General features: G+C 38.8%; 63 protein-coding genes (2 of these 63 cut by a window edge). 54 read left to right on the top strand and 9 right to left on the bottom strand.

The features are described 5' to 3' along the window. The 8 genes from gmhB to Q7J67_03405 all read left to right on the top strand — a co-directional run. Positions 1-120 carry the 3' portion of a D-glycero-beta-D-manno-heptose 1,7-bisphosphate 7-phosphatase gene (gene gmhB, locus Q7J67_03440; GenBank protein MDO9464331.1) on the top strand. It extends 462 nt beyond the left edge of the window, so 120 of the gene's 582 nt are visible here — the last part of the coding sequence; its start codon lies beyond the left edge, outside the window; the stop codon is at positions 118-120. Beyond that, positions 113-1111: a bifunctional ADP-heptose synthase gene (locus Q7J67_03435; protein ID MDO9464330.1), complete on the top strand. Its 999-nt coding sequence runs from the start codon at positions 113-115 to the stop codon at positions 1109-1111. Before gmhB ends, Q7J67_03435 begins: the two co-directional genes overlap by 8 nt. Continuing rightward, entirely contained in the window at positions 1108-1578 is a 471-nt protein-coding gene (rfaE2, locus tag Q7J67_03430) for a D-glycero-beta-D-manno-heptose 1-phosphate adenylyltransferase (protein ID MDO9464329.1), read from the top strand. Before Q7J67_03435 ends, rfaE2 begins: the two co-directional genes overlap by 4 nt. A gap of 3 nt (positions 1579-1581) precedes the next feature. After that, positions 1582-2379 carry a serine/threonine-protein kinase gene (locus Q7J67_03425; protein ID MDO9464328.1) on the top strand — a complete coding sequence of 266 codons (798 nt, stop codon included), beginning with the start codon at positions 1582-1584 and terminating at the stop codon, positions 2377-2379. Then, positions 2380-2586 (top strand): helix-turn-helix domain-containing protein, encoded by a 207-nt coding sequence (locus tag Q7J67_03420; GenBank protein ID MDO9464327.1) that lies wholly within the window; start codon positions 2380-2382, stop codon positions 2584-2586. It abuts the gene before it with no gap. After that, on the top strand, positions 2583-3521 hold the full coding sequence (gene miaA / locus Q7J67_03415; GenBank protein MDO9464326.1) for a tRNA (adenosine(37)-N6)-dimethylallyltransferase MiaA: 939 nt from the start codon (positions 2583-2585) through the stop codon (positions 3519-3521). Before Q7J67_03420 ends, miaA begins: the two co-directional genes overlap by 4 nt. A 76-nt stretch (positions 3522-3597) precedes the next feature. Continuing rightward, on the top strand, positions 3598-4395 hold the full coding sequence (locus Q7J67_03410) for a 2-amino-3,7-dideoxy-D-threo-hept-6-ulosonate synthase (protein MDO9464325.1): 798 nt from the start codon (positions 3598-3600) through the stop codon (positions 4393-4395). Between the two features lie 15 nt (positions 4396-4410). Then, positions 4411-5400, top strand: a complete 990-nt coding sequence (locus tag Q7J67_03405) for a 3-dehydroquinate synthase II (protein ID MDO9464324.1) — start codon at positions 4411-4413, stop codon at positions 5398-5400. An 8-nt stretch (positions 5401-5408) separates the two neighbouring features. Here the strand turns inward: Q7J67_03405 and Q7J67_03400 are convergent, their stop codons facing one another. The 7 genes from Q7J67_03400 to hcp all read right to left on the bottom strand — a co-directional run bounded on the left by Q7J67_03400 (position 5409) and on the right by hcp (position 12165). After that, complete coding sequence (locus Q7J67_03400) at positions 5409-6569, bottom strand: DUF799 family lipoprotein (GenBank protein ID MDO9464323.1); 1161 nt, start codon at positions 6567-6569, stop codon at positions 5409-5411. Beyond that, positions 6563-7558 (bottom strand): patatin-like phospholipase family protein, encoded by a 996-nt coding sequence (locus tag Q7J67_03395; GenBank protein ID MDO9464322.1) that lies wholly within the window; start codon positions 7556-7558, stop codon positions 6563-6565. Before Q7J67_03395 ends, Q7J67_03400 begins: the two co-directional genes overlap by 7 nt. After that, positions 7545-7826, bottom strand: coding sequence for a helix-turn-helix domain-containing protein (locus Q7J67_03390; GenBank protein MDO9464321.1), 282 nt, complete (start codon positions 7824-7826; stop codon positions 7545-7547). The genes Q7J67_03395 and Q7J67_03390 overlap by 14 nt, the downstream gene beginning before the upstream one ends. A 142-nt stretch (positions 7827-7968) precedes the next feature. Beyond that, entirely contained in the window at positions 7969-8418 is a 450-nt protein-coding gene (locus Q7J67_03385; protein ID MDO9464320.1) for a nucleotidyltransferase, read from the bottom strand. After that, complete coding sequence (locus Q7J67_03380; GenBank protein ID MDO9464319.1) at positions 8378-8560, bottom strand: hypothetical protein; 183 nt, start codon at positions 8558-8560, stop codon at positions 8378-8380. The genes Q7J67_03385 and Q7J67_03380 overlap by 41 nt, the downstream gene beginning before the upstream one ends. Positions 8561-8656: 96 nt before the next feature. Then, positions 8657-10246, bottom strand: coding sequence for an NAD(P)/FAD-dependent oxidoreductase (locus Q7J67_03375; protein ID MDO9464318.1), 1590 nt, complete (start codon positions 10244-10246; stop codon positions 8657-8659). Positions 10247-10521: 275 nt separating this feature from the next. After that, positions 10522-12165, bottom strand: coding sequence for a hydroxylamine reductase (gene hcp / locus Q7J67_03370; GenBank protein ID MDO9464317.1), 1644 nt, complete (start codon positions 12163-12165; stop codon positions 10522-10524). A gap of 251 nt (positions 12166-12416) precedes the next feature. Here hcp and Q7J67_03365 point away from each other — a divergent pair, with 251 nt between their 5' ends. The 35 genes from Q7J67_03365 (at position 12417) to Q7J67_03195 (ending at position 46537) form a co-directional block, all read left to right on the top strand. Further along, positions 12417-13325: a lysophospholipid acyltransferase family protein gene (locus Q7J67_03365; protein ID MDO9464316.1), complete on the top strand. Its 909-nt coding sequence runs from the start codon at positions 12417-12419 to the stop codon at positions 13323-13325. Beyond that, positions 13322-13930 carry an acyloxyacyl hydrolase gene (locus tag Q7J67_03360; protein MDO9464315.1) on the top strand — a complete coding sequence of 203 codons (609 nt, stop codon included), beginning with the start codon at positions 13322-13324 and terminating at the stop codon, positions 13928-13930. Before Q7J67_03365 ends, Q7J67_03360 begins: the two co-directional genes overlap by 4 nt. A gap of 111 nt (positions 13931-14041) precedes the next feature. Continuing rightward, complete coding sequence (locus Q7J67_03355; protein ID MDO9464314.1) at positions 14042-14323, top strand: phosphopantetheine-binding protein; 282 nt, start codon at positions 14042-14044, stop codon at positions 14321-14323. 27 nt (positions 14324-14350) lie between these two features. After that, positions 14351-15475 (top strand): beta-ketoacyl-[acyl-carrier-protein] synthase family protein, encoded by a 1125-nt coding sequence (locus Q7J67_03350; protein MDO9464313.1) that lies wholly within the window; start codon positions 14351-14353, stop codon positions 15473-15475. Beyond that, positions 15472-16512: a beta-ketoacyl synthase N-terminal-like domain-containing protein gene (locus Q7J67_03345; protein MDO9464312.1), complete on the top strand. Its 1041-nt coding sequence runs from the start codon at positions 15472-15474 to the stop codon at positions 16510-16512. Before Q7J67_03350 ends, Q7J67_03345 begins: the two co-directional genes overlap by 4 nt. A gap of 15 nt (positions 16513-16527) precedes the next feature. After that, positions 16528-16773, top strand: coding sequence for an acyl carrier protein (locus Q7J67_03340; protein ID MDO9464311.1), 246 nt, complete (start codon positions 16528-16530; stop codon positions 16771-16773). A gap of 1 nt (position 16774) precedes the next feature. Beyond that, entirely contained in the window at positions 16775-18100 is a 1326-nt protein-coding gene (locus Q7J67_03335) for a hypothetical protein (GenBank protein MDO9464310.1), read from the top strand. Next, the gene (locus Q7J67_03330; protein ID MDO9464309.1) at positions 18097-19398 is read left to right on the top strand and encodes an FAD-dependent oxidoreductase; all 1302 of its coding nucleotides are present in this window, start codon (positions 18097-18099) and stop codon (positions 19396-19398) included. Before Q7J67_03335 ends, Q7J67_03330 begins: the two co-directional genes overlap by 4 nt. Next, a complete protein-coding gene (locus Q7J67_03325) occupies positions 19395-20825 on the top strand; it encodes a class I adenylate-forming enzyme family protein (protein ID MDO9464308.1) in 1431 nt (476 codons plus the stop codon). Before Q7J67_03330 ends, Q7J67_03325 begins: the two co-directional genes overlap by 4 nt. Before the next feature lie 51 nt (positions 20826-20876). Continuing rightward, positions 20877-21668 (top strand): Stp1/IreP family PP2C-type Ser/Thr phosphatase, encoded by a 792-nt coding sequence (locus tag Q7J67_03320; protein MDO9464307.1) that lies wholly within the window; start codon positions 20877-20879, stop codon positions 21666-21668. A 6-nt stretch (positions 21669-21674) separates the two neighbouring features. Further along, complete coding sequence (locus tag Q7J67_03315) at positions 21675-21854, top strand: hypothetical protein (GenBank protein ID MDO9464306.1); 180 nt, start codon at positions 21675-21677, stop codon at positions 21852-21854. A gap of 22 nt (positions 21855-21876) precedes the next feature. Beyond that, positions 21877-22059, top strand: a complete 183-nt coding sequence (locus Q7J67_03310; protein MDO9464305.1) for a Flp family type IVb pilin — start codon at positions 21877-21879, stop codon at positions 22057-22059. An 8-nt stretch (positions 22060-22067) separates the two neighbouring features. Beyond that, a complete protein-coding gene (locus tag Q7J67_03305) occupies positions 22068-22571 on the top strand; it encodes an A24 family peptidase (GenBank protein ID MDO9464304.1) in 504 nt (167 codons plus the stop codon). Continuing rightward, a complete protein-coding gene (locus Q7J67_03300; GenBank protein MDO9464303.1) occupies positions 22568-23071 on the top strand; it encodes a TadE/TadG family type IV pilus assembly protein in 504 nt (167 codons plus the stop codon). Before Q7J67_03305 ends, Q7J67_03300 begins: the two co-directional genes overlap by 4 nt. Before the next feature lies 1 nt (position 23072). Continuing rightward, positions 23073-23561 carry a pilus assembly protein gene (locus tag Q7J67_03295; protein ID MDO9464302.1) on the top strand — a complete coding sequence of 163 codons (489 nt, stop codon included), beginning with the start codon at positions 23073-23075 and terminating at the stop codon, positions 23559-23561. Continuing rightward, positions 23519-24496 (top strand): Tad domain-containing protein, encoded by a 978-nt coding sequence (locus Q7J67_03290; protein ID MDO9464301.1) that lies wholly within the window; start codon positions 23519-23521, stop codon positions 24494-24496. The genes Q7J67_03295 and Q7J67_03290 overlap by 43 nt, the downstream gene beginning before the upstream one ends. Continuing rightward, positions 24497-25255: a hypothetical protein gene (locus Q7J67_03285; GenBank protein MDO9464300.1), complete on the top strand. Its 759-nt coding sequence runs from the start codon at positions 24497-24499 to the stop codon at positions 25253-25255. It abuts the gene before it with no gap. Between the two features lie 18 nt (positions 25256-25273). Next, complete coding sequence (gene cpaB / locus Q7J67_03280) at positions 25274-26104, top strand: Flp pilus assembly protein CpaB (protein MDO9464299.1); 831 nt, start codon at positions 25274-25276, stop codon at positions 26102-26104. A 27-nt stretch (positions 26105-26131) separates the two neighbouring features. Continuing rightward, the gene (locus Q7J67_03275) at positions 26132-27490 is read left to right on the top strand and encodes a pilus assembly protein N-terminal domain-containing protein (protein ID MDO9464298.1); all 1359 of its coding nucleotides are present in this window, start codon (positions 26132-26134) and stop codon (positions 27488-27490) included. Between the two features lie 3 nt (positions 27491-27493). Then, complete coding sequence (locus Q7J67_03270; protein ID MDO9464297.1) at positions 27494-29194, top strand: ATPase, T2SS/T4P/T4SS family; 1701 nt, start codon at positions 27494-27496, stop codon at positions 29192-29194. Further along, positions 29194-30048, top strand: coding sequence for a type II secretion system F family protein (locus tag Q7J67_03265; GenBank protein MDO9464296.1), 855 nt, complete (start codon positions 29194-29196; stop codon positions 30046-30048). The genes Q7J67_03270 and Q7J67_03265 overlap by 1 nt, the downstream gene beginning before the upstream one ends. Before the next feature lie 45 nt (positions 30049-30093). Further along, positions 30094-31011 carry a type II secretion system F family protein gene (locus tag Q7J67_03260; GenBank protein MDO9464295.1) on the top strand — a complete coding sequence of 306 codons (918 nt, stop codon included), beginning with the start codon at positions 30094-30096 and terminating at the stop codon, positions 31009-31011. Then, entirely contained in the window at positions 31001-31363 is a 363-nt protein-coding gene (locus Q7J67_03255) for a DUF192 domain-containing protein (protein ID MDO9464294.1), read from the top strand. Before Q7J67_03260 ends, Q7J67_03255 begins: the two co-directional genes overlap by 11 nt. Next, positions 31350-32408, top strand: a complete 1059-nt coding sequence (locus Q7J67_03250; GenBank protein MDO9464293.1) for an FHA domain-containing protein — start codon at positions 31350-31352, stop codon at positions 32406-32408. The genes Q7J67_03255 and Q7J67_03250 overlap by 14 nt, the downstream gene beginning before the upstream one ends. Continuing rightward, positions 32405-34378 carry an FHA domain-containing protein gene (locus Q7J67_03245; GenBank protein MDO9464292.1) on the top strand — a complete coding sequence of 658 codons (1974 nt, stop codon included), beginning with the start codon at positions 32405-32407 and terminating at the stop codon, positions 34376-34378. The genes Q7J67_03250 and Q7J67_03245 overlap by 4 nt, the downstream gene beginning before the upstream one ends. Positions 34379-34384: 6 nt before the next feature. Next, a complete protein-coding gene (locus Q7J67_03240; GenBank protein MDO9464291.1) occupies positions 34385-36712 on the top strand; it encodes a protein kinase in 2328 nt (775 codons plus the stop codon). A 131-nt stretch (positions 36713-36843) separates the two neighbouring features. Beyond that, positions 36844-37698: a DNA methyltransferase gene (locus Q7J67_03235; protein MDO9464290.1), complete on the top strand. Its 855-nt coding sequence runs from the start codon at positions 36844-36846 to the stop codon at positions 37696-37698. 17 nt (positions 37699-37715) lie between these two features. Next, positions 37716-38324: a MutH/Sau3AI family endonuclease gene (locus Q7J67_03230; GenBank protein ID MDO9464289.1), complete on the top strand. Its 609-nt coding sequence runs from the start codon at positions 37716-37718 to the stop codon at positions 38322-38324. Between the two features lie 69 nt (positions 38325-38393). After that, complete coding sequence (locus tag Q7J67_03225) at positions 38394-39794, top strand: HEPN domain-containing protein (GenBank protein MDO9464288.1); 1401 nt, start codon at positions 38394-38396, stop codon at positions 39792-39794. A gap of 254 nt (positions 39795-40048) precedes the next feature. Continuing rightward, positions 40049-40285, top strand: coding sequence for a MerR family transcriptional regulator (locus tag Q7J67_03220; GenBank protein ID MDO9464287.1), 237 nt, complete (start codon positions 40049-40051; stop codon positions 40283-40285). After that, a complete protein-coding gene (locus tag Q7J67_03215) occupies positions 40282-41094 on the top strand; it encodes an AAA family ATPase (protein ID MDO9464286.1) in 813 nt (270 codons plus the stop codon). The genes Q7J67_03220 and Q7J67_03215 overlap by 4 nt, the downstream gene beginning before the upstream one ends. Further along, a complete protein-coding gene (locus Q7J67_03210; GenBank protein ID MDO9464285.1) occupies positions 41087-41701 on the top strand; it encodes a hypothetical protein in 615 nt (204 codons plus the stop codon). The genes Q7J67_03215 and Q7J67_03210 overlap by 8 nt, the downstream gene beginning before the upstream one ends. A gap of 17 nt (positions 41702-41718) precedes the next feature. Further along, complete coding sequence (locus tag Q7J67_03205; GenBank protein MDO9464284.1) at positions 41719-43608, top strand: secretin N-terminal domain-containing protein; 1890 nt, start codon at positions 41719-41721, stop codon at positions 43606-43608. Between the two features lie 20 nt (positions 43609-43628). Next, positions 43629-45323 carry an ATPase, T2SS/T4P/T4SS family gene (locus tag Q7J67_03200; protein ID MDO9464283.1) on the top strand — a complete coding sequence of 565 codons (1695 nt, stop codon included), beginning with the start codon at positions 43629-43631 and terminating at the stop codon, positions 45321-45323. 2 nt (positions 45324-45325) lie between these two features. Then, a complete protein-coding gene (locus Q7J67_03195) occupies positions 45326-46537 on the top strand; it encodes a type II secretion system F family protein (GenBank protein ID MDO9464282.1) in 1212 nt (403 codons plus the stop codon). A gap of 305 nt (positions 46538-46842) precedes the next feature. Here the strand turns inward: Q7J67_03195 and Q7J67_03190 are convergent, their stop codons facing one another. Continuing rightward, on the bottom strand, positions 46843-47931 hold the full coding sequence (locus Q7J67_03190; protein ID MDO9464281.1) for an IS110 family transposase: 1089 nt from the start codon (positions 47929-47931) through the stop codon (positions 46843-46845). Here Q7J67_03190 and gspG point away from each other — a divergent pair. From gspG to Q7J67_03135, 11 genes are all read left to right on the top strand, one after another. Continuing rightward, positions 47896-48417: a type II secretion system major pseudopilin GspG gene (gspG, locus tag Q7J67_03185; GenBank protein ID MDO9464280.1), complete on the top strand. Its 522-nt coding sequence runs from the start codon at positions 47896-47898 to the stop codon at positions 48415-48417. The two genes, Q7J67_03190 and gspG, sit on opposite strands and share 36 nt — an antisense overlap. A 173-nt stretch (positions 48418-48590) precedes the next feature. After that, a complete protein-coding gene (locus Q7J67_03180) occupies positions 48591-48893 on the top strand; it encodes a hypothetical protein (GenBank protein MDO9464279.1) in 303 nt (100 codons plus the stop codon). Further along, a complete protein-coding gene (locus tag Q7J67_03175; protein MDO9464278.1) occupies positions 48859-49209 on the top strand; it encodes a hypothetical protein in 351 nt (116 codons plus the stop codon). The genes Q7J67_03180 and Q7J67_03175 overlap by 35 nt, the downstream gene beginning before the upstream one ends. Continuing rightward, positions 49206-49766 (top strand): type II secretion system protein GspJ, encoded by a 561-nt coding sequence (locus Q7J67_03170; protein MDO9464277.1) that lies wholly within the window; start codon positions 49206-49208, stop codon positions 49764-49766. The genes Q7J67_03175 and Q7J67_03170 overlap by 4 nt, the downstream gene beginning before the upstream one ends. Beyond that, positions 49759-50769 (top strand): type II secretion system protein GspK, encoded by a 1011-nt coding sequence (locus Q7J67_03165; protein MDO9464276.1) that lies wholly within the window; start codon positions 49759-49761, stop codon positions 50767-50769. The genes Q7J67_03170 and Q7J67_03165 overlap by 8 nt, the downstream gene beginning before the upstream one ends. A 73-nt stretch (positions 50770-50842) precedes the next feature. Next, a complete protein-coding gene (gene pilM / locus Q7J67_03160; GenBank protein MDO9464275.1) occupies positions 50843-52357 on the top strand; it encodes a pilus assembly protein PilM in 1515 nt (504 codons plus the stop codon). A 5-nt stretch (positions 52358-52362) separates the two neighbouring features. Further along, the gene (locus Q7J67_03155) at positions 52363-52920 is read left to right on the top strand and encodes a GspMb/PilO family protein (GenBank protein ID MDO9464274.1); all 558 of its coding nucleotides are present in this window, start codon (positions 52363-52365) and stop codon (positions 52918-52920) included. Positions 52921-52977: 57 nt separating this feature from the next. Beyond that, positions 52978-54204 carry a histidinol dehydrogenase gene (gene hisD / locus Q7J67_03150; protein ID MDO9464273.1) on the top strand — a complete coding sequence of 409 codons (1227 nt, stop codon included), beginning with the start codon at positions 52978-52980 and terminating at the stop codon, positions 54202-54204. Then, positions 54201-55268 carry a histidinol-phosphate transaminase gene (hisC, locus tag Q7J67_03145; GenBank protein ID MDO9464272.1) on the top strand — a complete coding sequence of 356 codons (1068 nt, stop codon included), beginning with the start codon at positions 54201-54203 and terminating at the stop codon, positions 55266-55268. The genes hisD and hisC overlap by 4 nt, the downstream gene beginning before the upstream one ends. Before the next feature lie 125 nt (positions 55269-55393). Next, positions 55394-56230 (top strand): aldo/keto reductase, encoded by an 837-nt coding sequence (locus tag Q7J67_03140; GenBank protein MDO9464271.1) that lies wholly within the window; start codon positions 55394-55396, stop codon positions 56228-56230. A gap of 25 nt (positions 56231-56255) precedes the next feature. Next, the gene (locus Q7J67_03135; GenBank protein MDO9464270.1) at positions 56256-57041 is read left to right on the top strand and encodes an aldolase/citrate lyase family protein; all 786 of its coding nucleotides are present in this window, start codon (positions 56256-56258) and stop codon (positions 57039-57041) included. On the opposite strand, the gene Q7J67_03130 is transcribed toward Q7J67_03135, so the two are convergent. Next, positions 57038-57671 carry the end of a DegT/DnrJ/EryC1/StrS family aminotransferase gene (locus tag Q7J67_03130; GenBank protein MDO9464269.1) on the bottom strand. Its footprint extends 674 nt past the window's final position, so the window shows 634 of its 1308 coding nt (coding positions 675-1308); its start codon lies beyond the right edge, outside the window; it ends in the stop codon at positions 57038-57040. The genes Q7J67_03135 and Q7J67_03130 overlap by 4 nt on opposite strands.

The following is a 57671-nucleotide window of genomic DNA, read 5'->3' as shown; positions in this document are numbered from 1 at the left end:
GGAAAACTAGAGCAAAATAAGCTAAGGAAGGCGGGTATTGTGCCTGCCCATATTGCAGAAAATTTATATGATGCTGTAAAATGGATAATAAGAAATATAAACAGAGAAAAAAATGAGTGATTTAGCAGGTATTACTAAAGAGTTCAGCGGTAAAAGAGTGCTTAGCATTGGGGATATGATATGTGACGAATATGTATATGGGGAGGTCTCTCGCATATCAAGGGAAGCACCTGTATTGATTTTAAAGTTTGATTCAAACATGTTCAAGGTGGGAGGAGCAGCAAATGCGATATCAAACCTAAAAGCGTTAGGTGCAAGAGTATATCCCGTTGGTGTGATAGGGAATGATAATGCTGGGAAAGAGGTTGTTTCCTTTCTCGGGAAAATGAGGGTGGACACAGACGGAATTATTATTGATAAATCCTGTTCAACAATTACAAAAACACGGATTATGGCAGGTAGTTACCATACAGCAAAGCAGCAGGTCATACGAATAGATAAAGAAAAGAATTTTCGCATAAGTTCAATTAGCGAAACAAAAATGCTTACTTATCTTGACGAAGTGCTAGATACTATGGATGCTGTACTTATTTCAGATTATGGATACAAGACTATCTCAAAAGCGGTGTATTCTGCAATATCTAAGTATGCAAAGGAGAAGAAACTTGTTCTGGTTGTTGATTCCAGGTATGGATTACTCAACTATAAGTATGCAACAGCAGTAACACCGAATGAGACAGAGGTTGAAGATGTTTTTCATTGCAGCATTAATGGAGAAAAATCCCTGTGCAGCATAGCAGAGAGGCTTAAATCCGAGATAGAGTGCGAGAATACAATCATAACGCGCGGCAGTAAAGGCATGATGGTATTAGACAAACACAGTAAAAGTACATTTATACCAATACACGGAAGTACAGACGTGGTTGATGTTACTGGTGCAGGGGATACGGTTTCTGCCGTAGTAACTCTGGCTCTTTCAGCAGGAGCAAGCGCAATTGAGGCTGCAAGACTGGCAAACTATGCGGGCAGTATTGTTGTTATGAAAACAGGTGCAGCTACAGCCACACAAAAAGAGTTGATTGATGTTGTAAAATACGCAAAAAAATCATGAAGGTTTATAGTCTAAATAACCTTCCTAATCTGGTAAAAGAACTTAAAAAAGATAACAAAAAAATAGTTTTTGCAAACGGCTGTTTTGATATTCTGCATGTAGGGCATACCAGATATCTTGAGCAAGCAAAGTCTTTGGGCGATATATTAATTGTAGGGATCAATGATGATGAATCTGAATCACAATTGAAAGGGCATGGCAGACCAATTATGCAGGAGGAAGATAGAATAGAGATTGTAGCAGCTTTAGAATGCGTGAATTATGTAGTGCTTTTTTCAGACCTTACTGTAGAAAATTTGTTAAAGATTATAAAACCAGCAATACATGCAAAAGGAACAGATTATACAGCTGAGACTGTTCCAGAACGAGATATTGTTCTTTCCTATGGTGGACAGATTGCAATAACTGGAGATAAGAAAAACCATTCAACAACCGATATAATAAAAAAAATACAACAACAGTTATAAATTATGATTGGCACGTACATATCAGAATACAAAATAAGCAAACGTCTTTCTTCTACTAGTCTTACTGATGTTTATTTGGGGATTAGAGACAAGAGAAAGGTAGCCATCAAGGTGCTGCGAATAAAACCGGATACTGAAAAGAAGCATATCAATAGATTTTTTTATGAAGCCGAGATAATGCAGAAATTAAATCATAAAAATATTCCTGAGGTGTATAATTCTAACAGAGAAGATGATATTTGTTATATTGTATTAGAATATTTTGATGGACACAATCTCAGGGAGCTGATAAGTAGGCATCATACTCTGTTAAAAAACTATATTGATATAATTTTGAATGTATGCGAGACACTTGAATATATTCACAAAAGGGGCATTATCCATCAGGACATAAAAAGCAGAAATATGATTTTGACAAGAGACATGGATGTAAAAATAATAGATTTTGGTTTAGCTTATGAAAAGAATAAATCTAATGTAAGGATTAGAGAACGGGCTGGTACTCCACATTATATGTCGCCTGAACAAATAAAAGGCTATAGAGGAGATGAAAGATCTGATATTTACTCTCTTGGTGTTGTTATGTATGAACTTATAACAGGCAGGAGACCATTTGAAGGAAATTCATTCGATGAAATTGTTACTCAGCAAGTGAATATGCTTGTTAAATCCCCTCGATTTCATAATCAAGAGATGTCTAAGGATCTTGAGAATATTATTCTAAGAACTCTTAATGTTGATCCTGCAAAAAGGTACCAGAGCGTAGAAGAATTGGTTTTAGATATAAAAAAGGGCATGTAGATGATCGAAGATAGGTATCTAACAAGAAAACAAGTTCAGCGAATGTTAAAGTTTAGTAGAGAAGAGATGCTGAAACTTATTACTGAGCAAAAGCTGAAAGCCTATCGCCTAGACAATTGCATTGTGTTTAAATATGAGGATGTAGATAAATTTATGCTTGCAATTGAGCAAGAAGGAAACTCTGAGACAAAGTCAAAGAATAGATGAATTCCTCCGTTATAGTCCTTGTAGGCCCTACAGGTATAGGCAAAAGTAAAATTGCTGTAAGCCTTTCTGCATTCTTCCCTTCAGAAATTGTATCAGCAGATTCCATGCAAGTATATAAATACATGAATATTGGAACAGCAAAACCGTCAAGAGAAGAGAGAAGAGCAGTTCCTCATCACATGATAGATATTATTTATCCTGATCAATATTTCAGTGCAGGGGAATATGCGAAAATGGCAAGAGACAAAATAAATAGAATTATTAACTCAGGCAAAACTCCGATACTTGTCGGGGGTTCAGGTTTATATATAAGAGCGGTAATTGACGGTCTTTTCTCTGAACCTATGGTCAAAGAGACTATTAAAAAAAGAGTAAGAGCTCAGCTGGCTAATAAGGGTTCTCGTTATATGTATGGAAAGCTTAAAAAAGTTGATCCTATAGCTGCAGCAAGGATTCATCCAAATGATTGGAGAAGAATAATCAGAGCTCTGGAAGTTTTTTTATCAACAGGAGAGACTATTTCAAGTCTTCAGAGTAAAACTAAAGCCGAGTCCATAGATTGTCAATATCGCATAATAGGGCTTAAGGCAGAACGCAAAAATCTTTATAGGAGAATTGAGAGCAGAGTGGATTTTATGTTCAAAAAAGGGCTTACGAGAGAGGTTAGACGGCTCATAAAAAAAGGATATGACGAAGACCTTTTGCCTATGCAGAGTTTAGGATATAGGGAAGTTTTGGGATACATAAATGGACATTATGGTCTTGATGAAGCAAAAGCACTCCTCAAGAAAAATACCCGTCATTTTGCAAAAAGACAGATGACTTGGTTCAAGAAGGATTCAAGGACTAAGTGGATAGAAATAAGCAGTACAGATAGAGAAATTGACTTGATTTGTCATAACATTCTCAGATTAGCAGGATTGCGAGAAATTTGACACAGCACATAAAATTTAATATCATACCACCGATTTAATAGTTTAATTAGGGAATCTGTATAAAGGAGACTGCAATATGTCCAGATTAGGAAAGAGTATACGTTTGGAGAGGATAATTAATAGAAATACTGGAAGAACTGTTATTGTGCCAATGGACCATGGTGTAACTGTAGGGCCGATCAAGGGAATTGTGAATATGCGGGATATGGTAAATGACATTGCTGAAGGCGGTGCAAATGCAGTTTTAGGACATGTTGGTCTTCCCAAGCATGGTCACAGAAGACATGGTAAAGACATAGGATTAATTTTGCATCTTTCTGGTAGTACTCTCTGGAGTCCTGACCCAAATGCAAAGGTATTGGTAAACACAGTTGAAAATGCTCTGAAAATGGGCGCTGATGGAGTATCTGTTCATATAAATATTGGTGCTGAGAACGAGGCAGAGATGCTAAGGGATCTTGGCATGGTCAGTGTTGCATGTATGAACTGGGGAATGCCTCTTCTTGCAATGATGTATATACGTGGGAAGAAGTTCAAGAGTGAATCAGAGGTTGAAGGAGTTAAACATGCAGCAAGGATTGCAGCAGAATTAGGCGCAGATATTGTTAAGGTTACATACACAGGATCAAAGGAGACTTTTTCCGAGGTTGTTGAAGGATGTCCAATACCAGTAGTTATTGCCGGAGGAGAAAAGGCGTCTAATGACAGCGAAGTGCTTGAAAATGTTAAAAACTCGCTGGAAGCAGGCGGGGCAGGGGTTTCTATTGGAAGAAATGCATTTCAGCATAAGCATCCTAAAAAGATGGTTGAGGCAATATGCAAGATTGTGCATGAAGATGTCTCTGTAGAGGAAGCGTTAAAAATTTTAAATTAATAAGGATGATAAATAGTGAAACAAGTTTGGGTTAATGCGAGACCGTGGAATAAAGAGATCGTTGTTGCAGCTCTGGAATGTGGAGCAGATTTTGTTGTTGTTGATAAAGGATTTAACGGGAAGGTAAAGGAACTGGGAAAAATACAAACTGTTTCTGAGGATGGAGATCTGCAAATAGACAAGGATGTTGCGCAAATAGAAATTAAGAAAAAAGAGGATGAAATCAAAGCAGCAACGATACATAACAAATGGATAGTTATTAAGACGCATGACTGGAAGATTATCCCTCTGGAAAATCTTATTGCCCAAACAAAAGGGTTAATAGCAGAAGTTAAGAATTTACAAGAAGCAGAAGCAGCCTTGAATACCCTTGAGAAAGGGGTAGATGGTGTTTTATTGGATATAAAAAATCCTGCTGAATTAAGAAAAGTGATTAAACAGCTAAAAATAGAAAGTGTCTTGCTATCTATTAAAAAAATAAAGATCAAGTCTGTAAAGTCATTAGGCGTTGGAGATAGGGTTTGTGTAGATACCTGTACTAATATGACTATTGGAGAAGGAATGCTGGTTGGTAATACAAGCTCGAGCATGTTTCTTTTGCATTCAGAATCAGTAGAAAATCCGTATGTTGATCAAAGACCTTTTCGTGTAAATGCAGGAGGAGTGCATGCATATGTGATGGTTACAGATGGAAAAACACGATATCTTTCGGATCTTAAAGCAGGGGATAAGGCACTGATTGTAAACTGGGAAGGAAAGACACAAGAGGTGATTGTTGGCAGAATAAAGATTGAGAAAAGGCCTATGCTTCTTGTAGAAGGAACCTGCAACAAACAGGAAGTGTCACTTGTATTGCAAAATGCAGAAACAATAAGATTAGTAACTCCGGAAGGAAAACCAGTTTCTGTCGTCAGCTTGAAGCCCGGAGATGAAGTGCTCGGGCACATAGAAAAGTCTGGCAGGCATTTTGGAATGAAGATTGAAGAAACTATAGTTGAAAAATAACTATAATATCAGTGAGGAATTATTAAAATCTGGCCTGGATTTAAGAGCTTAATTTGCGGCACTCTTTCCCTGTTTGCATCATAGATTAGTTTCCATTTTGCTCTGTCTCCATATATATCAGGATTTCCGGCTATGCTGTGTAATGTATCTCCTTTTTTAACCATATAGTATCTGGCAGGGTATTTTTCTGTATTAATATGTTCTTTTGGGTAAAGAGCAGCTTGTTTTTTGCTAAGACGCTGCAATTTTTTTGCTGTTTCAATCTTGATAAAATGAGAAACAACATCCTCTTTATATATCCATCCAAACCTAGGAGGTTGCAACTCCTTATCTTCAGCGATTTTTATAAAATACCAGTCATCCAGTCTGCTGATCATATCAAATTTTGTTTTTCTGGACGCGCTTGCGATAATTTCAGCATTCCTTGATGGTTCGGAGTAAATTGAAGCAGTTTTATTATTTATGATAACTGTGGGAATCACAGGAGTTCCTACATCCGGCAAGGTTATGGATATATCTCTAAAAAGCTGATCAGAAACCCGATATATCCATGTCTTTCTCATATGCAAAGCCGCTTTAAGACTTCCCATCACTAAGTCCTGTGGAGATAGATATAGTCTGCCTTCATGACTTGTAGATATACCGCTTGCCTGCCATAATAAGTTGCCTGTGTGTGAATCAACCATTTTTACAGAAACCCCAATACCTACCTGGGAATAAATTACCCCATAAAATTTTCTGTAATGGGTAACCTTTCCGTAGATCAGGGCATCAGCAGGCAAGGTTTTTTCAGGATTTAACAAGCCTTGTTCTTTAAGTAAAGCATCACTCTTTTTAAGTTTCATATATGTATAGGATTTTGTACTTATGTGTCTGAAGAATGTATCTCTTAGGAGGTCAGCTATATCTTTTGGTAGATTGTTATTTTTTGTTTGAATGTTTCCATCTTTCTTTATTTCTCTTGTAATATTTTCGAATGGAAGTATTGCCACAATCTTAGGAGGGTCTTTATAAAGAAAAGAGGATATTATATAATCTGGTTTATACTTTATTCCAAACTCCTCAAGAATATTATTATTTTTACTTTCTTTTCTGGTAAGTCTTAAGGAAGTGATGCAACCTGTAAGAAATACACACAATAAAACGAATACGAAGATTTTTTTTAACATATATTAGCTTTTTTTTTGATCTTTGGTAACATATCTAATACTGATTTATAACCTTCTGATATAGCTTCTGCTCCTTTGTGAAATTCCAAGGTGGAGATATGATTCACCTCAGGATTAATTATTATGTCAGCTTTCTTTAAGTTTGAAGCAGCTATTTTATGCTCCATAATATAGAATGAGTGTATTAAAACATCAATTATATTGGGAGTGTTTGAATCTACTTGTTGCCCTTTATATATTTTATTTTTTAATATAGAAGTAAATTCACGGATGGTTTCTATCCTATCTTTATTTGCCTTAATAAGCTTATCTATTTTATTATTTAATTTTGCAAGGGATTTGCTTATCGTGTGATTTCGGGAATGTTGGGGCAGAGTAAGAGGTTGTTTATTAATTACCTCAGAAGTAATATGTCCTCTTTTTTGCGGCTCAGGTATTACATTACAGGCAATAATAAATTCTGCTCCCATATTTCTTACTATATTTACAGGAACAGGATTTACTATGCCTCCATCTACTAAAAACTTGTTTTCAAATTTTACAGGCGTAAACAACACAGGAATTGAAATACTTGCTCTTACAGCTTCAGCTACAGAACCGCTGTCAATCACTACTTCTTCCCCTGTAATGACATCAGTGGCTATGACTCTAAATGGAATTTTTAAATCCTTGAATTCTATGTCTCCGATAATGGAACACAGAAGCTCTTTAATCTTTTCTCCGTGAATAAATCCTTTTTTCAATAGAGCTAAATTCGGATCAAGTAAAAGAGCTAATTGTCTCCAATCTATGTTTAATACGATTTCTTCAAGAGTATTTATTTCGCCATCTTTAGCGAAACAGGCGCCCACTAATGCTCCAATGCTTGTTCCAGCTATCATGTCGACAGGAACATTGTTTTCCACTAAAGCTTTCAGAACTCCAATGTGGGCCAGACCTCTTGCAGCCCCGCCTCCCAGGGCAAGTCCTATTTTTTTATGTCTTCTCATTGGAAATTTCCTTCAGAATATTATTCAGTTCGTCAGCTGTCTTTTCCTCACAGGCTTTTTTTATTTTATTTACTAAATCAATGTTATTTAACTTATTTGTAGGTTTGGATCTTCTCAGCCACAAATATATTTCATCTTTTATAAAGCGATACTGCCCGCCGATTTTTGAGACAGGAATCTTCCCTTCTTTTATTAACTGATAAATTTTTCTCTGGCTAAATCCGAGATATCTTGAAATCCCAACTATACTCATAATCTCTTTATTCATAATTCAAGATTCTAGCAGAAAAATTAAGCAAATACAAGCAATATTTTGCAAATACATGCAAAAAAAGATTTGAGCCCTCTTTTATTCTCTTATTGCTGCGCCGATATTAGTAGTTATTGTAGGAATTACAGAATAGAAACTGCTAATTAGGTCTTTCTTGCTTTAATAATCTTTTGAGGACTTTCAAATCTTCTCTATCTTTAACTCTTCCAGCAGCTTTCTTCATTTTTATAATATCTTCTAGAGAAGCAAAATAAACTTTCTGTTTACCAAAGAAGTTCTCAACTTTATTCTCCCAAACCTCTTCAAATGAAATACCTTTGACAAATGGATGAATGTCTGTTTCCACAATATATTGACGGATAAGAGTTTTTTTCTTCAGAAGCGATTCAGGAGTTAAGCATGACACATCATAACCAAATTCTTCCAGGCTTATCAGTGTGTTTTTTGCATTCTCGATTGTTGGTCTTATAAAGATATCAGTATCTAATGTGGATCTTGAGTAACCATAGACAGGGAAGGTGACTGCGCCAATCAGGACAAATTCTACCTTATTGTCTCTGAGTAATGAAAGTAGTTTTTCTATCTTCATTTCTTCTAAGAATTTTTGCCATCTCTTTAGATTTTTGAAGCATCATTTGCATTCGTTCACCAATAGAGAGCTTTTTCAAGTAGTCCAGTTCAAACTCCATTTCTCTTTTTTCACTACTATTATCTACCTGTAGTATAGACATAACATCTCCTTCTCATGCTGTAAAAACATGTTACCATAAACCCTGATGATTCACAAGAAATTACCATCTGCTTTGGCTGAAACGTTTTCTCTGCTTTCAGTGGTGCCTTTCTACGCCGTTTATTACGTCTTTCAGTTCATCGTAAGCCGCTCTTTTCATGTCTTTCATGACGATGAGACTAGCATTCGCACCGGCCTTTACAGCCATTGGAACACCCCCGCCGTATTCTGCACAATGACCTCCCAACAATAAATTCTTCACAGGCGTTTTGTAACGTGCTACACTGATTCTGATATTTCTTCCCGTTGGTTTAATCCCTGAAATGCTTCCCTTGGTGTTGCCCGTATATCGCCAGTATGTTACAGGTGTTGCAATCTCCATCACCTCTATGTGCTTCCTCAGCCCGGGAGCGAAGGTTTTCTCAATCCGGGCCAGCAGGATGTCGGCAAACTTTCTTTTCAATGCTCTGTAGGGCTCGCCCCTCGCCAGCCCCTTGCCGGTTCTCCAATTGTCTTCGTAATCGAGATACGCCGGACAATGTATCATAAGGGTTCCCTTGCCTTCCGGTGCCAGAGAAGAATCACGAACTGAAGGCGCGATGACGACCATGATCGTGCGATGTGGGTCACCACTCATGTGATCTTCACGTGATACATCGCTCCTAGTGAGATTCAATACTTCTTCTCCGAATCCCAAAGAAGAAGCATCGCAATCCAGTCCCAGAAATATGCTGAAGCTGGAATGATAAATATCGGCATTATGCAGTGCTTTTCGCATCCGTACCGGAATACAGCCGTCCGGCAGCATCTTTTCATAGAGCATCTGTACGTCGCAGGCTGCAATCACGTATCGAGCTCTCAGAGAACTTCCGTCTGCCAGTAATACACCGGTCGCTTCTTTTCTAGCGTTTAACAGCACTCTTTCCACGTGCTGGTTCAGCAATACTTTCGACCCGGCAGATCTGATTCTCTCACACAGCCATAAAGCCAGTGTGCGACTTCCTCCTTTGGGACAAGTTTGAAAATTTCCGGCGAATGCCCAAGCGATAGGCACCATAACGGACATAAAGGATTCTTGACTGCAGAATATCTTTTGAGCACCCTCCGTACTGAAATAGCGGCGCAGCCCTTTCTCGACAGGGCTCATCACGTATTTAGCGACAGGAATTGCCCAAAACAGCATTTGTAAGTTGCGAATAACTCTTTCAAAGAATGGCATGGTCTCTTTCGCCATTGTCCTGCTGTTCAGGACATTCAGCCGCTGTCCAAGTCTTTCCCCATCCTTGAAAAAAGCTCTGATACCGCTCTCATCATCAGGAAAGTCCTTGATAAGGCAATCCTGTAAGTCGATAGGATTGGAACTCAGCAAATAGTCGAACGAATCGCTTTTATATCTGTGTATGCGAGTCAACGGTGCGCAGGTTGGAAACTCGCCGCCTAAATGACGCCAGATGTTGTAGACGAATCCGCCGGGACCGCATTGATTGAGCCATTGGATGGAAGTGTTGAACTGAAAGCCCTGTCGCTGAAAACCTGCCAGGTATCCCCCCGGCTGTGGCTGAGTCTCAAGAACTACTGTTTGAAGACCAACCCTTGAGAGAAGCCCTGCTGCGGTGAGTCCACCTGCCCCTGCTCCGATGACTACAACATCACACCTGTCCGGAACTTGATTATTCGCCTGTATCATCTTCTATCTTTATAGTAAAATTAGATATTACTTTAAAGAAAAGCTTCAACAATATCAAGTTGAAATAAGCGAGCTACTTTGTTTATTTCCTATTTGAACCAATTTGGTTCTTTTGAACCAACCTGGTTCTTAGGCAATTGAAAAGAGAAAAATAATCTGTTAAGATTTCTATGTGAAAAAAGTAGAACGACCAAGCTCACCGGCGGCAATGGAGCGCAGCGGAATTGCCGTCCGGTGGAGCGCCTTGTTATATCGTATTTTTCATTCAAACCGTATTATTCTCCTTTCATCATTGCCACAATATCATCCTGCACGGTTCCAATAGGTTTGATGTCGAATTTTTCCACCAGGACCTTGGCCACATTGGGAGACAGGAAGGCCGGCAATGTGGGACCCAGGCGAATTCCTTTGACGCCGAGAAACAGCAGGGCCAGCAACACGGTCACTGCTTTTTGCTCGTACCAGGCGATGTCGTAAGAGACGGGTAGCTCATTGATGTCGTTCAGTCCGAATGCTTCCTTGAGTTTCAAGGCGATCACCGCCAGGGAGTAGGAGTCGTTGCACTGACCGGCGTCCAGCACGCGGGGAATACCGCCGATGTCACCCAGTGCCAGCTTGTTGTAGCGGTATTTGGCGCATCCGGCGGTGAGAATTACCGTGTCTTCGGGCAGCTTCTCGGCCACTTCAGTAAAATAACTTCGGGCTTTTTGGCGGCCGTCGCACCCGGCCATGACAACAAAGCGTTTGATGGCTCCTGACTTAACGGCGTCGATCACTTTGTCAGCCAGGGCCAGGACCTGGTTATGGGCGAACCCACCAACGATCTTGCCAGATTCTATCTCTTCCGGTGACTTGCATGTTTTCGCCAGCGCCACGACCGGGGAGAAATCCTTTGTCCCGCCTTCCGGCCTGTCCGCGATGTGTTTGGCCCCGGGATAGTTGACGACGCCGGTAGTAAAGAGCCGTTTCAGATAGGTGTTTTCCTTTTTGATGGGAATCAGGCAGTTGGTTGTCAGAATGATGGGGCCGTTAAAGGATTCGAATTCCTTGTTCTGATGCCACCACGACCCGCCGTAGTTGCCCACGAAATGGTCATACTTCTTAAAGGCCGGATAGTAGTTGGCCGGCAGCATTTCCCCGTGGGTGTAAACATCACACCCGTCTTTGGTTTGCCTGAGCAGTTCTTCCATGTCTTTCAAGTCGTGGCCGGAGATCAGGATTCCGGGATTGTTTCTGACGCCGATGTTGACCTCCGTGATCTCGGGATTGCCATAGGCAGTTGTATTGGCCTCATCCAGAAGGGCCATAGTATTTACAGCCATCTCCCCTGCCTTCATGACCATGGCGATCATCTCATCCGTTGAAAGATCCTTGGTGGTGGATGCCAGGGCCTCCATGAGGAAGCCGTAGATATCATCCTTCTCATGACCAAGAATCGCGGCATGATCGGCATAAGCTGCGATTCCCTTGCAGCCGATGATGAGCAGCTCTCTGAGGGAGCGCACGTCCTCGTTTTCAGCGGTGGTGATGCGCACTTCATCGGACATGGCCTTGGCCATGATGGCCTCCTTGTCCTCTGAGAACCAGGTGGCGCAATCCGGAAGCGCGCCGGACATGGCGGCTCCGGCCTTTTCCCTGACTGCGTCCCGAACCCTGAAACCCTCCTTGATCCGGCCGATGACGACATCATCGTCCCATGCCACATTGGTGATGGTGGTAAAAAGTGCCTTGCACACGAAGTGGGCTGCGTTCTTGCCCATAGTGCCCATTTCCTTTAACTTTTCACCATAGATCGAGATTCCTTTACACACGTAAATGAGCAGATCCTGCAGGTCCGCGGTCTCCTCGGGTTTTCCGCACACGCCTTTTACGGTGCAGCCTTGGTTTTTAGCCGTTTCCTGACATTGAAAACAAAACATGATCGTTCCTCCTTTCGATTTTGTGTTAAGCCATATATAACGTACATCATTGAACAGTTACCTTTATTGTGTTCAAGATAGCGAATAATTTTATATGTGTCAAAGGATTTTTGTGCGAAAATACGAGTTTTAGGCTTGATTTTGCCACTTTGTGTAGTTATGCTTATTATATCAGTTTGGGGTCAAAAGCCCGCTTGATAATCTTTACATAGAAAAAACAGACTTGAACGCAAAAAAAGTTGATGGTAAAAATGAAAAAAGCTAAAGCATCTCGAAAAATTGAAGCAAAAAAAAGAGGGAATGCCCTTGGATTCTGGTTTTTTAGGATTTCTCTGCGCTTTTTTGGGTTAAGAGGAGCGTATGGATTATTATATATTGTCTGTATCTATTATGTGCTGTTTGACCAAGCAGCTGTTTGTGGAGCTTTGGCGTATATTAACAGAAGGTTTCCATCACATGGTTTTGTAAAAAGGCTGAGACACGTATATAGATTGTTTGTAAGTCAGGGAAAACAGCTTATTGATCGATACGCTATTGTTTCAGGGCAGGAAATATTTGATATCCAATTACATGGATATGAACAATTGATGTCCCTGATTCAGAATTCTCCTCATGGAATAATTTTACTAACTGCTCATGTTGGTAACTGGCAGGTCGCTATGACAGCATTAAAAAAACTGGAAAAAACGGTGTATCTTGTTATGCGTCCGGAAGATAACCCTGCAGTGCAAAGTTCACTGCGTATCAGCAGGGAACAGAACCATATCAAGATTATTTCTCCTGAACAAGATCTTGGTGGAATTGTTGAAATCATGAATAAATTAAAGGAAAAACATATTGTGTCCATTATGGGTGACCGCAGATATGGGTTTAAAGCCGTAGAAGTTTCATTTCTTGGAGAGAAAGCCTGGTTCCCATACGGCGGCTTTACAATTGCAGCAGCGGCAGGATGTCCGGTGGTTGTTCTATTGTCAGAGAAAGTATCTACTTATCAGTACATTGTTGATGTATCTAATGTGCTGTATCCATGCTATATTAGTGAAAAGGATAAACACCATCAACTACAGCAATGGGTTCAAAAATTTGCCGCGTTGCTTGAAGCATATACACACAAACACCCTTATCAATATTTTTTATTTCGTGATGTATGGGAAGAATGAACAGAACAAAGATGCTCTTCAGTGATTTGGTGTGCGCCATGAAATTAATCTGCCTGATACTGCTGTTCACAGTTGTTGCAATTAACGTTGCCTTTGCCGATACGGATCAAACTGATGAATCATGGATGTTGCTGAGCGGCTACAGTACCACGCATCCGGGACTCGGCAAAACTCGTGAACATGTTGAGACAGTGGATGTAATTCTGCGATATAGGCGAAAACTCAAAGATACTGGACGTGACTGGTACCGCGGAAGTCATAACTTCCTGATAGAACTACCTGTGTCTTATCTTATTAAGCCTGATGATGGCCGGATTTTTGGCTTGAACTTTCTTTCATCCTGGACGCTGAAGACATCGCAAAGATACATGCCATATTTCTTCGTGGGCGGCGGTCCTGTCTATACGGAAGCGAACATACCTGGCATGGGCGCCAATATCTGCGGGAATTATCAAGCGGGACTAGGACTTAGTTACAAGACCAGAAAAGGCCGTTCATTTGTGTTAGAATATAGATTTCATCACATATCTAACGCTGGCATGAAGCAACCCAACGTACCACTTAATTCAAGCAAAATCATTATCGGAATCAGTTTCCCATTCTAATGGTTGCCAAAAATCCACTCTTATACCGTGTTGGAATTGTTCCTTGAAAAAAGAGCAATAAGAGGATATGATATCGCTTGTTGAATACCGCTAAATATAGGAGAAGATTAAATGGCAGAGCAGAAACAAAAAGAATTGAAGGAAATACGAAACAAGTTAAAAAAACTGCTTGTAAGCAGCCTATCATTAGAGAATGTAAAACCTGAAGATATTAAAGATGACGAGGTTCTGTTTGGCGAAGGACTTGGACTGGATTCTTTAGATGCAGTAGAAATTGTTGTGCTATTGCAGCGGAATTTTGGGTTAGAAATCAAAGATATGGATCAGGGCAGAAAAATATTTTATTCAATCGACACTCTGGCACAATATATATACGAGAATACAGCAGCATAAATTCGCATTTTCTCTCAACGGAGTTTCATGGAGAAAACAAACATAATAATAACAGGCATGGGTGCGATTTCTGCTGCAGGTACAAATCTCACAGAAACACTGGATACATTTCAGCGCGGACAAGTAAATAAAAAACCAGTCTTTGAACACAGAATGAGCACTTTAAGTCTTGCTTTGTGCGCAGTAGAGGAAGCCCTAAATAAGGCAGAACTAAAAAAACGCATTGAGGATTTTCGTGTAGGAGTATGTCTTGGGACTACTGTGGCAAGCCAGTTAAATGATGTTGACTTCTATCATTCGTACAGGAGTTCGGGAAAAGCCCCGATGGATTCTGTCGACCGATTTTTAAAAGGAAACCTTGCCCAAGCTGTTGCAAATACTATAGGAGCAAAAGGTCCACGTGTTACTGTGGTTAATGCATGTTCTTCAGGCGCTGATGCGATTGGAGTAGCGTTATCCTGGTTAAGGAATGGAGAGTGTGATATCGCTATTGCCGGTGGCGCAGACGAATTGAACCGTATTCCTATATGCGGTTTTGGGGCACTTGGGATTGTCAGTGAATCATTATGCGCTCCATTTGACAGAGATCGTAAAGGATTAAACTTAGGGGAAGGTGCTGGAATTCTTGTGCTTGAGAGAGAAGCATGTGCTTGTAAGAGAGGCAATGCCTCGGGCAATGCCCCTAGATTGTATCTTGCTGGATACGGCGCTTCAGCAGACGCCTATCATCTTACTGCTCCAAGACCTGATGGTACAGGATTGGAAGCAGCGATTCAGAGAGCGCTTTCTGAAGCATGCATTAGTTCTCAAGAGGTCTGTTTTGTTAATGCTCACGGCACTGCAACCCGGGATAATGATAAAGTTGAGGGTATGGTTCTAGCAAGGGTTTTTGGTAAGGATATTAAGGTTCTTTCTACAAAGGGATTTACGGGGCATACACTTGGCGGCGCAGGAGGATTGGAAGCTGTTTTTACAGGTGCTGCGCTTCTGGAAGGATGGATACCTGCAAGCGCTGGTTTTGTAAATCAGGATGATGAAATACCTATAACGCCGGTTAGAGAGAAGACGAGCATACACGGATCTTTTGCCCTTTCTACGTCCCTTGCCTTTGGCGGCAACAATGCTGCGATTGTTATTGGGAGAGGAGCATGAATATTTTTGGAATAGGTGTTGTTTTTAGCGGGGGACGGGGAATTAACCGCTATGATGACGCATTGAGGCATGGATGGATAAAGCCTGAAGATTCTGGTTATCATGTGAAGGAAGAATCAATCACAGACAAAAGAATTTTGGGCGGGATACGTCGTGCGGATAGATTCAGTAAAATGGCAGTATTAGCAGCCAGTGACGCTGTAGTGGATAGTGGCATTAATTTTAATAAAAAGAAATCTTCTCTTGGTATTATTGTCTCAACAGCATTTGGTCCGCATGTAACAACATTCCGCTTTCTGGATGATATGCTTGAATATGGTGATAGGAATGCTTCTCCAACCATATTTTCTCATTCTGTCCATAATGCAGCAGCGTCTTATATTACATCTGTGTTAGATAGCCGTGGCCCAACCATTACACTTACTCAGTTTGCATTTTCGTTTCACCAGGCTCTTATCCTTGCGCGAGCCTGGCTTTATGAGAAACGGTGTGAATATGTTCTTGTTGGAAGCGTTGATGAATGCGGCACAGTTATGGAATACATCTGCAGGCAAAAGTTGCGAATTGCTGGAGATGGCAGAATCAAACCATTTAATTTTTCAAAAACGCCTGTAGCAGTACCAGGAGAGGGAAGTGTATTCTTTCTGATGACACTGGAGAAATCTCATAAGAAATATTGTGAAATAACAGCCATCTCTTTAAATGATAAAGAGGTTGAAAAAAATAGACCGGATATGTTCATTCTTGATGCCGACGGTATTGCAGGAGACGAGAAAGAATATCAAAAGGCTGCAGAATCAGGTGTTTGCATCTCAGGGTATTCGCCAATATTCGGCAGTATGATGACTGGAACAAGTTTTAATTGTGCTGCTGCTGCTCTCATGTTAAAAAAGCAGCTACACTACGCATGCCTAGTTAGCCATAATCCCTACAATATAAATCTATGCACAAAGACTGAACCTGCTCAAATACGGAGAATCAGTTGTATTAGGTATAATTGTGGAGGAGAAAAAGCTGTTATTAAATTGACTGTGTAAAAGGATACAAGCTGCATGTTGACTGTAAAACATATCGAGGAAACACTGATCCAAGAGATTGCTACAATATTAGATGTAGACTCTTCAACAATTTCTTCAAATGCTCCTCTTCACACACTAGGAGTTGATTCATTTAGCTTTGTGGAGCTTCTGGTGTTTATTGAAAAAACATTTAATCTAAAGTTAATGGAATCAGGACTAACACGAGAAAACTCTCAAACCATCCACTTGCTGGCGTCATATATCAGCAGAATGAGTTAGAATGAAACGCTATTTAACTGGTGTTGACTGGATCATTCATACAATTAACCATATTAACAAAAAGGAAACTGGCGTTGGGAACATGTTTCAGGTTGTTCTTCAACTGAAAGGCACGCTTGATGAGACAACACTTCGGGAATGCCTGAACAAATTCATTAAAAAATTTCCGGTTGTAAATGGCAGACCGATGCGGAATTACAACCTTGCTCCATACTGGAAGATTTATTCCAATAATAAAATGCTCTCTCCGAACATCAGGACTTACCGCCTTGATGATAATGCAACATTTAGCAAAGTGCTCTTTACACTGGAGCAAGGAGTAAACATGCCCTTTAACAGTATTAAGGAGCATCTTGCATTTCATCTTGTCCATACGGGAGAAACAAGTTTTCTAGGGGTAGTGTTTGACCATTGTTTGTTTGACGTCAGAGGAGCTGAAGCATTCTTGAATATGGATTATTCCCAGAGGATTTCTCTTACAGAACCAGCTCATCTATGTAAGTGGCAGGAAAAATTTGAAGCAGGTAAGCGTGTAAATAGGAAGCTGGTACAATTGTCAGAGAATAAATCCCGCTTTTTGCCTTTACATTCAGTGGTTAACAATCAGGGATTTAAATTTAAGATAATCTCGCTTGATAAACGCCAGACATCTGCAATTATCGAAACTGCATATAATAAAGCAGGTTATTTAATGCTTATGCCGTATGCATTGGCAATTTCCATGGAGGCTTTGCACAGCATTTTTCTCAAAAGGGGTATACTCACAGGTGATTATATAATTCCTGTGTCTATTGATACGCGTCCAGTAGAAAAGGTACATCAAGAGATTTTCTTTAATCATATGTCCTTTTTCCTGCTTCGAGTGAAAGCAAATGAGGCTGATAGTTTTTCTGTTCTTTTGCAATCAATTAAACAGCAGATCTACGATCAGATAAAGGCAGACTTACCTGCGGATATTGAGAAAGCAAGTCTTTTGATGCGAATTGCACCTTTACCTGTTTTAAGTTATCTAATGCGGATGCCGTTAAAAGGGCAGATTGCTTCTTTTTGTTTTTCCTATATTGGCGAATCTGCATACGATTCTCCGATGTTTATGGGAAAAAAAATCCATAATATTTTCCATATGCCCAGAGTTCCAATTCCTCCGGGGCTTGGAATATTCTTCAACCAGTTTCAGGGCAAGCTAAATGTGGTCTTTTCCTATTTAGATGAGATGTTGGAAAAGGATGAGATAGATTCAATTATACACACTTTGCGTTCTGGACTAGGAGTATTAACTCACACTCTCTTAGAAGGAGAGGCAAAAGAGGAGGAACAGAATCTATGATGCACAATAACGATATTGAAGTTGAACCACAACAGCGCATTCCAGTTGAGAGGACAGTTGACGTGCTTGTTGCTGGAGGCGGTCCTGCCGGTATTGCTGCCGGTATTGCTGCCGCGCGTGAAGGAGCGAAAACGCTCGTCGTTGAACGATATGGATATCTTGGAGGGATGATTACAGGCGCTCACGTTCTCTGGGTGTTTGGTATGGGGGATGGAGTTCGTCCCAAAGCTGGCGGTATTGCTTTGGATATCAGGAAGCGAATGGAGACGTTTGACGCAATTCAAGGTCCAAATCGCTGTGGCGATTACGCGGTTGACCCAGAGGTTTTTAAGTGGCAGGCTGCAGAAATGCTGGAAGAAGCAGGAGCAGAGTTGCTCCTGCACACGTTGGTGTGTGATCCAATCACTGATGGTGCATACGTTCGCGGTTTCTTCACCGAGAGTAAGAGCGGCCGCAGGGCCATTCTTGCCAAGGTTGTAATAGACTGCACTGCTGACGCAGATGTTGCGTTTCGCGCAGGATGCAAGTGTGACAGTGATACTCACGATGTGACGCTGGGCGTAACAGTTGATGGCATAGACTGCGCAAAAGTTGCGGTGTTTAAGAAGAAGTCCCCTGAACACTTCCTGAAAGTTGTGGCAGAAGCTAGCAGGCTGAACGGAGGTGTCATGCTGGACCGTCATCGGTATCTACAAGGGGTTGATGTGACAGATGCTGAGGAAGTTAGTAAGGCAGAGACACAAATGCGCCGCGATTATTTTCGCTCCTTATACTATCTGCGCACTCATATGCCCGGTTGGGAGAATGCGCGCATCAAAGAGACACTGCCGCAGTTTGGGGTACGGCAGAGCCGTCGTATCCGAGGGGAATACACTCTGACCGATGATGACCTCAGATCAAGCCGACATTTTGAAGACTCAATTGCGCGATTGGGCTCGTATCTTCTCGGCTACAAACTCTACGATCCGCCAAGGTTGAACTATGACATTCCTTTTCGATGTCTTGTTCCGAAGAACGTTGACGGATTGCTTGTTGCTGGACGTTGTATTTCGTCTGACTATCTTGCCGACAACTCCTTGCGTCTTATAGTACCATGCTTTGCCACGGGGCAGGCTGCCGGTGTCGCAGCATCACTGGCGGCACGACAAAGCATCCAACCTAGGCATATTGCTGTTGCCGCAGTGAGAAAATCGCTTATTCAACAAGGCGTCTATCTTGACGGCAGCGATCCTGAAACACCTGTTGTCCCAGAGGGAACAGAAGACACCCCATTGCAGATATGGGATGATGACTTATGAATATTGTAGATGTAATAAAGAGCGAAACAAAAAAGCTTCAGAAGAAAATTGCTGTCATTGACGGGAATAAACAGGTTTCTTATGGCGAGTTGTTTGCTTCTGTAGAGAAACTTACAGATGAATTAAAGTCATATGGAGTTCAGCCAGCTCAACGTGTAGCATTACTATGTGAAGATAGTATTGATTATATTATTATTAGTCTGGCTGTACTGTCTTTACCTGCAGTTATTGTTCCAGTATCTACGTCGTTATCCATGTATGAAGTTGATGATATACTGGAAAAAATTGATGTGAATGCTTTGCTCTCTAATAAAGAAAGGTGTATCAAACATGGCAGCCTTCGAATTTTTTCTGATTGTGTGTGTGAAAGAAAGTTTTTTCTATATCAACGCGCAGCGAAGAAACAGGTTCCAGCGGATTATTATACATTAAATCCTGCTTTTATCCGGTTTTCATCAGGCACAACCGGGGTAAGCAAAGGAGTAGTAATTTCCCATGAAGCCATTATTCAAAGAACCAATGCTGCAGATAAAGGGTTAAATATCACTTCAAATGATATAGTGATATGGGTTCTTTCCATGAGTTTTCATTTTGTAGTAACGATTCTGCTTTTCCTGCGGCGTGGGGCAACAATTATTCTCTGCAGCCGCGCATTCCCTGAATTACTGCTTGAGAAATTGAAAACCCACAGAGGAACATTTATATACGCTTCACCTTTCCATTATCATATGCTGACAAAATCGGATATGCTTTCTTCCCATATGTTAAGTCGTATCCGTATGGCTGTGTGTACAGCAGTAAAGCTGCCTGTTGATATAGCAAATGATTTTCATAAAAAGTTTGGTTTTCAACTGACTGAAGCGTATGGAATTATTGAAGTGGGCCTGCCGTTTCTCAATTGTTCTGAGGATAAAACGAAGCAAGAGTCAGTAGGCAGAATTCTACCAGATTACGAAGTGAAAATAGTAAATGCTGATGCTAAGGGGATTGGTGAAGTTTATCTTAAAGGAAAAGGAATGTTTGATGCATACTTTTCTCCATGGCAAAGTAAAAAGCAGGTATTGCATAACGGCTGGTTTAAGACAGGGGATCTAGCTAGACTTGATAAAGAAGGCTTTCTGTTTCTTGTTGGCAGAGAAAAACATATCATTAATTTTGCCGGCATGAAAGTCTTTCCCTATGAAGTGGAATCAGTTCTCAATCAGCATCCTGACATCAAGGAGTCTCTTGTGTATGGCATTACCCATCCTCAGTATGGGCAGCTTCCCTGTGCAATGATCGTTCTGCAAAATAAAGCAAAAACAGATTTTGATATCAATAGTGTGCGCAAATTTTGCTATCAGAGATTAGCTTCATATAAGGTTCCAAAAGAATTTCTATGTGTAGCCCGATTAGACAAAACAGCAAACGGAAAGCTCAAGCGCTAGGTGGTATAAAAAATTGACAAAGGCATAGAAAAAGTATTAGAATTAACCAGTATGGCAGTTACAGGAGTAAAATTAGAGATGAAGTTCAGAGCATACGGCTTATCAGATTTAGGCAGAGTGCGCAAGCTAAATGAAGATAGCTTTCTGGTCAGTGATGATCTGAAGCTTTATCTTGTAGCTGATGGCATGGGTGGGCATGCAGCAGGTGATGTAGCAAGTCGCAAATCTATCGAATTAATAAAGGCCTTTATTGAACGCACAGCCAAAGACAATGATATTACCTGGCCATTTGAGATGAACCCAGAACTAGCGCCTGAGGCTAATAAGCTCCTTACCGCAGTACGAATTGCTAATAAGAAAATATATGAGATGTCATTTTCTAACCCTGAACTTAAAGGAATGGGAACAACTATAGCAGGGTTATCCATTGCTGAGGCGAAAGGGTATGTTGTGCATGTAGGCGACAGCAGGGTGTATTTAATGAGAAATGGAAGGCTGAAGCAGATTACAGAGGATCATTCATGGGTTAATGAGCAACTTAAAGAGAATGTAATAACGAAAGAGGAAGCCAAACAGCATCGCTGGAAGAATGTTATTACACGGGCTCTGGGTAGTGAGAAAGAGGTCAAGGTTGATCTACAGGAAGAGGATATTGTTCCTGTAGATATTTTTCTCATATGTTCCGATGGGCTGAGCGGTATGCTGGAAAGAAAGACAATGGAGGATATTATAAAAAAACATATAGATAACCTTTCAAAAGCAGCAGAAGAAATGATAGACTATGCTAATAAAGCTGGAGGAGTTGATAACATTACAGTTGTTTTGGTAGAAGCTTATAGGTAGCAATTAATGTTTGTACAGAGTTTAAAAAACTTGTTGCTGGACGAAAAAGGGCAAGCGATGACAGAGTATGTTCTTGTAACAGTAATAGCTGTTCTTTGTCTGGCAGGTTGTTTTGAGATGTTTCGTAAGGCGCTAAAAACTTATTACAATAGAATCGCAAGTCTTATTAGTTTACCTATTCCATAAATGAATGAAAGGGGGTGACAAAATGAAGAAGCTTAAAAACTTAATGAAAGGGATTATATTCGGAGAAGAAGGGCAGGGCATGACAGAATATATTCTGATAGTGGTGTTAATAGCCATTGCTGCTATAGTTGCGTTCCAGTATTTTAGAGACAAGTTATCAGCAAAAGTTGAAAAAGCAGCTGATGATTTAGAATCAGCGCAATAATTAACTTTATGGCATTTTCAGACATATTACTAATATTGCTTTTGCTGGTATCAGCGGTTACAGACTTGATTACACACAAGATATACAATTGTGTAACCTTTCCTGCTGTGGCGGTAGGGCTGTTGCTTAACGTTTGGAATCATGGCGTTGGCGGGTTGGTTAACAGTATGCTGGGGCTCGCTATTGGGTTTTGTGTTTTTGCCATAGTATTTGTCTTTGGCGGAGTAGGAGGAGGAGACGTTAAATTAATGGCTGCTGTTGGAGCTGTTGGAGGGTATCCATTTATCTTGAATGCTTGTTTTTATGGAATCCTGACAGGCGGAATACTGGCAATAGCGGTAATGATATGGAAAGGGACATTCTGGAGAGGGCTAAAAAATATTTTTCGTCTTATTTTGAGTTTTATTATGCCCGGGTTAAAAACGGAAGCTTTAAAGCTGTCTAACAGTGAAAGGATTCCTTATGGAGCGGCTCTGAGTGTTGGAACCTTTATTGCATGGATTTTTAGATGAAGAAATGCTTTAGGCGAATAAATAACAGAGGCCAGTCAATGGTTGAATTTGTCATTGTTATGCCTGTTTTAATTCTCTTTGCCATGGCTATTATGCAGCTTGCTTTGATAGCAACTGCCAATATAGTAACTAATTATGCTGCCTTTTCAGCAGCTCGTTCATATTCTGTGCATCAGGATGCGGACAAAGCAAAACTTGCTGCCAGCATTGCGCTGATACCTATTTCCAGTCAATCTTCGGGAGGGGTTCTAGATTCGGCAATTTCTGAAATTCTTGAAAAAATTCCCATTCCTGATTGGGCACAGAACCTAGCAACAATAATTAAGCAGTATTCTTATGCTCAATCTAATACTACAGTTAGCCAATCGGGTAATACCACTACTGTCAAATACAAGTTTAAACTGAATATGCCCATGGTTGGCAGAATAATTGGGATTCAGGATGGCGATAGATATTATCTTCCAGTTACTCAAAGCTGTAATATAAATGTGGAGGACTAGAATGAAGCTAATTAGATCTAACAGTGGTCAGGCAGCAGTAGAAGCAGCAATTGTCCTGCCGATTTTTATACTCATTATGATGATTGTTGTTCACTTTGGAAAGGTTATGGTGGCTCAATCAAAGGTTTACATAGCAGCCAGAGAAGGAGCTCTAAAGGAAACGAGAGATGGCGGAGGAGCCGGTGCTGTATTCTTTGGTCATGGAAATGTCAATACCAGCTTTGATTTGTTAAGAGAAGCAGGGCTCCCGGATATGAGTTTTATCCCGGGAACTAATTACCTTGCAAGTTTTCTCTCGTATGTGATGGCGAAAGGAAGCGCGAAGATGGATGTAACATATACTGTGCCAGCAGGACCTTATTTATCAGCCATATTTGGTGGAGGAACTACAGTGAAGGGGAGCTGCCGTTTTCTAGGGTTCTGCTTCTCCAAGGATGAAATAATCAAGTGGATAAAACAACAGTTAGGGGAAATAGCGAGTCTCTTATAATGTTTATTCAAATTCATAAGCTCAGAAAAGATAACGGCGGGCAGGCTGCCGTTTTTGCAGCGCTGATGCTTCTGGTGCTGGTTATGTTCATAATGCTGGTTGTGGACGTGGGACAGCTTGTAAGCTGGCGCATCAGAATGCAGAATGCAACTGATTCTGCTGCTATGGCAGGCGCAGTATGGCAGGCAAGGGGACTTAATGTAATAGCAATGCTCAATATTCTATGGGTTCCTGCATTTATTATTGACCTCATTAAACTCTGGTTCACTGGAGATGTGAATTTTACTATTACTAATATTGTCCAAACCATTCAGGATGTTATGAAGTATGCTGTTCCTGTTATTGCTATTACTCAGGTGTTTACATATGGCAGAGCTAATAAGGCTGATGCAGCTGTTCCCCTGCCGACTGCTTTGGCAGAGCGTCTTGTAAATATGAGCAGTATAGAGGACGTAAAAGGAATTTATGATGACGGTAAAAGCTTTTACGATGATATAAAAGGAGGGAATTTTGGCTGGAGCTCTCTCACCTCGTTAATTCCATGCTGGTTAAATGTAGACAGGGCTAAGTATTTTCTTTGCGCCAGTGGCTGGTTGGGATTTATGACAGGCGGAGAAGATGTCTATACCTTTTCTCTTGCTTACAAGGGTTCTCAACCAGTCCTGATAGGCGGCTCTCTTCTGGGTATTAATATACCATCTATTTATACAACAGCCAAGGCTGTTCCATATGGAGGAAGTCTTGGAGGAGAAATTCCTAAAGTTACTAAAGGTGCTGATCTTATTTTCTCATGGATAGAAAGCTTATGGAAGGAGGATAAAGATAAAACAAAAGGGCATATCGGAAGCAAAGTTAAATTCAATATACTTCCCGATCCAAACTACAAGGCAAAATTTGACAAAACAGGTTTTGATAGGATACTAATGGTGCACTAAATGATAAGGCAAGTAACAAAAATCACAGGGAAGGTTCTTCTAATAGCTATTTTGACTATTGCTTTGAGTTGTTACGGTTTAATAAAGGGCGGTCGACAAGATAAGGTTTATGGGCTTATTTATGAACTGCAGGATAAGATTAACCAAAAACGTTTCAATCTTCCGGATATGATGAGAGATATGGCAGGCAAGTCTTATCGTGTGAAGATTAACTCTAAGCCCGCTTTAATTGGCATATACCATTCCCCATTATCCGCTCAAACACTAATAAAACAATTTTCAAATGACCTGAAAACGAGAAATTTTGGTCTTCATTGCAGGAAGAATATAGGCGGCAGTGAGTTTATTATGGCTAAAAAATTGAAATCGCCAAGTCTTGGCATAGCTGTCTTGCCTATGAGGGATACCAACCTCTCGGGAAGCCATATTTTTTGTTTAAGTTTTGAGGAATGGAGAGAATCAAATGTTGAGGAGGATTTTATCAAGGATATACCTATCTACCCGCTAAATTCTGAGGCGCTCAGCTTTGAGCTTGGAGTTGGAGGCGTAAATTATAAAGTGCTAATGTATAAAAGCCTTGCTTCCTCAACCACACAGAAGTTCTTTTATCAGAGCCGATTAAAAATGAATGGGTGGAAGCTGGATGATAGTGGCGATTTACTCAGCGCTCAGAAAAAGGATGGAAAATGTTTGATTGTTTTTCCAGATGAAAATAATGACAAAACGAATAACTATGCTACAATAATTAAAATAAGTTAATAAAAAAGGGAGGTAGATATGCAGAATAAAGCTTCATTAATAATGGGAGTTGTATTAGGTCTTTTAGCGATAGTCATGGTGCATTTTTATATTCAAGGTGTTACAAGACCAATTTTTAAGGGAAAGGAGCTGGTAAGCGTTCTTGTAGCAGCAAAGGATATAAAGGCAAAAGAGAAAATTTCTAAGGGAATGGTAGAAATTTCGCAGGTGCCTCGTAAGTTTAAAGATCCCAATGCATTAAACCCTGATGATATTGAGATAATACAAGGTCAGAAGACGTTGTTTTTACTAAAAAAAGGTCAGCAGTTAACATGGCTCTGTCTTGGGATGGAGAAGATGGAAGGATTATCTCCGCTCATAAGGCAGAAAGAGAGAGCAGTAACCATTTCTGTAGATGAAGTAACAGGGGTAGGTGGACATATCCAGCCGAATGATCATGTAGATCTTGCTGCAAATTTTACAGTGGAAGGAGAAAAAGCAGCAGGGATAACAACTCTCACTCTTCTTCAGAATGTAACTGTTCTGGCTGTAGGGCAGGAAGTAGGACGCAAAAGAGTGGATGTAGAGGAAACGCACTCTACAGCAGCAATGCTAAGGAGAGGATATAATACTGTAACTCTCTCTTTAACGCTCCAGGAGGCGGAAATGATTATCTTTGCTCAAGCAAGAGGGAAAATAACACTTGTTCTGCGCAATCCGGAAGACTTAGAGGTGATACCAGACATGCCGAAAATTACAATGAGTTCTATTTTGCAGCTGGAGCAGGTTAAAAAACTTACTATCCAGCGTCAGGACAGAATCAAGGTGGAAGTAATTAAGGGCGGAGTTAAAACTATTGAACAATTCTGATTAAAACAAAAACAAGGAGGAAAAAACATGAACACTAAGCAAAAGACAGGATTGGTCGGAGTATGGACAGCAGCGATCTGCATACTATTTATGGGAAGCGTTGTCTATGGACAGAAAGCGATTACTGTTTCTGTTGGGCAGCAGCAGGTAGTGGATGTGAAGAAGTTGGCGCGTGTTTCAGTTGGAGATGATAAAGTAGCTAATGTTCAGGTGGTTGCTGGTGGTGAGCAGATAATTATTACAGGCATAAAAGTTGGAACTACAGATCTTATTATATGGGACAGCAAAGAGGAAAAAGTTACCCATGCTATCTATGTTATTTCAAGAGACCCAAGGCAGTTTGCTGAAGAAGTTCGTCAGTTATTAAGCGATGTAGAAGGAATAAAAGTCAAGGTAGTCGGGGGTAAAGTGGTTATTGATGGATCCGTTTTGACTGCTTCTGATAAAGAAAGAGTAGAAAAAGTTGCTGCAGCATACCCAGAGGTAATAAATCTGGTGAAGATACGCACTGGGATTCATAATGAAATTCTGGCAGAGGAAATTAAAAAGAATATCGGGATCCCAAATGTGAATGTTAAGATTATTGGAAACAGGGTTATTCTGAGAGGTTTTGTAGTGGGAGAAGAAGAGTCCAAGGAGGTTGAAAAAATAGCAGGCGCATTTGCTGAAAACGTTATCAATCTTCTAAAAGTAAAAAAGGTTATGATAGAAGTAGATGTCCAATTTGCAGAAATAAACGCTGTAGCAGGAAAGGATATGGGAATGAATCTGCTTGGAGGCACATTAGCTGGCGGAGCAGGTCTTGCAAGTACAGGGGGAGCCGGACCCAGCTGGAATATAGGATATAACCTGACCAAGGCATTAAATTTTACTCATTCTAAGGGGAATGCTACTATAAGGAAGTCTTTGCATCAGTCTGCATTAAGCGGCGGAGAAGCTGTTTTTGAACATGGAGGCGAAATTGGATATAAAGTAGCAGGAAGTGGTTCTGCAGATGTTAAATGGAAGAAGTATGGAATGTTGCTTAAGGTTAAGCCGGAGGTGGACAGTTTTGGAGAGGTAACTATGCATATCAATCTGGAGGTCAGTCAGGTTGATCCTACAGTCGAGGATAGAACAGGACTTAAGGTTTATCGTTCTGAGTCTGATGTAGTTATTAAACCGGGCCAGTCAGTGATTCTTTCAGGTGTTACAGACGTGCTTGCTTCAGATTTCAAAAAGTACACTCCTGGTATAGGGCAAATTCCAGTACTGGGGCTGTTATTTTCCAAGAAGCAGGCAGAAAAGGAGAAGAAACAGATTATAGTTCTGGTGACTCCTACTACTCCGACCTTTATTCCTGCCCAAAAAACAGGAAAGGCTATGCAATTACTGCAGGGAGAATAGTGAATGAGAATAGTTATTAAAGAAGCTTCAGGTAAGGAAAGAATTTTTAAATTGGAGGGGGAAGCTGTAACCATTGGCAGGGAGAAAGACTGTGATTTGATGATTTCTGATCCAAGGGCTTCAAGACATCATACCAGTCTCAGACTGAAGGATAATCAGGTATATATTAAAGATTTGGACAGTGGCAATGGCACATATCTTAATGGGAAAAAAATAGCTAAGGAAGAGCTTTGGCCGCTGGGAGAAGAAGTCAAAATAGGGCACTTGAGCATGGTTTTAGAAGATGCAGGTATTTCTGAGGGCAGCTTGTTGCAGGAAGCTAAAAAAGATAGAGATGAGGATGAAAAGACAGAGGTAAAACAAGTTCGTGTACCAGCGCCTGCATCCATGCCTTCTGATAAAGCAGCTTCTAAAGGGAAGGTTAGCCAGCTTTCTGATATAAGAATCAAAATTCATAAGCAGCTCATTCAGCGTATTGACTTAAAGAGTTTAACATTTGAAAAGGGAAAGGAGCAGGAAGTCAGGAGCCGCACTGAAAAAGCTACCAGAGGCATAATTAAGGAAATGGCTGACTCTATTCCTAAGCGGGTGAATATAGAGGATTTGGTAAAGGACGTGCTGGATGAAGCGCTGGGTTTGGGAGCTCTGGAGGATCTGTTAAAGGATGATGATGTAACAGAAATAATGGTTAACAGAAAGGATCAGATTTATATTGAAAAGAAAGGCAAGCTTCAGCTCTGCGAGAAAACCTTTGCCAGCGATGAACAGGTTATGGCTGTGATAGAGAGGATAGTAGGGCCTATTGGCCGCAGAATAGATGAAAGCATGCCACTGGTAGATGCAAGATTAAAGGATGGATCCAGAGTAAATGCGATCATTCCGCCTCTAGCTCTAAAAGGACCAAGTATAACTATTCGCAAGTTCTCCAAAACTCCTTTTACTATAGATGATTTGATAGGTTTTGGAACATTGAATAAAGATACTGCGAAGTTCCTTGAGATATGTGTGCTTTCACGCAAGAACATTATTATATCAGGAGGAACAGGATCAGGAAAGACAACACTGCTTAATGTAGTGTCTTCCTATATTCCTAAAGACGAAAGAATAGTAACTATTGAGGATGCTGCAGAGCTTAAGCTACCGCAGGAGCATGTTGTTTCTCTGGAAGCCCGGCCTCCAAATATTGAAGGCAAAGGAGCTATTGCTATTAGAGATCTGGTAAAGAATGCTCTTCGTATGCGTCCTGATAGAATAGTGGTAGGAGAATGCAGGGGTGGAGAGGCTCTGGACATGCTTCAGGCTATGAACACTGGCCATGATGGCTCTCTTACTACTGCTCATGCCAATTCTCCTCGTGATGTTCTTTCGCGTCTGGAAACTATGGTTTTAATGTCAGGTATGGATCTGCCTGTCCGAGCTATCAGAGAACAGGTATCTTCAGCTATTAACATAATAATTCAGGAGTCTCGTTTGAGTGACGGAAGCCGCAGGATTATTGCTGTGACTGAAGTTACAGGCATGGAGGGAGAAGTCATTACTTTACAGGATATTTTTGTTTTCAAACAAACAGGAATTGGCCAGGATGGTAAAGTGCAGGGAACTTTTGTAGCTACTGGCAATATTCCAAGTTTTGTTCCTCAGTTGGAAGCAAAGGGAATGCACCTGGATATGAAGATATTTGAAGAAGAGAGGACTGGAAAATAATGCAGATAATTGAGCTATTAATACTTGGGCTTACATTTTTAGCAGTGTTTATACTGGCGCAGGCAGGTTATCAGACTTTTAAGAAGGGAATTAAACAGTATGAAAAGAAAGTAGCTGCAGGAACTGAAAAAGAGCTGGATGAGATGTTTGTTTTTATTCCAGCAGAAAAGATTGCTTATTTTAGTATTCTTGGTGTTCTAGTTATGGCAATGGTTGGTTACTTGCTCAGTCATAGTTTGCTAATATGCTTAGCATTTGGAGCCGTTGGATTCTCTCTGCCAAGAATTTATCTCAGACAGTTAAAGAAGAATCGCAAGAAAAAGTTTGACACTCAATTAACAGGGGCTTTAACAACGGTGTCAAATTCTCTTAAGGCAGGTTTAAGTCTGCAACAAGCACTGGATTTTTTAATTAAGGAATCTGAGGCTCCTTTGTCTCAGGAATTTAGTCTGGTTATCCGGTCTACTAAGTTAGGGGTTTCAATGGAAGAAGCGTTGAAAAGATTGGGAAAGAGAATGCCCAGTGAACAGATGGAATTGGTTGTCACCTCAATTAATATCTCCAGGCAATTAGGGGGTAATCTTTCTGAGATATTTGATAGAATTGCAAATACAATAAGGGAGAGAGATAAAATGCATGGCAAGATTGCTGCGCTCACATCTCAGGGCAAGATGCAGGGATTGGTAGTAGGTTTGCTTCCTATAGGACTTGGCATAATAATGTATTTTCTGGACCCGGCAACAATGAAGATAATGTTTACTTCTGCTATTGGCTGGGCGTTTCTTGCAACAGTTGTTTTCCTGGAGCTAATAGGTGGATTCCTGATTTATAAAATTGTTAATATTGATGTTTAGGATAAAGAAACAAAGTGGCAAAGGCACAAAGGCACAAAGGGGAAAATGGGTAGTATAATAATTTTAGCACTAATTTATATTTTTATTTTTACAGCTTTCTATTTTATAGGCGCAGGAATACTCTCGTTATTTGAGAAGAAGGAAGAGGAGGCGATAGATCTGGATATGTTAGGTCAGCTGGAGAAAAAAAGAGAAAAGTTTATGCGTACCTATCCATTATATCGCTTCTTAATGCCATGGGTCGGGAAACTAGCGAAATTGCACGAGCGGTTTGGGCTTAAAGAATATCAGAATAATATCACGCAAAAACTAACCTCAGCTGGAAATCCAGGAGCTATAAGCGCTCTAGAATTTTTGGCTATAAAAGAATTACTATTAATACTTGCGCCAATCGTCGGGCTTTTAATACTTAAGATGCTGTCTATTGAAATTGCTTGGTATTACATTATCCTGTTCATGCTTGCTTATTTCTATCCTGATCAATGGTTGAAGGATCAGATTAAGAAAAGGCATAAAGGGATCTGGAGAGGCCTTCCTTACAGCCTGGACTTGATAACTCTTTCAGTAGAGGCAGGATTGGATTTCTCAGCAGCTATTAATAAAGTGGTTGACAAGATGAAAGCAGGCCCACTTGTAGAGGAGCTTTTTCACATGCAGCAGCAGATTAAGCTTGGGTCAACAAGGCGCGACGCTTTAAAAGCAATGGCAGACAGAGTTAATATGCCGGATCTTTCTGCTATTTGCACATCGCTTATACAGGCAGATCAACTGGGAACAAGTCTTGGGCCTATACTCAGGGTCTTATCTGATCAGATGCGGACCAAGAGGATGCAGATAGCAGAGAAAACAGCAATGCAGGCGCCGGTAAAAATGCTGCTGCCCCTTGTAGGATTTATCTTTCCAGCAGTTTTTGTAATGCTTTTTGGCCCTATCATTATAAAGCTTTTGCAGGGTGGATTCTAGAGAGACAACTATAGTGATCAGTTTTGGTAATAATCAGATTTTAGGACAACGAGTGGTTGTTGCAGATACATGGCAAATGAGAACTAAGGGGCTGATTGGACGCGCTAAACTTGATTCTGGAGAGGGATTACTGATTAAAAACTGCAAAGCCATACATACGTGGTTTATGAGGTTCCCGATTGATGTGGTTTTTATGGATAAGAATTATTGTGTTGTAAAGACTATATCTCAGTTAAAACCATTTCGGCTGGCTTTTGGAGGAAGAAGCGTACGGCATGTGCTGGAACTTCCCTCTGACACCATTAGTAGCGCTCAGGTTCGTATAGGAGATATGGTTAATGCCAGGATATAAGGTCTCTATAAGGAACGGGTTAAAAGCAGGGGAATGTTTTGAGTTTGATAATGAACCCTGTACTATTGGAAGAGTGCAGGATAATAATATTGTATTGGAAGGAAATGATACGGTCTCTCGTCATCATGCCAAGATAGTTTTAGAAGATGAAAAACTGATATTGGTTGACCTGGAGAGCAAGAATGGCACAAAGGTAAATGACAGGAAAGTATCGCGTCAGGAGTTGAAGGATCGTGATAAAATTGAAGTTGGAGGAGTTGGTCTCGCTTTTGAAGTAATCCCTGAGCAGGTTAATTCATCAGGAGAGACCAGTGCAACGATAGTCGGGGAGGAAATATCTGAGCAAGATGGAAAAACCGAGTATTTCGCTATTAAACCTGTGCCTACCCCTGTCTCCAGAAAGGTACTAGCAGAACCCAGTATCTCCCAAAAAGCTCAAAAGTCTAAAGAAAAAATCCTCGCCAATATAAAGAATCCAACTTATGCTAAAAAAAACATCACAAAGATTATACTCATAGCAGCTGTAATATCCGGTCTAATTTATGTGCTTCTGCCAGGGCACAAGTCTTCCGAAAAAAGCCAGGGGGAGACAAGTGCTAAAAAACCACAGATAATAGAAAAAATTGATAGAGGAACCGGTGAACCCGTTGGGAATATTAGAGATAAAGCAAAAGAGGCTTTTAAATACGGGGAAGCTCTTTATAATGAACGCATGATAAGTTATGAGAATACCTATAAGGCAATTGAAGCATATCAAAAGTCTCTGGCTTATCAGAGACATCTGGAGCCAAAGCCGGATTATTTCCATCAGACGCTCCTGAATCTAAAGGAAGCTAAGGAATACCTGGACAGCGAATATCGCATTCATAAATTTGAAGCTGAAAAGGATATTCGTGTGAAAGATTGGAAACAGGTTAAAAAAGAGCTCAAAATATGTATGGCTTTGATATCTGATAGAAAGGATGAGAGGCATAAAACAGTGCTAAAACGTCTAAAGCAGGTAGAGGAACATTTAGCAAAAGGATCAGCAGAGGGAAAAAGATGAAATTTTTTATCATTAAAGAAAACGAAAAATCAGTTCAAGAGTTATCTTTGGAAGACGGAGTATATCTCATTGGAAGAAAGGAAGGAAACCGCATAGTTCTTCCTGATAAGAGTGTTTCAAGACAACATGCCCAATTAGAAATTAAGGCAGAGAATGTGACTATCCAGGATTTGAACTCTGCCAATGGAGTCTTTGTAAATGGGGAACAAATAGAAAAAGAGACCATTAATGAAGGAGATACTGTTCAGATCGGGAAATATAGTTTAGAACTAAAAAGTGACGATGGAGAAAAAACCAGAATGGCACCCGGGTCTTATACGTCTCCAAAATATAGACTGATGTTAATGGAAGGGGCGAGAGTTAAAGAGGAGTATCAGTTGGACGAAGATGAATTGACTATTGGCAGGGCTGAAGAAAATAAAATAGTTCTTAAAAATGAGACAGTATCTCGAAAACATGCCATAGTTAAGAAGGAGAATAATCAATATAAAATAGCAGACCTTGGAAGCAGCAATGGGACTTTTGTTAATAATAATAAGATCAAGGAAAAAGCGCTCTCTAAAGGAGATGAAATTAAAGTTGGGAAATTTGTTCTGAAGTTTGTAACAGAGGGGTCATGTTCAGAGGCGGGGCTGCTTGTGGAGGCATGGAAAAAAACACCCATAAGGTTAGGAATAATTGGGTTTGGCGTCATCTTGGCTATTATATTGATCATGAGTCTTATTCCAACTCGTTCTCCGGAAAAGAGGGGCATAATTGAGGTCTCAGATAATACTGTTGCAAATCTCATCAAACAGGGTAAAAAATTACACGAAGCAGACCAAAAAATCAAAGCGCTTGAAGTTTTTAACAAAGTTTTGCAGATGGATCCGGATAATCTTGATGCGCAGATCTATGTGGAAAAATCAAGAGGTGATGAAGAGATTGCTCGCTACCTTACACGAGGTCTTGAACTTTATCAAAAGGCTCAATGGGAAAATGCTCTGCGCCAGTTTGAAAGAGTATTGAGCCTGGATCCTGAGAATAGCAGAGGAATAGAATACTTTAACAAGACCAAGAAAGAAATCCAGATTCAAAAAGCTCTTAAACTGGCAGATGAGTATATCATTGCTGAGGAACTCCTTAAAGCGCAGACAGAGTTAAATAATGCACTCGATTTAAAACCTGAATACGCTCATATAAGGGAAAAGCTTAATCTTATTGAACATAAGCTGCTGTCTCTTAGACACTTTGAAAAAGGGAAGGAGTTTTTTGAAAAAGGGAATTATGCGAATGCCTTAGTAGAACTAGAAAAAATATCTGCACAATCTAAATATGCCAATGAAGCCAAAAGATTGGTAGCTCAGATTGGAGATCTGCAAAAAGCGGAAAAGTTTTTTGACGAGGCAAAGAAACTCTATCAAAAAGGAAGTGCTTCTCAAGCCATTGAGTTAATGCAAATGGTCTTAGATATAAACAAAGATTATACAGAGGCGCAGGAGTTTCTGGATAAAGTAAAGGATGTTACTCAGGCATTTGACAGAGGCATGTCTTTTTCCGCCAGTCAGCAGCTTATGAAAGCTGTTGATGAGTGGAGGCAGGTGCTTTCTCTGGAACAGGACAGAGATAATTTCTATCATGCAGAGGCTATCCAGTATATTAAAACAGTGAGGCCTTATCTAATAGAAACACTTCATCAGCACATGGAGAAAGGCAAGAATTTTGTTCAGGAAGAAAAATTTAAGGAAGCTCTTTTGGAATTTCAGTTTGTCTTAACAGTAGAGCCTGATCATAAAGAAGCGCTGGAGAACATTAACGAGCTTCAGGTTCATATAAAGGAGAAAGCCAGGGAATTATACATTCAAGGATACACTCTTAAGGATATTAATATCAATAGAGCTGTAGAAAAATGGAAGCAGGTACTGGAGATTGCGTCTCCTGACGATGAGTATTACATAAAAGCCAAAAAACAAATTAAAAAACATAGGTGATTAGTTATGTCAAAAGAAGATTTAGTTGGGAAGATTGTAGGCAAGTATAAGATTGTAGAAAAGATTGGGGAAGGCGGTATGGGGATTGTGTATAAGGGAATTCAGATTTCTCTTAATCGTCCTGTAGCTATGAAGATGTTGCCTCAAAATCTAGCCTCAGATAAGGATTTTGTAACAAGGTTCAAGCAGGAGGCTTTATCTGTGGCCAAGCTGAATCACCGTAATATTATACAAGTATATGATACTGAACAGTTGGAAGGCAATTATTTTATTATTATGGAGTACATTGAAGGCGAGACACTGGATGAGTTGTTAAAGAGAAAGAAAGCGCTTCCATTGGATTTTACTTTAGAAATCCTGCAGCAGGTTGGAATGGCTCTTTCCTACGCTCATAAGCATGGAGTTGTTCACCGCGATGTTAAGCCCGGCAATATCATGATTGCAGCGGACGGCAGTATAAAGGTAATGGATTTTGGTATTGCCAAAGTGCAGGATTCAAGCGTTAAAACCAAAACAGGGATGAGTATAGGAACTCCGGAATACATGTCCCCTGAGCAGGTCAAGGGCACGGGTGTTGATTCCAAATCTGATATGTATGCTTTTGGAGTTCTCTCATACCGCATGTTAGCCGGGGAACTCCCTTTTAAAGGCAAGGATCCATTTGCAACTGCTTATAAACACCTGCATGAGGATATTCCCAGCCCGCGCGCTAAAAATCCCAAGATATCTCTTGAAACAGAAGAAATGGTATTAAAGTGCATGAAAAAAGATAAGAATCAGCGTTATCAGGATATGAATGATGTTATACAACTCCTTAAGAGGCTTCTTCGTCAGCCTGCTACAGCTGATGGCAAAACGGTAGCTATTCCTGGAGATGCAGGAGTCACTGTTATGGCAAAGGATATTGTTAAGAAAACAAAGATACCAATCAAGGCTATTGTTCCAGCAGTTTTGTTAGTGGTTATAATTATTGGTATTTACATAGCAATAAGTACCGGCAAAAAAGACATTCCTTCTCCGCATGTTGTTGAAAAGTCCACTATTGATAAAGTAAAAACAGCGGAAAAGAAAGTAGAAGAAACAATCGCTAAAGACATAGAATCGCAGAAACCTGTCGTTACTAAAGAAGAAGAGCCGGAAAAGAAAAAGGTCCTTGAAGCAGAAGATTCGCGATTGGTGGAGATGAGAAAGAAAAATGAAGAGAAGATAAAGTCAAGTCTTACCAGGGGAAAGATACATTTCAACTTAGGCGCGCAAAATTCCGGTGAATACAAATTAGCCATAGAAAATTTTGAAGCTGTTCTGGAGCTTTCTCCTGACAATATAGAAGCCAGAGAGTATAAACGTCTTGCCATGGAGGGAATTATTAGAGCAGAAATGCAGGCAAAAGCAAAGCCTAAAGAACGAGTAGAGGAGAAGGAGCAGAAAAAGCAAGAGAAATTAGCTAAGGTAGATAAAGACAAAGTGATTTGGCCTGTCGGCAAGAAGATTCCAATAGGAGGACTGTTTAGATTTGATAGTGTTATTGGCCAGAATACGCAGATAAATTTTATTCAGGGTATAACAATTGATAATTCAGATAATATTTATGTAATAGATACAGTAGGCAAGCAAAACAGCAGTGTCCTTAAACTCAGTCCCAAAGGGGATCTTTTGGCAGCCTGGCAGAATAAGGATATTGGCAGACCAATGGATATTGATATTGATAAAGAGGGCAATGTTTATATTTGTAATATGTCCACATATTCCATTAATAAGTTTAGTCCGGAAGGGACGTTGGTTGCAAGCATTGGGAAGCGGGGGCATGGCAAAGGTCAACTTGACCAACCCCGTGGTGTGGCAGTAGATAAAGAGGGGAATGTTTATGTGGCAGACACCCGGCATTACAGAATACAAAAATTTGATAAAGATGGGAACTATTTGACTGCCTGGGGCAAACGCGGCGCGGGCAATTCGCAGTTTAGCTATATATGGGATGTAGCAGCAGATGAATCAGGAAATGTGTATGCTCTGGATTATAAATTAGGCAATGTTCAGAAGTTTGACAGTGCAGGGAATTTTCTATTAAAGTTCGGTAGACTTGGGCAGCGGCCGCAAAAAATAGCTATAAATAATGGCTATATGTTTGTAGTTAGTGCTGCAAATATGATTCAGGTCTTTGATGCAAGCGGCAATTATATAACTAAGTGGGGAAGCCGTGGGGGAGGTGACGGTCAATTTAATTCACCAACCGGCATAGCTTTTGACTCAAAAGGATATGTTTATGTAACTGATACTGGAAATAGACGTCAACTTATCAATAGCAGAATCCAGAAGTTTAGACCTCCGCAATAGAGAGTATTTCATAATCTATCTGTGCCCTTTTCCTTCCTCCTTCTCCATTTATCCTTAATTTATCCTTTATGATTTTGGGATGGTGGGGTATAATAAGGTATTGAGAGAAGAGAAAAATTTAGGAATAAAGAATGGAAGCCTATTTTAAAGAAATAAACGTCAGATTATTTCTTGGCGATGTAGTTAAAACACTCAACCAACTGCCAGAAAAAGTCATTGATTTGATTTTTGCAGATCCGCCATACAACCTGTCAAATGACGGATTTACCTGCCATGCTGGAAAAAGAGTGAGTGTCAACAAAGGGAAATGGGATAAAAGCCAAGGGATAGAAGAAGATTTCAAATTCCATTATAACTGGATCAAAGCGTGTAAACGTGTATTGAAACCAAATGGTTCTTTATGGATTTCAGGGACTTATCATTCAATATATGCGTGTGGTTTCGCCCTTCAAAAACAAGGTTGGCATATCGTAAATGATATTTGTTGGTATAAACCAAATGCTGCGCCTAATCTTTCGTGCAGAATGTTTACAGCAAGTCACGAAACTTTGTTATGGGCTAGAAAAGATAAAAAAGCAAAACATACTTTTAATTATGATGTAATGAGAGATGGCTGCTTCCCAAATGATTTTATTAAGAAATCCAAAAAGCAGATGAGAAGTATTTGGGCGATTGGAACACCAAAAAATGGCGAAAAAAAATATGGTAAGCACCCAACTCAAAAACCAGAATCCTTATTAGAAAGAGTGATATTAGCCACAAGTAATGAAGGAGACATCATATTAGACCCTTTTTGTGGCAGTGCAACCACTGGAGTCGCAGCATTAAAACATAAGCGCAAATTTGCTGGCATAGATTTGGAACAGGAATATTTTGATAAGTATGCTATTCCAAGGTTGAAAGACGAGCTTGTTAACAATAAATTATCATTATCTTCAAATAATGAAGTTCGAGAAAAAGAAAGTGAATACGGCTTATTGCCATAATGTAGGAGAAATTAAAAATGAAAAGAACGGAAGCCGTAGAGAAATTACAGCAACTTGTAGGTAAAGAACTTCACGAATTAGCTAATGAATATGGAATTACTATATATCGAAACATGAAAGTAAATAAAGGTTGGGCTGGTCATGTCTTTGAGCGGTTTTTAGAATTGCCTATAAATTCTGCCCAATCACCTAATTTTGGTTCTTGGGAGTTAAAATCAATTCCATTGAAATATCTAAAGAGTGGAAAACTTGCATTCAAAGAGACTATGGCTATTACGATGATTGATCCTGTCAATGTTTGTCAGAAAAAGTTTAAGGATAGTCACTTGTTGGCAAAGCTTAAAAAAGCAGTTGTTGTCGCAAGAATAGTTGGGAATACCGTAAATGATCCAAGCTATATTCATTCTATCGTTGAATTTGATTTGCACGATAGCTTGTACGAAGCAGTAAAAGCAGACTATGATCTTGTTAGAGACGCTTTGCTTGATTCTTCTCGGGGATTTGATTCATTAACAGGTGCAATGGGTGTTTATATTCAGCCAAGAACAAAAGGCGCAGGTCATGGATCTACATCAAGAGCTTTTTATGCAAGACCAAAATTTCTCAAAGAGTTTATAAAAATATGATTCTATTAAATCGTTCCACCTGACATTTTCCCGATTTGCTTTAAAGTAGACATCAGATGGAGAAAAAGCGTGAAAATTTTCAAAGGAAAGAATAAATTTGAACACAAATTAATTGCTATCACACGAATCGGTTTAAATTGCATTGGACTTGAAAATTCATTTGATGAAGAAAAGAGAGAAAGTTTAGATGTATTCGATGGAAATTTAAAATACGACAACAAACAATTTCTCTATCTTCCCTATGCGTTTAAAAATTTTGTCATTGACGAACTACCTAAATATAAAGAAAAAATTAATAATGCGTCTGCTTCAGCCCTTTATCGTTCACTAATACATAACTTAACAAAGCGAATAATTTCTCGAGAGCACTCGCCTACTGACGTGTTAAACAAGTATCTAGAACAAGAAGATGTTTATTTTGCTGAAAAATTTATTAAAGATACTCTCAAGAAAAATAGCGCCAAGTATAAAGTATTGCTTTTTACTGATCTGGTAATTTTACATGGTCCCAAAAAATTAAAAATTGGGAACATATCTCTCAACGATGTTGATGACGGTTACATACAAAAACTACCTAAAAATATTGAAGGGGGATTGGATTTTTCCAAGTTATTTCCATCTATCTCATCCCCACTAAAACGAGAGGCATTGAAAGGGCATACAGCTCTTGAGATAAATATTAATGGGTTTCACCTGAGCGATGAGCTTTCATCAGTATTTGAACATGCTTTGACTGAATTTAAAACACTTTTCTCCTTTTTGCATGTCTGTGACACATTTCTTGGAAATGCGCAAAAGGGGTTTGAAATAAAAAAAGAGACTGTTACTACAGGACTTTTTGTAACAAACAATCAAACTGGATACCAGAAATATTTTATACACGAAATAGGAAAAGAAAAGGCAATTATACAAATTAATACACGATTTGAAAAATTAATGCTTTCAAGGGAAAAAATAATTATAACTAACGAAACAGTAACAGAACTCATGAATAAATGTCATCTTGGAAAATTTAACCAAATTTGCATAGAATCTCAGAACAAAACGCTTCCAAAGAAAATACTTCGTTCTCTCGACTGGTTTCTTAGGGCAATTATAGAAGAAGACAACACGGATTCTGCACTCGACTATTTCATCTCATTAGAGACGTTGTTTTCTACAGGAGAATCAGGTACCAACAGTCATATTATAGCAGAAAACGTTTCATTATTAACCTCAATGGATCTTGAGAAAAGAATTGAAAACTATGCCAAATATAGAAAACTTTTAGATTGGCGTAATAAAATTATTCACCACGGCAAAGATTTTGAGGAAAATAAAAACTGCTGGGAAGATTTGCTTGCTTTGAAGATAGCTCTTGTTTGGAGTTTGATGGGCATAATTCGAGAATATGATTTTATTATTAAATGTGAGACGAAAAGTAATGCTATCAACAAATACTTTCAAACAAAAAAACTGCGACCAAAATAAAAATACAGAAAAAACACACTCAAATCCTCAACCACCTGAATTTCCCAATCAAATCGTAGAATGACAAACGAGATTGGGCACAAGATATTGTGCTCCTACAATACCCCTACAATAACCGCCAGCTAAAGCAGGCGGTTGAGGGGGAGAGAGGGTCAGGGTGAGTTCAAGCAGGCGGTTGAGGGGACAACAGACTGACTTGACAAGCAATGAGTGTTTTGCTAAACTACTCTTCACCTAGAGAGTAGATTGGAATTATGGAAAATATTTATCTTGTTAAAGACTTATCATGTGCGACAAGTATCTCTGTTTATACAATAAAGTATTACTTAAAACTTGGCTTAATAAAAGAAGTTGGGCGAACGTCTCAATTAAACTACAGATACTTTGATGATTCTACAGTTAAGCAGTTAGCTGAAATAAGAAGATTGAGAAAAGAGGGGATTTCTATAGGGAAAATACAGAGCAGGATAAAAGAAGAGGCATTAAAATGAGTTATTTTAATGAATTAGGATTAAAAGAAGAACCCTTTTCTACGAGTCCGGATCCTAATTTCTTTTATCAATCGCGAGAACATGGCAGTGCATTAAGAAGACTTGAGATTGCAATTCGCCTAAAAAGAGGACTAAGCTTAATTCTTGGGGATGTTGGTGTTGGAAAGACTACATTGAGCAGAATTCTTATACAATCTTTTCATAACGAAAATAGCTTTATTTTTCATATGATATTGAATCCAAACTATAAATCAGAATTTCAATTCCTTAATTCCTTAGCAAGGCGTTTTGGCATAAATGAAGGCATCCGTTCAGCAATGGATTGTCAGGATGCTATTGAAAGGTACCTGTTCCAGAAAGGCGTAGATGAAGAGAGAACAATAGTTCTATTAATTGATGAAGGACAAAAGCTGTCACTGCCTTTTTTGGAGATTTTGCGCACTCTTTTGAATTATGAAACTAATAAATATAAGCTCTTACAGCTTATTATCATGGCTCAGCTGGAATTGCTTCCTAAGATAAAACATGTCAGGAATTTTACTGACAGAGTTAGTTTAAAATATATTATCAACCCTCTAGGCCAGGAGGATACAAAGAAACTGATTCTGTTTCGTCTCAGGCAGGCAGGAGTGGATAATTTTAGAGATGTTTTTACAGATGACGCTATGGATGAGATATATAAATACTCTCTTGGATATCCCAGAAGAATAGCCCTATTGTGTCACGATACATTAGAGAATTTGATTATAGAGGGCAAGAAGATTGTTGATAAAGAACTTGTTCTTAAAACTATTGAGCGTAATGAATAACTTTCATCCTGAAGATCGATTGTTGAGATTAATAAGAGGAGAAAAAAAGGAGCAAACAGGTTCTAGGGAGCTTGTAAAATTTTCGGTTCGCTCTGATCGGTTAAAACAGGTGCTTTCTATATTAAAAACAAAACCAGTCATGTCAATTAATCAAATACTTTCTGTTGTTGTTTTTGTGCTTCTTATTTATGCAGCTTATATCTGGATAAGACCTGGAACATCAGAAGAGATATTAATCCCAAGCTCAAGAGTCGTTTCCTTAAAAAGCATAGAGAAAAAGCAACAAATTGATCTAAAAATCCAGAATTTGGAACCATCTTCATTCTATTCATCAATGGCAAAAAAGCGTAATCTATTTAAGCAATTAACAGCCAGTCCTGTTATTCTGCCAGAGGTAGGGATAGATATGAAGCAGCTTGTAAAGGATCTAAATCTGGTTGGAATAGTCTTAGATGAGAGCCCTCAGGCAATTATAGAAAACGGAAAGACAAAAAGTGTTCATTATGTTAATGAAGGAAGTACTGTGGGAGAGTTAAAAGTCAGCAAAATTTCAGAATCAAGTGTTACTTTAAGTTATGGAACAGAAACAATAGATTTATTTCTATAAAAAAAGGAGTGTTTACTATGAGAATAATAGTTTTGTTTTTGATGGTAGCATTTGTTTGTACTCAACCCAAAATATCAGTGTTTTCCCAAACTGAAGAACCTTTAGAGGCGCCTCCTCTAGTATCTTTTGAAGAAGCTGAGAGAACACCTCCAGAGGTAAAAAAAACGCCTTTAAAAATGCCCATCAGAACGTCTCCAAAAACATCTATCAAAGAGACAGACAATATATCTTCTTCAAAGATCACTCTTTTGGAACTCAAGAATATGGATATCCTGGAAGCATTTAAGCTTCTGTCTAAAAAAAGCGGAGTGAATATTGTTGCCAGTAATAGTGTAAAAGGGAAAATAAGTATCTTTTTAAGAAATGTGGAGGCATGGGATGTGCTCAGAATGATATTTGAGACAAATAACCTTGCTTATGAAGAAAAAGGGGATATTATTAAAGTAATGACTGAGAGAGAATATGAGACAATTCATGGCAGGCAATTCAAAGATCCGAGGGAAATTAAAATATATCAGCTAAAATATGCAACGGCTACTGATGTAAAAAAAGCACTGGATCAGATGAAAACAAAGATTGGGAGAATTGTTGTTGATGAGAGAACAAACACATTAATTATAAATGATGTTATTAACGCAGAATCAAGACTTGACGAAATTATTAAGGAATTAGATAGTCCTTATATCACAAAAACCTTTATACTTGAGTATACAGATCCTAAGGAGATGGAGGGAAAGCTGAAAAAAATTATCTCCAGCAAGGGACATATTCAGATAGACCAGAAAGCAGGTAAGATTATACTTATTGATGTACCGGAAAACGTTGAACTAGCAGCAAGAGTTATTGAGGAATGTGATTCTAGAGCCGCAACAGTTACAGAAGTATTTGAACTTAATTATGCTAAGGTTGAAGATATAGAAGCAAAACTTGCAAAAGAAGTTACCAAGAATATTGGCAGTGTCATTGGAGATAAGGCGACAAATAAAATAATCATAACAGACCTGCCTTCAAATATGGGAAAACTTTCTGAAATAATCAGGGCTGCTGATGCAAGAACAAGAGAGGTATTAATTGAAGCAAGAATTATCCAGATCACTCTAACTGATGAATACAAAATGGGCGTAAACTGGGATTATCTTTTCTCAAAGAACAAAAGCGCAGAGATCATAGGTAAATTTGAACTGGCTGCAAAGGATAGCTTTTCTCCTGGTATGACCCTTTCTCTTGGTAAGCTGGCTGTAGATAAATATACAGGCTTTCTTCAGGCACTGAATACAATCGGTAAGACAAATCTTCTCCAGAGCCCGAGAATAACTGTTATCAACAATGCTGAAGCCAGAATACATGTAGGAGAAACAAGACCCTATGTTACTACTACTGTCTCACAGGGCTCTTCCACAACAGAGACTGCAGAAAGTGTAACAAATGTTGATGTAGGAGTAACGCTTTCTGTTACACCAACAATAAATGAACATGGTTTTATTACAATGAAGATCAAGCCTGAAGTAAGCTCAGTTTCAGGCACTGTAACAACATCTGAGGGAAATACTATACCCATAGTCTCAAAATCCGAGACAGAAACAACAGTTATGGTAAAGGATGGTGTTACAATAGTTATGGCAGGTCTTATAAAAGATGAGTTAACAGACGCAAACAGCGGGATTCCCTTTTTTAGAAAAATTCCTATATTTGGGTATTTGTTTGGCAAGATAGATAAGGAGATAATTAAGCAGGAAATAGTGATTTTTCTTACGCCACATATAGTCACTGGAGAATATGGTTTGCTAACTACCGCCGAGAAAGAAGCAAAGGATGAAATAAAGCACGAAGACAACATACTTAAGCTTCTTGATGATGCTAAGAAAAAAGAGCTTACTATTCATGAAGAGACAGAAAAACACTATTGATGAGTTAGAAAGGATATATCATGCTTTTTAAAGAAAATTTGCGTTTAGGTGAGCTGCTTGTTGCAAATGATATTATCTCAGATAAGCAACTAGAGCAGGCTTTATCGCAGCATCAGAAGATGGGAGAATTCCTTGGCCGCACAGTTGTTAAAATGGGAATCGCTTCCGAAGAAGAAGTTTTGCCTCTTTTATCCAAGAAACTAAATATTTCATATATTCAGATAAAGAAGCTTACTATTCCCCCGGATGTAATAAAAAAGGTTCCTGCAAAGTTTGCATGCCACTATGAGCTGATTCCTATCAAATTGGAAGGGAAGGTGTTAACTGTTGCATTAACTGATCCGTCAAATCTTGAGTTTATAGATGATTTAACATTACTTCTTGGCTATAAGATCAAACCAATGCTTGCCGGTGAGTTAGATATTATGAAGGGTTTAAAAAAATATTATGGCATTGGCGCTGAAACTATAGAGGAAATGATGAAGCAAACCTCTCAAACGGAGGCAATAAAAATGGTGGAGCCTTCTGTTGATAATATAGAAGAGCTAGCTGCAGATGCTTCTATAATAAAGTTTGTTAATCAGATACTTTTAGAAGCATACAGAGATAGAGCTACTGACATTCATATAGAACCATATGAAGACGAGTTGCGTATAAGATACCGTATTGATGGCATACTGCATGACGCAAAGGTGCCTAAATCTATTAAGCACTTTCGAGAGGCTCTGGTTTCCAGAATAAAAATAATGTCCTCTCTCAACATAGCTGAAAGACGTATGCCTCAGGATGGAAGAATAAAAGTAAAGATAGGAAATGCTGAGCTGGATTTAAGAATATCAGTTCTTCCGACGTCTTTTGGGGAAAGTGTGAATATGAGGTTACTATCCAGCAATGTTTTTCTGGGATTGGATGTCTTGGGTCTTTCTTCAGGACATCTCGAAATTTTGAAATCTGTGATACATAAGCCACATGGAATAATTCTCCTGACAGGGCCTACAGGGAGTGGAAAGACTACAACATTGTATGCATGTTTAAGCGAAATAAACGATAGTGAGAAAAAAATAGTTACAATAGAAGACCCAATTGAGTATCAGTTAAGGGGGATTTCTCAGATTCAAGTGTTACCAAAAATAGATCTAACGTTTGCTAGAGGCCTGCGTTCAATGCTTCGTCATGATCCTGACATTATGATGGTAGGAGAGATACGGGATTTTGAGACAGCTGAAACAACAATACGAACAGCTCTTACAGGACACCTTGTTTTCTCTACACTGCACACAAATGATGCTGCAGGAGCTATGACAAGGCTTCTTGACATGGGAATAGAGGCATATTTATTGGCATCATCTCTTGAGTGTGTGATAGCGCAAAGACTCCTGAGAGTTATATGCGAGGATTGCAAAGAGATCGTAAAAAATTCTACTATACAGAAAAAAAGTTTGGGAATACCACAGGAAACAAAAATATTCATGGGAAAAGGATGCGAGAAGTGTAGATTTACAGGGTTCAAAGGTAGGACTGCAATACATGAGATGCTGGTAATTAATGATGAAATCCGTGAACTTATAGTAAAGCGGGTATCAGCTAATATAATCAGAGACAAGGCTATTTCTCAGGGAATGAAGACTTTGCGTCAGGATGGATTGGGCAAGGTTTGTAAGGGAATTACTACTATTGAAGAAGTTCTTCGAGTAACGCAGCAAGAGGAGAAATAGCGATGCCTGTTTTCTCATACAAAGCGAAACATGGTCCTAAAAAAATAATATCAGGAGTCATTGAAGCAGAAAATCAGGACATTGCATTAAGCAGACTGGATAAAATGGGCTATTTTGTCTTGTCTATAGGTGCAGGTAAAGAGAAAAAAGGCTTTAAGTCCAGCCTTGGAATTTTTCAGCGTATCGGTTTAAAGCATATTAGTTTATTCACCAGACAATTATCAGATTTATTGGATGCTGGGGTTCCTCTCTTAGAATCGATAGCCATATTATCTAAACAAGCAGACAATACGCTTCTCAGCGCCGTTCTGGATGAAATATACACTGATATTAAGGATGGCAAGAGCTTATCTGAATCCTTAGATCAATATCCAAAGCTCTTTTCTCCACTTTATGTTAATATGGTTGCTTCCGGCGAGACAGGGGGGATATTAGAGAGCGTTCTATTGAGACTTGCGGATTTTTATGAGAGCGAAGAGGAAATAAAATCAAAGATAAAAGCGGCTCTCACCTATCCTATACTTATGTTTTTTGCCGGAATAGGCACGATTATAGTGCTTTTGACATTTGTAATTCCTAAATTGGTGGTTATGTTTGAAGATATGGGACAAAGACTGCCTTTACCAACCCAGATTTTAGTGTCTTCAAGTAATTTCATTGTTGAATTCTGGTGGGTGCCCGTCGCGGTTATATTCCTAATTATAATTCTTTTTAAACGGTTAAAGAATACAAAAGAAGGAGGTCTCGTAATTGACAGGTGGAAGCTTGCAATTCCTCTGGTCGGTAAGCTTATTCAAAAGGTTGAAGTAAGCCGTTTTTCTAGAACTCTTGCAACCCTACTTGAAAATGGAGTACCGATTCTGCAGTCTCTGAACATAGTAAAGAATACTATTACTAATAGGGCTATATCCGGAGAGATAGAAAGAGCTGCTAAAGATGTCTCAGAAGGCAATAAACTTGCAGCCAGCCTTGGGAGAGGACTGTGGATTCCTGTTTTTGCAACAAACATGATTGCTGTTGGAGAGGAAGGTGGGGCATTAGAGAAGTCTTTATTGAAAATATCTGATACATATGCTCGCCAGGTTGATAGAGCAACAAAGACCTTAACTTCATTACTGGAACCTGCAATGATCCTTATTATGGGGTCTATTGTAGGGTTTATAGTAATAAGTATGCTTTTACCAATATTTCAAATAAATATTTTAATACACTAGGAGGAAAATAAATGTCAAAAATCAAAGTTCAAATGTCAAAAAAAGGGTTTAACTATGATTTTCTATGCGTATTTAAAAACTTTCACATAACAATTTCACAGCTTTTTAATGTAGTATTTCATATTCTCAAAACCTCTCAAAGGTCGCAATCAACTATTCGCGGTCAAGAGCCGCACGAGAACAAATACGCCTGCAGCAGGCCTTATTCACGCTATCGAGCTTTACGGCTTGAGCCTTTTACTCATAAACGAATTCAAGGTCACTGCTGCAGGTGTAATCCTAGAGAGTATGAAATATTTTCATTATTAAGCTGCCCTTTCCGTTTTTTCTTTATCTTTATTAATAAAGTCTTTATTAAAAGCCGTATTGTTCTTAGCCATAGCCCAGCTCCAGACAAGAATTTTTCTGGCAATAGCGCAAGCGGCCTTTTTCTTACCGGCTTTCCTGCTAATTTTATTAAATATTTTTCTAATAAATTCGCTGTGTCTAATAGCCACCCATGCAGATTGCTGAAGAACCCATCTAAGATTAGGAGGTCCTTGTTTATTAATACTGCCATGCCTGCAGGAATCACCACTTTGAAAGACTCTGGGAGTAAGACCTGCAAAAGAGGCGATTTGTCCAGCAGTTTGAAATCTGGAGAAATCGCCGATCTCTGCAATAATAGTATACGCAACTACATCACCAATACCTGGGATTGTTTGAAGGAGTTTCATAAGAGGTTGATAACCAGCTTTATTAGTAAGGTCAAGGATTTGTCTTTCAATATCAGATACATCTCTTTCAAAAGAAATTATTTGATCAGTAAGCTGTCTAAGCTGAAATTTATGGATATCAGAAGTTTTGTTTTCAAAGCCTCTGATCCAGCGAAGAGCATGATGAGCGTCAAGAGTTTTTGGTCCTGGAAGGTTTTCTTTGAGAGTGATACGTCTGAATCTATTTTTAGAGCAAGCAAGGGAACGGGCAGTTTGATGACGATGGCGAGCAAGTTCTCTGATAGGTCTGAGGTTATTGTCGGGGACAAAGACAGAGAGCTTGCTATTATGAGTAATTTCGTTGGAAGCAAGAAGCCGCGCAATAAGTCTGGCATCTCTGGAGTCAGTCTTAGGGTCCCTGCCTGCGTAACGTCTGACTTCAACAGCATTCAGGAGATAGATATCAGAGGCAAGAGGACTGACCAGATCCCAGAACCAGTGGTAGAAGCCAACAGCCTCAACAGCAACTGTACATGGATGAGGAAGATCAGCAAAAAAGGCAGAGACTTTGTTAACGCATTTACAGTGAATTTTAGTAATCTTCGCTTCGTTGTAAGGGTCGTTAGAAAGAGAATTAGTTACAGCAATAGTCATCGAATCTTTATGAAGATCCACACCAGCATACGTAATTGTATCCATTCCTTTTCCTCCTGTTTTAAGGTTAAATTACCTGTTTATCGTTTTCGTTCTTCAATCCTAGCACAGAAAATACATGGTTTCACTCTGATAGAGCTTATGCTTGTTGTTATTATTATTGGTGTGCTTATTGCAATGGTGGCTCCAAGGTTTGCAGGCAGGTCCAAACAGGCAAAGATTATAGCGGCGAAGGCAGATATTGAAGCAAATATTGCAGTAGCCTTGGAGCTATTTGAACTGGATAATGGTAGATATCCTACGTCTGAAGAGGGGCTTAATGCATTACGTGAGAAACCTTCAGAGCTTGAGACATGGAAGGGACCTTATATTAAGAAAAAAATGCCAGCGGATCCATGGGGTAGTTCATATCAGTACAAGTGTCCTGGAGAGCATGGCGATGATTATGACCTCTTCTCCTGTGGACCGGACGGAGTAGTTGGCGGAGGGGATGATATTACTAATTGGGAAGAGAGTGCGTCAAACGAATGAAGATGCGGGAGAAAGGGTTTACCTTTATTGAGTTGATTCTAGTTATTAGCATACTCAGTATCCTTACAGCAATATCTACTCCTTTGTTTAGACATACTTTTGATAATTTGCAGGTTAGGAACCTGTGTCGGGATATATCGAAGCTCACTAAGTATGTGCAGGAGAGAGCAATTATGGAGCAGGTAATTCACAGGATAGATTTTGATGTTAATAATAAAGAATACTGGGTCAGTGTAGCAAAAGACCCCTTAAATCCAGAAAAATTTATTGCACTAAATAACAAGCTTGGTAGAAAAAGGAGGTTCTCCACCAACATACTTCTGGAGTGTGCTAAACCGTATGCAGTATTTTATCAAGATGGAAGAGCTGATGAATTAACAATACATTTATCAGGCGCAGATGGCGAAGTTTATACTTTAACCAATAAAGAGACCACAGGTTATGTCAAGATATTCAAAGGGTTTTCTTCTTTTTGAGGTAATGATAACAGTAGCTGTTTTATCTCTTGGTTTAGTAATCATCATACATTCATTTGTTAGCTGTTTGAATGGGACAAGAGCAATTGTAAATTACGTAGATGCCGGCTTTTATTTAGAAAGAAAGATGTGGGATATAGAAAATGGATTAGAAGATACACATGGAGAAGATGAGAAATACAGATGGAAACTGGATACAAATGTTATTGAAGATACTGACCTGAGTGAAGCCGTATTGAGCGTGTCATGGGATCAGAATAATATTGAAAAGAAATTAACTCTGGTGACGTATCTTGAAAGAGAGACTGAAGAATGAGAAAAGGGTTCACATTATTGGAATTGTTAATTGCAATTCTGATTTTTGCTGTAATTGTCAGCGCAGTATACAGCACTTTGTATTCAGGCATCAAGGTATGGAATGAAGGTGATGCGAAAACACGTTTCCCTGAATCTTCGCAAATGGCACTTAATAGGATGACAAAAGACCTGAGAAACGTGACTAGGTTTTCTGAGATTAAGTTTGAGGGAGAAAAGCACAATATTTCAATGCCCGTGATAAGGGATGTGTATCAAGATAAGGATCTAATAACTCAGATCTATAAAGTTAGCTATTATTTGGATAGCGGTAACATAATGAGAGATGCCCAGACATATCCTGAGAGTTTAAGAGGACAAAACAAGAAAAGGGAGCTGGTTTCTGGCATTCAAGAACTAATTTTTTCTTATTGTGATGTAGAGAAAGAATGGAAAGATTCATGGGAAGAAGGCAGCCTGCCATATGCAGTGAAATTGTCAATTAGGAGTAAAGAGGATAATATTCTTGAGGCAATAACAGAAATTCCAATATTTGATACAGGGATAACGTATGAATAGGCGTGGTTCTATCCTAATCATAACCTTGTGGATTTTAGCTATTCTTTCTCTTTTAGCAATTAGTTTTGCCCATCACACAGCTGTTGGTATAAAGCTTACTGAGTATCATATCAGCAGTCTCAAGAACTTATATATATGTAAGGCAGGTATCAAGAGAGCCTGTTATGAACTAAATAGAGATAAAGCAGAGGAAGAATATATATACGACTCTCTTAATGATTCATGGAGTAATAATCCAGAAGCATTTAAGAATGCAGGTGTAGGAGATGGCACATTTACAGTTAGTTATCAGATTGAAGATGATAATAAAGACATGACTAGCGTATATGGGATGATTGACGAGGAGAGAAGGCTTAATATTAACAAACTTGTCAAAGACGGTGTTGTTGATGGAGTTAGATTAAGCCAGATAAAAAAACTTCTTGAGATAGTTGATATAGATACAGTAATTGCAGACTATATTGTTGACTGGCTTGATTCAGATTCTTTAGGAGATGGAGAAGAAGATTTCTATCAGGGGTTAAGTGTACCTTATAATTGTAAAAACGATTTAATTGAGTGTTTAGAGGAGATGTATTTGATAAGGGGAATTACGGCTGAGATATTTAAAAAGCTAAAACCATATATCACAATTTATGGAGATGGGAAGATTAATATAAACACTGCTGGAAAGGAAGTCTTTGCTGCTTTGGGAATGGATGATACGCTCACGCAGCAAATCTTGGACTACAGAGGGCAGGATGGCGGAGAGGAGGATTTATATTCTTTCAAGACACTTGAGAGTATTATCCCGAATTTAAATAATTATCAACAATTAACATCTGAACAAAGGCAAATATTAACTGCTCTCATACAAACAGAATATTTAACAGTATGTTCAAGTGTTTTTACAGCAAATGTGACAAGTGTGTTAAATAATAGTAAGCTTGCAAAAAAAGTGGATGTTGTTTTACAAAGAGAAGAAGATAATAATATAAAGATAGAATACTGGCATGAAAGTTAAAAAATCAAACTCGAAGCACGAAGCACAAAATACGAAACAATATCAAATAACAAAAATCCAAATGCTCAAAACAATGTTTAGAATTTTTAAAATTAGAATTTTGAATTTGTTTCGGATTTCGATATTCGAATTTCGGATTTACACGAAGAAAAAAGCTAAGACGCTATGGTCAGAAATCTATCCTCTATGGTCTAATTTAATAAACACACGTGTAATTACAGGGATTGAAATAGGCCAAAATAGCATAAAGGTTGTCCAGGGTATTTCTGAGTGGAGAAAATCCAGGATAAAAATTATAACTCTTTTAACAGAAGAGATTAAAAACAATGATGAAAAGCAAGAGAAACTTAAGCATATAATCAATAATCTGATGATCAAGCCTAAAAAGGTTATAGCTTGTATTCCGAGAAGTCTTGTAACAGTCAGATATTTAAATCTGCCGTCAATTAGTGAAGGAGAAATAGCACATATGGTGCAATTTCAAGCTGAAAAGCAGCTTCCATATTCTAAGGAGGAACTTGTTACAGCTTTTAAGGTTATAGGAAGCAATAAAGATGGCTATTCCAGGGTAATGCTAGTTCTTGTCCATCAAGATGTTATAAACAAGCAGCTTGAGTTATTAAGGAATCTGAAATTAAATCCAGAATATATTGAATTAAGTTCTCAAGCTACAGCTTCTGCCTTTATCAAAGAACATCCTGAGATAAATCAACCAGTTGCCCTTATTGATATAGATATGTTCTCAGTTGATATTCAAGTGATATTTAATGGGAAATTAGTTTATACGAGGAATATTTCTCTATCTGAGAACAGAACACAAGAATTCCTTTTAGAAGAAATAACAAAATCTCTCAATTCTTATAAGAAAGATAATAGAGAGATAACAAGTGTTTTTCTAAGTGGAAAAGTTCATAATAAACTGGTGGAGAATTTGTCCAAGAGTTTTAACATGCCTGTGGAAATATTTAATCCTGTAGAGAATTTAACATTGCAGGAAGAAAAATTTTCTATTGCAAATCAACATGAAACTTCTTTGTGTTCAATTATAGGCTTGATTAGAAACTTTCCTAATGTTCTGCTTAATGTTTTACCGGATGGAATAAAAAAGCAGAGGCAAGTCAGAGAAAAGCGAAAACATTATCTTGTTTTAGCCTCTCAATGCGCGGGTATATTACTTCTTATTTTAGGTATTTCTACAAGAATCATCTATGACAAACAGAATACATCAAAATGGCTGGATATAGAGATCGGGAAAACTGATCCAATTGCTAAAGAAGTTAATAAGCGCGCTAACAGGCTGCGTGTTATAAAGAAACAAATAGATACTAAAAACTCATGTTTAGATATTCTGTATGAATTACATAAGATAATTCCTGATACTATTTCCCTATCAATCCTTGATTACCAGCTCAACAATACTCTTAAAATAAAAGGGCAGTCTAAGGCATTATCCGATGCATTAGGCCTTATAGACATACTGGAAAAGTCGTCTTACTTTAAGAATGTTCAGTTAAAGTCTTCTAACATGCGAAGACTTCGCGATATGGAAGTTGCAGATTTTTATATTCAATGTGAAATAGAGAGCTAAAAATAATGTTAATAAAATCCATGGCTGCACTTTCAAAGAGAGAGAAGGGCGTTTTTTACCTTTGTGCGGCGATTATTGCGTGCGCATTACTGTATAATTTTATATTTGAACCTATAGCTAAGAAATGGTTAAAGGCGAATAAGGAAATTCAGATAAAGAGAATGAGTTTAATGAAGAATATTAGAGCTGTAAAAAACAGAAAAAAGGTTTTCTCTGAGTATGAGGTTTATGCTGATAGAGTGAAGCAGAAAGGGTCTGAGGAAGAGGAGATAGCCAGAATTTTTCGCGAAATAGAATCTGCTGCAAGAAATAATCATGTAAGTATCTTAAATATGAAGCCTGTGTCATTCATTGATACCTCAGGAGAAAATGAAGGATATAAAAAATTGGCTGTTGAGGTTGAATGCGAGGCTCAGATGTCCTCGCTTGTTCAATTTATCTATAATATTCAAACTTGTTCGCAAATACTCAAGGTGGAACAAATAGGACTAAAAGCTAAGGAAATGAATTCCAATATGATAAGAAGCAAATTAAGTATTGGTAAGATCTTAATACTGTCATAGATTTGACAGACGGGGGTTTACTGAGGTATACAAGTATAGTTATGAAAAGAGGTTATAATGAATATAGAGCAAACAGTAAAAAAGATTATTGATGATGTCAGAATCAATGGTGATAAGGCGCTTTTAAGCTACACTAAGAAGTTTGATGGGGTTTTATTAACGAAAAGCCAATTAAAGGTTTCAAAACAGGAGATAAAAGACTCAAGGTCTGTTCTGGCAGGTGAAGTTCTCAAAGCAGTAAAAGAAGCAAAACGCAATATAGAGAACTTTCATAAAAAGCAAATTCATGGAAGAAAAACCTGGTATCGCGGTAGTCCAAAGACTGTTTTGCTAGGGGAAAAATATACTCCTATTGAAAATGTTGGGGTGTATATTCCAGGCGGTACTGCGCCTCTTATATCTTCTGTATTAATGACTGTTATTCCTGCAAGGTTAGCTGGAGTTAGAAGGATTATTGCAGTTACGCCGCTACAAAAGAATGGGCAGGTCAATAAATATGTATTAGCTGTGCTTGATTTTTTAAGGGTAAGAGAAGTATATAAGGTTGGAGGAGCGCAAGCAATTGCTGCGCTTGCTTTTGGTACAAAGATAATCCCAAAAGTAGATAAAATTGTTGGGCCTGGGAATATATATGTTTCTACTGCTAAGAAACTAGTTTATGGAGCAGTTGATATTGATATGATTGCAGGACCCAGTGAAATAGTAATTATTGCAGATAAGGATGCAAATCCCAAATATATTACAGCAGACCTTATTTCTCAGGCTGAGCATGGAGAAAACGGAAGGTTTATCTTAATCACAACATCAAAACTTGTTGCAGATAAAGTCAATGTTTTGATGAAAAAACAAGTTGCTTTATTGCCTGGAAGAAAAGCTATTGAGAAATCGCTGGATAAAGGGAAAGAGATATTAATTGTAAAAACCCTGGATAAAGCAGTATTAATAGTAAATCAAATAGCTCCTGAGCATCTGGAGCTTCATGTTTCGAAGCCGCAGAAACTAGCAAAGAAGATAAAGAATGCAGGAGTAATCTTTCTTGGAGAATACAGTCCTGTAGCAGTAGGGGATTACATTGCAGGGCCAAATCATGTCTTGCCAACCGGGGGCATGGCAAGGGTTTCCTCTCCATTAAGTATTGATGATTTTTTGAAAAAATCTTCTATTATCTGTTACAGTAGAAAAGGACTAAAGAAGGTTAAGAGGTCATTGAGTTTGCTGGCAGATTTAGAAGGAATGGATGCACACAAGAAATCTCTGCTAATAAGATTGGAACATGAATTGTGAAAACAAATTTTGACTTAATACTTCGGGAAAACATAAAAAAACTAAAACCTTATTCAACTGAAAAAGTTGATTGTAAGCTCAAGCTTGATGCTAATGAAAATCCTTTTGATTTTCCCATGGAATTGAAAGAGATTATATTGAAGGATTTATTTAAACACCCATTTAATAGATATCCGGATCCTGATGTATCTCTGCTAAAGGAATTACTCGCTGGGGAAATAAAAGTAGACAAAGATAGAATAACACTGGGGAATGGTTCTGATGAATTGATACAATCATTAACACTGGCTTTCGGCAGCAAGGCCTCTTTAGTTTTTTATCCATCGTTTTCGATGTATGGAATAATATCAACAGTATGTAACACAAAGAGCAAAGTTATAAGCCTTGATAAGAAGTTTGATATTAATATAGATACTACGCTTAGATATATTAAGAAGAATCAACCCAGTCTCATTTTTATCGGATATCCTAATAATCCCACAGGCAATTGCTTCTCAAAAGATAAAATAATAAGTATTATCAAAAGTTCATCCGGGCTTGTTGTAATGGATGAAGCTTATTCAGAATTTTCAAAGAAAACATTTTTACCACTAATTAATAAGTACGATAATCTGGTTATACTAAGAACGTTTTCCAAAGCATACGGCCTTGCAGGCTGTCGTATAGGTTATATGATAGCTTCGGAAAAGGTAGTGCAACAGGTTAACAAAGTAAAGTTACCATTTAATTTGAATTCCATTTCACAGCGCATAGGAATCATAGCCTTAAAACATAAGAAAAAATGCAATGAAGCTATTAAAATTATTATCTCTGAAAAAGCTAGGCTCCTGGGAGAGATGGGAAAAAACAGCATGCTCTATACATTTCCGACAGAAGCAAACTTTATTCTATTCAGGCCAAAAATTTCGTCAGAAACTATGTTTAAGAAGCTTCTTACCGGCGGTATTCTCATACGCAATGTAGCTGATAATAAATTGCTAAAGAATTGTTTGCGAGTTACTGTTGGAAAATCATCTGAGAATAATGCCTTTCTTCGTGTTATAGAAAAATTTCACAAGATATAGCCGAGTAAAATTTTATGCAACTAAAAGAGATTGGTAATACAGGAGTTAAAATATCTAGGATAGGATTTGGATGTGCCTCTATTGGGTGTGAATATGGGATAAAAATTAATGGTAAGTCATGTATTTTGTTAGAGGAAGAAACATCCAGACTTGTAGATTATGCTATAAATAAGGGAATAAATTTCTTTGATACAGCACCTGCATATGGCAGGAGTGAAGAAATTCTAGGTAAGGCATTAAAAGGTAAAAGACACAGTGTAGTAATTGGGACAAAATTAGCATTGATTCTAGAAAATGGTATGCTTCCTTCAAAATCAGTAATTGAAAAGAAAATTAATAATAGTATCAATAAAAGCCTGAAGTTATTAAAAACAGATTATATTGATATATTGCAAATACATGAAGCTGATAAAAAACTCTATTGTAGCGATGTTTTAAATGCTTTATATAAGTTTAAAAAGCAGGGGAAGGTAAGATTAATTGGTGCATCCACTTATGGTATTGGTATGGCAAAAGAAGCTCTGGAAAAAGAAGTATTTGATGCTCTGCAGGTAGCATACAATCTAATTGAGCAACAGACAGAAAATGTTATTTTTATGGCAAAAAGGCAGGGTGTAGGCATAATTGTAAGGTCAGCGCTTATGAAAGGTATTCTTACTGATAAAAGATTTCAAATTTCATCAGAATTAAATCCAATTGTAAAGCACATAGAGAAATATAATTCTTTCATAAATGGGAAAATTGAATCGCTCTCTGATTTGGCTATAAAGTTTGTATTATCAAATAGTGGAGTAACATCAACCATTCTGGGAATGGATAAAAAGGAGTATATTGATCGGGCAGTTAAAAATGCAGATACAGAACCTCTAAGCTCAGAAACTGTGGACAGATTAAAAAAATTAAAATATCCGGACCAATCATTTATTGATATGAAGAAATGGACAAATAACGGATGGTTATAATTTCATAAAAACTTAAGGAGCGAATATGAGACAAAGTAGCGTATTAAAAAAACTTCGGCAGAATAAACCAGTTTTAGTTGGCAGCCCAACACCATATCCATCAGCAAAAATCTGTGAGCTGATAGGTAAAGTTGGGTATGACTGTATCTGGATTGACCATGAACATCAGGACTTCAATGATAGCGATATTTGGAATATGAGTCTTGCCTGTCGTGCCACAGATATTGATGCAATGGTAAGAATCAGAAAAGCGGGATACTTCAGCTATTTTCGAGCTATTGAATCCGGTGCAAACGGGATTATGGTTCCGCATTGTATGAGTAGAGAAGAAGCAGAATGGGCAGTACGAAATACAAAATTTGCGCCAATAGGACTCAGAGGAATGGATGGGATAGAAGCGCATACTGACCATTCATTACAGCCAATGAAGGAATTTATGACGCAGTCCAATGAAGAAACTTTTATTGTTGTTCAAATAGAGGATAAAGAGGCAGTAGAAAAAATTGACGATATAGCCTCTGTAAATGGGATAGATATATTACTTGTAGGTCCTGCAGATCTTTCTCAGAGTCTTGGCAGACCTCTGGATTTTGATAATCCTGAGCTTCAGCAGGTTATAGACAAGGTTGCTGATGCGGCAAAAAGGCATGGCAAACACTGGGGAATTACTATTGGTAATGCTGAATCTGCTGAGAAGTTTCTGGAGAAAGGGGCTAGATTTCTCTGCTGGGGCGCAGCTGTTATTTTACTGGCTAAGGGATTTAGTGGGATAAAAAGAGAATTTGATTCTGTCTCAAAATTGCTTCGCTAGCGCTCGCATCTTCTCACCTTTTTTGCAGCTTTCTTAATTCCTTCAATCATTATGTTGCAGTCTTCCTTCGTTAATCTCGGATGTATGGGAAGATTTAGTTCTCTTTTGTAAAAGAATTTTTCTGCAACTGGACAGAGCTTGTCAGGATAACCTAACTTTTTTAACCCGGTATAGTGATATGTTGGCTGATAGTGCAATATTGGTTGGACCCCATACTCTCTGTAAAGAACGCGCATAAAAGCGTCTCTTTCTATGCCCATTTCTTCTTCGACACAAACGGTATAAAGGTGATAAACATGGTAACAGTTTGGGTCTTCATATACCGGAGTTATGCCTTTAATATCTTTGATGGACTCATTAATATAACGCCCGAATTCTCTCCGTTTTTCATTCATCTTTTTTAACTTTTTGAGCTGACATATCCCGACTGCAGCCTGGGTTTCATTCATTCTGTAGTTATTTCCCCACTTTCCATCGTCATCTACAACATCATGATGTGAGGGAATCCAGTAATCGGATATACCTGTCTTTGTCAATGTGTACCCTGCAAAACTGAATGTGCTTTGTCCTTCAGGGAAGTCCCACGTTGCTGTATTCATTGCGCGAAGCCTTGCTACTCTTGCAGCTATT

This window comes from bacterium, assembly GCA_030652805.1.
In the GTDB taxonomy this organism is placed as follows: domain Bacteria; phylum JAHJDO01; class JAHJDO01; order JAHJDO01; family JAHJDO01; genus JAHJDO01.
This window is presented reverse-complemented; position numbering and strand designations above follow the sequence as displayed.

Coding starts and splice junctions, on each gene's coding strand:
- Q7J67_03435 (MDO9464330.1), top strand. CDS start 113: ATGAGTGATTTAGCAGGTATTACTAAAGAGTTCAGCGGTAAAAGAGTG.
- rfaE2 (MDO9464329.1), top strand. CDS start 1,108: ATGAAGGTTTATAGTCTAAATAACCTTCCTAATCTGGTAAAAGAACTT.
- Q7J67_03425 (MDO9464328.1), top strand. CDS start 1,582: ATGATTGGCACGTACATATCAGAATACAAAATAAGCAAACGTCTTTCT.
- Q7J67_03420 (MDO9464327.1), top strand. CDS start 2,380: ATGATCGAAGATAGGTATCTAACAAGAAAACAAGTTCAGCGAATGTTA.
- miaA (MDO9464326.1), top strand. CDS start 2,583: ATGAATTCCTCCGTTATAGTCCTTGTAGGCCCTACAGGTATAGGCAAA.
- Q7J67_03410 (MDO9464325.1), top strand. CDS start 3,598: ATGTCCAGATTAGGAAAGAGTATACGTTTGGAGAGGATAATTAATAGA.
- Q7J67_03400 (MDO9464323.1), bottom strand. CDS start 6,569: ATGTTAAAAAAAATCTTCGTATTCGTTTTATTGTGTGTATTTCTTACA.
- Q7J67_03395 (MDO9464322.1), bottom strand. CDS start 7,558: ATGAGAAGACATAAAAAAATAGGACTTGCCCTGGGAGGCGGGGCTGCA.
- Q7J67_03390 (MDO9464321.1), bottom strand. CDS start 7,826: ATGAATAAAGAGATTATGAGTATAGTTGGGATTTCAAGATATCTCGGA.
- Q7J67_03385 (MDO9464320.1), bottom strand. CDS start 8,418: ATGAAGATAGAAAAACTACTTTCATTACTCAGAGACAATAAGGTAGAA.
- Q7J67_03380 (MDO9464319.1), bottom strand. CDS start 8,560: ATGTCTATACTACAGGTAGATAATAGTAGTGAAAAAAGAGAAATGGAG.
- Q7J67_03375 (MDO9464318.1), bottom strand. CDS start 10,246: ATGATACAGGCGAATAATCAAGTTCCGGACAGGTGTGATGTTGTAGTC.
- hcp (MDO9464317.1), bottom strand. CDS start 12,165: ATGTTTTGTTTTCAATGTCAGGAAACGGCTAAAAACCAAGGCTGCACC.
- Q7J67_03365 (MDO9464316.1), top strand. CDS start 12,417: ATGAAAAAAGCTAAAGCATCTCGAAAAATTGAAGCAAAAAAAAGAGGG.
- Q7J67_03360 (MDO9464315.1), top strand. CDS start 13,322: ATGAACAGAACAAAGATGCTCTTCAGTGATTTGGTGTGCGCCATGAAA.
- Q7J67_03355 (MDO9464314.1), top strand. CDS start 14,042: ATGGCAGAGCAGAAACAAAAAGAATTGAAGGAAATACGAAACAAGTTA.
- Q7J67_03350 (MDO9464313.1), top strand. CDS start 14,351: ATGGAGAAAACAAACATAATAATAACAGGCATGGGTGCGATTTCTGCT.
- Q7J67_03345 (MDO9464312.1), top strand. CDS start 15,472: ATGAATATTTTTGGAATAGGTGTTGTTTTTAGCGGGGGACGGGGAATT.
- Q7J67_03340 (MDO9464311.1), top strand. CDS start 16,528: ATGTTGACTGTAAAACATATCGAGGAAACACTGATCCAAGAGATTGCT.
- Q7J67_03335 (MDO9464310.1), top strand. CDS start 16,775: ATGAAACGCTATTTAACTGGTGTTGACTGGATCATTCATACAATTAAC.
- Q7J67_03330 (MDO9464309.1), top strand. CDS start 18,097: ATGATGCACAATAACGATATTGAAGTTGAACCACAACAGCGCATTCCA.
- Q7J67_03325 (MDO9464308.1), top strand. CDS start 19,395: ATGAATATTGTAGATGTAATAAAGAGCGAAACAAAAAAGCTTCAGAAG.
- Q7J67_03320 (MDO9464307.1), top strand. CDS start 20,877: ATGGCAGTTACAGGAGTAAAATTAGAGATGAAGTTCAGAGCATACGGC.
- Q7J67_03315 (MDO9464306.1), top strand. CDS start 21,675: ATGTTTGTACAGAGTTTAAAAAACTTGTTGCTGGACGAAAAAGGGCAA.
- Q7J67_03310 (MDO9464305.1), top strand. CDS start 21,877: ATGAAGAAGCTTAAAAACTTAATGAAAGGGATTATATTCGGAGAAGAA.
- Q7J67_03305 (MDO9464304.1), top strand. CDS start 22,068: ATGGCATTTTCAGACATATTACTAATATTGCTTTTGCTGGTATCAGCG.
- Q7J67_03300 (MDO9464303.1), top strand. CDS start 22,568: ATGAAGAAATGCTTTAGGCGAATAAATAACAGAGGCCAGTCAATGGTT.
- Q7J67_03295 (MDO9464302.1), top strand. CDS start 23,073: ATGAAGCTAATTAGATCTAACAGTGGTCAGGCAGCAGTAGAAGCAGCA.
- Q7J67_03285 (MDO9464300.1), top strand. CDS start 24,497: ATGATAAGGCAAGTAACAAAAATCACAGGGAAGGTTCTTCTAATAGCT.
- cpaB (MDO9464299.1), top strand. CDS start 25,274: ATGCAGAATAAAGCTTCATTAATAATGGGAGTTGTATTAGGTCTTTTA.
- Q7J67_03275 (MDO9464298.1), top strand. CDS start 26,132: ATGAACACTAAGCAAAAGACAGGATTGGTCGGAGTATGGACAGCAGCG.
- Q7J67_03270 (MDO9464297.1), top strand. CDS start 27,494: ATGAGAATAGTTATTAAAGAAGCTTCAGGTAAGGAAAGAATTTTTAAA.
- Q7J67_03265 (MDO9464296.1), top strand. CDS start 29,194: ATGCAGATAATTGAGCTATTAATACTTGGGCTTACATTTTTAGCAGTG.
- Q7J67_03260 (MDO9464295.1), top strand. CDS start 30,094: ATGGGTAGTATAATAATTTTAGCACTAATTTATATTTTTATTTTTACA.
- Q7J67_03250 (MDO9464293.1), top strand. CDS start 31,350: ATGCCAGGATATAAGGTCTCTATAAGGAACGGGTTAAAAGCAGGGGAA.
- Q7J67_03245 (MDO9464292.1), top strand. CDS start 32,405: ATGAAATTTTTTATCATTAAAGAAAACGAAAAATCAGTTCAAGAGTTA.
- Q7J67_03240 (MDO9464291.1), top strand. CDS start 34,385: ATGTCAAAAGAAGATTTAGTTGGGAAGATTGTAGGCAAGTATAAGATT.
- Q7J67_03235 (MDO9464290.1), top strand. CDS start 36,844: ATGGAAGCCTATTTTAAAGAAATAAACGTCAGATTATTTCTTGGCGAT.
- Q7J67_03230 (MDO9464289.1), top strand. CDS start 37,716: ATGAAAAGAACGGAAGCCGTAGAGAAATTACAGCAACTTGTAGGTAAA.
- Q7J67_03220 (MDO9464287.1), top strand. CDS start 40,049: ATGGAAAATATTTATCTTGTTAAAGACTTATCATGTGCGACAAGTATC.
- Q7J67_03215 (MDO9464286.1), top strand. CDS start 40,282: ATGAGTTATTTTAATGAATTAGGATTAAAAGAAGAACCCTTTTCTACG.
- Q7J67_03210 (MDO9464285.1), top strand. CDS start 41,087: ATGAATAACTTTCATCCTGAAGATCGATTGTTGAGATTAATAAGAGGA.
- Q7J67_03205 (MDO9464284.1), top strand. CDS start 41,719: ATGAGAATAATAGTTTTGTTTTTGATGGTAGCATTTGTTTGTACTCAA.
- Q7J67_03200 (MDO9464283.1), top strand. CDS start 43,629: ATGCTTTTTAAAGAAAATTTGCGTTTAGGTGAGCTGCTTGTTGCAAAT.
- Q7J67_03195 (MDO9464282.1), top strand. CDS start 45,326: ATGCCTGTTTTCTCATACAAAGCGAAACATGGTCCTAAAAAAATAATA.
- gspG (MDO9464280.1), top strand. CDS start 47,896: ATGAAGATCCACACCAGCATACGTAATTGTATCCATTCCTTTTCCTCC.
- Q7J67_03190 (MDO9464281.1), bottom strand. CDS start 47,931: ATGGATACAATTACGTATGCTGGTGTGGATCTTCATAAAGATTCGATG.
- Q7J67_03180 (MDO9464279.1), top strand. CDS start 48,591: ATGGAGCAGGTAATTCACAGGATAGATTTTGATGTTAATAATAAAGAA.
- Q7J67_03175 (MDO9464278.1), top strand. CDS start 48,859: ATGTCAAGATATTCAAAGGGTTTTCTTCTTTTTGAGGTAATGATAACA.
- Q7J67_03170 (MDO9464277.1), top strand. CDS start 49,206: ATGAGAAAAGGGTTCACATTATTGGAATTGTTAATTGCAATTCTGATT.
- Q7J67_03165 (MDO9464276.1), top strand. CDS start 49,759: ATGAATAGGCGTGGTTCTATCCTAATCATAACCTTGTGGATTTTAGCT.
- pilM (MDO9464275.1), top strand. CDS start 50,843: ATGTTTAGAATTTTTAAAATTAGAATTTTGAATTTGTTTCGGATTTCG.
- Q7J67_03155 (MDO9464274.1), top strand. CDS start 52,363: ATGTTAATAAAATCCATGGCTGCACTTTCAAAGAGAGAGAAGGGCGTT.
- hisD (MDO9464273.1), top strand. CDS start 52,978: ATGAATATAGAGCAAACAGTAAAAAAGATTATTGATGATGTCAGAATC.
- Q7J67_03135 (MDO9464270.1), top strand. CDS start 56,256: ATGAGACAAAGTAGCGTATTAAAAAAACTTCGGCAGAATAAACCAGTT.